Genomic DNA, 55,627 nt, shown 5'->3' on the forward strand with positions numbered 1-55,627 from the left:
TCGTCCGCATGTCCCTTCTTGGCCGTGCAGGCCAAGCTCGGACAGTTGGTGATCAGATTTTTCGCCCGGCTGACGGCGTCTTTCTCCCTGCCGTCCAGTGCCTGCCGACAGGCGGCGCTGAGGTGTTTTTCGAAGTCACGAAAGGCGCGGTGAGCAGCTCTCAGCCGGTTCTGTACGTTCTTGGGGGTATGCGCCCCCGCCGCCCCTGACCCGAAGTGAAGCAGCAACCAGAGTTCGAAGCACGGGTGAGAGAACGCGACCCGCACCCCCATTGCCTCGGCTCGTGCGTGGGACCGCTCGACATGGCTGTGGTCATCTCGGTCGAAGAACGCCCACACCTGCTCGCGCCCAGGATCATCCAACTCGCTGAGCTTTTCGAGTGCCCAATCCACTACTTCGTGGGGCTTCAAACCCTTGCGCTTCCAGAGGACATGAATCTCGAAGGTCCGTGGATCACCGCAGAACCGATCCTCCAGATAACCAAGATAATCCCGCTCGGTGCTTTCCCCTTCCACCACGGCATAGATCACTTCGCGCTTCCGGCCTTCGGTCACCGAGCGCGGCACGCGTGCACCACCTGTCGGTGGACCCTGCTTCCTGACTCTGCTCACGCGTCCGCCTCGGCGGCTCGCTGCTCGACTTCTACGGCCATGCCGCCAAGCCCGATACGCGGCACCCCGCCATATCTCCCGCGCAGATATCCGCGCTCCAGACTCTCGTCCGCACGCACGCCCACCGAGGTGAGCGGGTAGAGCTCAGACTCGCCGGTCTTTCGCTTCTCCGTGATCCACACCTGCTCCCGGTTCAGCGGACGCTCGACGTGAGCCCTGCTCAGCAATGTGGCATCGTGCCCGGTGAACACGAGTTGCGCGCCCAGAGGGTTGGCAACAGGGTCCTCGAAGAGCCGGACGACCTCGGCGACCAGCACCGGATGCAAGCTGGAATCGAGCTCGTCAACCAGCAGCACCGCTCCATCGTCGAGTGCTTTGAGCAGGGGCCCCAAAAGAGCGAACCAGGCGAGCGTGCCGAAGGACTCCTGGTGGAAGTCGAACGGCACCGGACCGTCTTTGCCGTGATGGAGGAGGGAGACCTCGGGCATTTCCTCGCCCCGGTCTTCGACCTCGACTCCGGTCACTCCCAGGTCGGCGACGGTTATCAGCCCCTCGACACGGCGACGGAACTCGGGGTTCAGGAGCTTCGAGCGGGTGTAGACGTCGCGCTGATGTGGATCGTCACCCGGGCTGACCAGCCACAAATTGTCCTTGAACCAGTTGTGCAGCGGCATCAGCTGCTTCATCTGAAGCGATCCGGCAGCCGTGAGAAACAGCGCGTTGGGCCGCGTGTACTCGACCACCGGCTTCTTGGCGCCCTTCAGCCGGTCACTGGGAAACCGGTATTCATCCCCATCCCGGTCGGCGTCCCGGTCGAACCAGACCTGCCGGCGACGGCTCCCTTGCGGGAAGACATGCAACCATTCCGTTTCGACTCGCTCGTCGGACACCTCGAATCCGTAGACGTATCTGTCCCCTCCGATGACCACGTCGACCTCGAACAATGAGGCTTCGTTCATCGCCTCGCGATCCAGGGCGAACGGTCGCCGCGGCACGCCTTTGAGACGTGCCCAGTCAGCCACCGAATCGAGAACGGCGTGGCGCATCCACCGCATGGCATCGAGCACATTCGTCTTGCCGGAGGCGTTGGCGCCGAAGACGGCGGCTACCGGGGAGATTCGAAGGCTGTGGACGGTGCGTGCTGCGCGGTCGCCTCCATCTGGAGCCAGTAGCGACAGCTCGAACTCTCCGCGAAACGACAGGACGTTCGCCGCTCGGAACCCTGCCAGCATGCCCGATCCTCCCACATCGATGAGGTGTCCTTCATCATTCTAAGAATGTCTGCGTTAGAAATCCACGACAGATGGCTTGGAATCCGACTCATTTCCTGATCGTATGAAGGTGGGTCCTGGCGGGGAGGGCAAGGGACATCGCTCAACTACGACAGGGCATGGAGCCCATGGGTGATCAAGGTTCCCTATGGAAGTGGTTCAGGCCGGGACTCCCGATCTGACGCTTTCCCCGGGCCGCTCTGCAGGCCGCTCCCGGGCCATATGCCCGCCCAAGCCGACCGCCCGGAACGCCACCCGCGCCCTTCGGTCGAGAGGCGGGTCGTCCTCAGGGGCCGGGGACGGGCGCGGGGACGTGCTGGTCGATGAGGATGCGCGCGGCGGCGACGGATCGGGCGGCGGGGCCGGAGGGGCCGAGCGTGGCCGCGTTGGCGTAGAGGCCGGAGATGATGAGCATCAGCATGTCGGCCAGGGCGTCGGGATCGGTGGCGCGTGCCGCGGTGGCGAGGGCGCACAGCCGCTCGCGTAGCCGGCCGAGGTGGTCGACGGCCTCCCGTCGGCCGGGGTGGCCGGGGTCGCGGAACTCCGCCGAGGTGTTGTAAAAGGTGCATCCGTGGGCGTCGGAGCCCTGGGCGCTCTCCTGGGCGTACTCCACGATGGCCAGGAGCTGGCGGACGGGGTCGCCCTCGTGCCGGGCGATCGCGCTGTCGATCTGTGCCCAGGCCTGGTCGTGCAGCTCGCCCACCCAGGCCCTCACCAGCTCGTCCTTGCTGGTGAACTCGCGGTAGAGCGCGCTCTTGCCGAGCCCCGTCTCCTCGACGACCTGCTGCATGCCCACGGCCCGCGCGCCCTGCTCGCCGAACAGGCGGGCGGCCGTCTGGAGAATGCGCCGGCGGGTGCCGGGAACCGGTCTGCGCGTCACCGTCGAGTCCCTTCGCGAGGAGTTCAAGAATCTACGTTTGACAGCGTAGCGCCCTGCGCCCAAGATTGGACCGATCAGTCCGGACCGATCGGTCCATTTTGAATGGGGGTGTGTTCTTATATGACCGAGACCGCGGCTGGCACCCGGAGCGGGAATGCCGGCCTGCTGCTCGCGGTGATGTCCGCCGTACAGTTCCTGGACGCGATGGACATCGCCAGCATCGGGCCCGCGCTGCCGCTCCTCCAGCGTGACCTGGGCATGTCGCCCGAGACGTTGCAGTGGGTGGTGAGCGGCTACGCGCTGGGCTTCGGTGGATTCCTGCTGTTAGGCGGGCGGCTGGCCGATCTGTTCGACCGCAGGAGGCTGTTGCTCGGCTGGCTGGCGGTGTTCGTCGTCGCCAGCCTCGTCGGCGGTCTGACCAGCGATGGCCTGTTTCTCGTGATCGCCCGCCTGCTCAAGGGCGTCAGCGCCGGCTTCACCGCGCCGGTGGCCATGGCGCTGTTGCTGGACACCTTCCGCGAGGAACGGGCCCGCAACCGCGCGCTGGGGACCTTCCTGGCCATCTCCTCCTCCGGCTTCTCGCTGGGCCTGGTGTTCGGAGGGGCGCTGGCACAGCTCGACTGGCGGCTGGTCTTCCTGCTGCCCGCGGCGGTCGGCGTCGTCGTCGCGCTCGTGGCCGCCGCGGTGGTGCCGCGGGACCGAACGCGAAGAACCCGAACCGGGCGCCTGGACGTCCTCGGCGCGATACTGGTCGCGGGCGCCGCGATCACTCTCGTGTTCGGAGTCAGCCAGGCCTCCATCGTCGGCTGGAGCCATCCGCTCACCTTGGCAGCGCTCGGCGCGTTCCCTCTCCTGCTCGCCCTGCTCCTCGTCGTGGAACGCAGGCATCCGGCGCCGCTCATACCGTTATCGATCTTCGCCAGGGCAGGGCTGGTGCGGGCGAACGTCGGCATGCTCATGTTCGGCGCCTATGTGGCCTTCCAGTTCGTCCTGACGCTCTATTACGAGGGCACGCTGGGTTGGTCACCGCTGCAGACGGCGCTCTCCTTCCTGATCGGCGGCCTGCTCACCGGCACCACAGCCAGATACGGGGCGGCGGCGGTGACCAGGTTCGGCGCCTGGCCGGTCGCCACCGCCGGGCTGTTCCTGCTCGCCGCCGGCTACACGGTCTGGGCCGTACTGATCGGCCGAGCCGAACCGCTGGCGGTCCTGCTCATCCAGCAAGTGCTGGGCGGGGTCGGGTTCGCCGCCGCCTACTCGGCGCTCAACATCGCCGCCGTGGCGGGCGCGGGACAGGAGGAGCAGGGCCTGGCGTCGGGCCTGTTCAACGCCAGCGCCCAACTCGGTACCAGCCTGGTCACCGCCGTCACCGCCACCATGCTCGTCGCCAACGGCGGCGCGATCGTGGGTGGCTACCGGGCCGGCCTCTGGACAGTCGTCGCCGTGTCCCTGGCCATCACGCTGCTGTCGGCCCTGGGCACGAGAACTCCACAACCATGAAGGGAAATCCCATGCGCATCTACACTGCCACCGCCACTTCCGAAGGCCGCAACGGCCGGGCGGTCTCCTCGGACGGCCGACTGGACGTCCAGCTCGCCCTGCAGAAAGAGCTGGGCGGCGACGGCGTCGGCACCAATCCCGAGCAGCTCTTCGCCGCCGGGTACGCCGCCTGCTTCGCCACGTCCATGAAACTCGTGGCGGGCCAGCAGGGCCTCGACGTGTCCGACGCCTCGGTCACCGCGGAGGTCGGCCTGTCGCCCAACGGCAAGGGCGGCTACGAGCTGGACGCCGTCCTGCGCGTGAAGCTGCCCGACACCCTCACCGCAGAGGAGGCACGAACCCTCCTGGACACCACCCACCAGGTGTGCCCCTACTCCAACGCCACCCGCGGCAACATGCCCGTCGAACTGCTCCTCGACTGACGAGCACGACGCCCGCCCCAAAGGGCCGATGCCTGACGAAAGCAAGGGCGCGGCCCAGCTGATCGTCCACTGTGTGGCGTCCCGTCCGGCTCCGTCCGTTTCGTTTCGCAACGGGCGGAGAGCTGGGAGGAGCCCCGATGCCGATAGAGAAGGTCGCGGCGATCGCCGGGCTGGTCGGCGGGTTGTCGGCGACGGGTGTGACGGCGGCGAGTGCCGTGGCGAAAGCGCCAGAGGCCGGTGAGCTGAGCGCGATTGAGATCGATGACTACGTGCGCGTCCATGGGTAATCAAGGTTCCCCATGGAAGTGGTTCAGCGCCGGGGGCGCGGGGGCCGGCAGGCCCCCGCCGAATGGCGAAGCCCCAAAGAAGGCAGCCCGAGCGAAAGCGAGGACCATGCTGGTAAATGGGGGCGTCAGCCCCCGGCAACACAGCCCGACCCTCGGGGAGGTCCTTGCTTTTAGGCGGACTCGCGAAGCTTTTAGGCGGACTCGCGAAGCTTTTAGGCGGACTCGCGAAGCTTTTAGGCGGACTCGCGAAGCTTTTAGGCGGACTCGCGAACGACCAGTTCGGTGGGCAGGATGATGGGCTCGGCGGAGCCGCCGGTGAAGAGGCCCAGCAACAGTTGCACCATGGCCGCCGCCTGGTCGGCGACCGGGTGTCGCACGGTGGTCAGCGGTGGTTCGGTGTACTTGGCGGCCTCTATGTCGTCGAAGCCCACCACCGCCACGTCGTCCGGCACTCGCCGTCCGGCCAGGCGGAGTGACTGCAGTGCGCCCACCGCCATCAGGTCGTTCGCCACGAAGACGGCGTCCAGCCCGGGGTCGTCGCCCAGGAGCTGGCGCATGGCCACCGCGCCGGATTCCCGGGTGAAGTCGCCTACCGCGACGATGGAGCGGCGGTCGGAGTCGCGCAGGATGTTGCGATAGCCCGTCAGGCGGTCCTGGCCGCCGATCATGTCCTGCGGGCCGGCGATCGTGGCGATTCGGCGTCTGCCCGACTCGACCAGGTGGCGGACCGCTGACTCGGCGCCGCCGACGTTGTCGTTGTCGACGTACGGGATGTCGATGGGGACGGCGGGCCTGCCGTACGAGACGACCGGGACGCGCAGGCGGGACAGTGCGGTGGGGAGCGGGTCGGCGCCGTGCATGGAGATGAGCATGACGCCGTCCACGTGGCCGCCCGCGATGTAACGCTCCACGCGCGCGTGGCTCTTGGCGGAGGAGGCCAGCATGAGGACGACCTGCTTGTCGGCCGCCTCCAGCTCGACGCTGGCCGAGCGGATGGCCGTGGCGAACATCGGGTCATCGGAGAACACCCTGGTCGGCGGCTCGGAGACGACCAGGGCGATCGAGTCGGTGCGCTGGGTGACCAGGCTGCGCGCCGCCGGGTTGGGCAGGTAGCCCAGCTCGTCGATGGCGCGTAGCACGGCGTCGCGGATGTCCGGCGCCACCGTCGTCTGCCCGTTGACGACCCGGGACGCGGTGGCGCGCGAGACCCCCGCACGTGCGGCGACCGCCTCCAGCGTCGGCCGCCTCATGGCCGCGCCGCATCAGGGCGGGCGGTCGCATGGTCTTGCGCCATGTGGGAGAGCACGGAAGGAATCTACAGCCCGTTCCTGCCGATCACGTCCCGATACCACAGCGCACTGTCCTTCGGCAGGCGAGCCAGCGTCTCGTAATCCACGTGCACGATCCCGAACCTGCGCCGGAACCCCTCCGCCCACTCGAAGTTGTCCAGCAGCGACCACACCAGATAGCCCCGCAGGTCGGCCCCCGCCGCGATGGCCCGGTGCACCTCGCGCAGGTGTCCCTCCAGGTAGGCGACCCGGTCGGTGTCGTGCACCCGGCCGTCCGCCACGACGTCGTCGAAGGCCGCGCCGTTCTCGGTGACCATCAGGCCGACGCCCGGGTAGTCCCGCGAGAGCCGTACCAGCAGCCTGGACAGGCCGTCCGGCACGATGGGCCAGCCCATCGCGGTGGTGGGCGCGTCGGCGGTACGGAAGCAGACGTCCTCCGAGCCCGGCCACGCGAGGTCGGCGGGGGAGCCGGGGCCCGCCTCCACGACGCAGGGGTTGTAGTAGTTGATCCCGATCTGGTCGATCGGGGCGTTGATGATCTCCAGGTCGCCGTCGAGGATGTGGTCGGTGCCGCCGTTGCGCTCGGCCGCCTCCAGCACCTCGGCGGGGTAGCTGCCGTGGAGGGCGGGGTCGAGGAACTGCCTGGTCAGCAACGTGTGGATGCGGTGCACGGCAGCCGCGTCTGCGGTGCCGGGGGCCGCCTGCGGGTCGTTGACCTGGGCGGGGGTGAGCACGGGGGCCGAGTTGACGACGAGCATGATGTTCTCGGCGCCCAGCGAGCGCAGCCGCCCGGCGGCCAGGCCGTGGCCCAGGAGCAGGTGGTGCGCCGAGCGCATGGCGTCCGCGGCCCGCCTGCGGCCGGGCGCGTGCACGCCGTTGCCGTAGCCGAGGTAGGCGGCGACCCACGGCTCGTTCAGCGTGGTCCAGTGGGCGACGCGGTCACCCAGCTTCTCGTGTACGGCCTGCGCATATTCGGCGAAATAATACGCCGTATCCCGATTTGTCCAGCCGCCCTCATCCTCAAGCGCCTGCGGCAAATCCCAGTGATAAAGCGTGACATAAGGTGAAATGTCGGCGGCCAGTAGTGAATCCACCAGCCGGGAGTAGAACCCGAGCCCCTGAGGATTGACCTTCCCGCGACCGTCCGGCTGGATCCGCGGCCACGCGATCGAGAACCGGTAGGCCGCCAGCCCCAGCTCCCGCATCAGCGAGACGTCATCGCGATACCGATGGTAATGGTCACAGGCCACATCCCCGGTCTCGCCGTCCGCCACGTTCCCGGGGCTGTGGGAGAAGGTGTCCCAGATGGACTGGCCCCGCCCGTCCTCCTTGACCGCCCCCTCGATCTGGTAGGAGGCGGTGGCGGCCCCCCAGACGAAGTTCTCCGGAAAAATCATCCCTTGACAGCTCCTTGCATGATTCCGCCGATGATCTGCTTGCCGAACAGGACGAAGACCAGCACCAGCGGCAGGGTTCCCACCGCCGTGCCGGCCAGCCCCAGGACGTAGTCGTTGACGTATCCGCTGGCCAGTGTCGACAGGGCGACCTGCACCGTCGGGTTGTCCGGGTTCAGGACGACCAGCGGCCAGAAGTAGTCGTTCCAGGCCGACATGAACGTCAGCATGCCGAGCACCGCCGCCGCGGGCCGCGCGACGGGCAGCACGACGTGCCAGAACAACCCCCACGTCGTGCACCCGTCCACCCGGCCCGCCTCCAGCAGCTCGGTCGGCAGCGCCCTGGACAGGTACTGCGTCATGAAGAACACACCGAAGGCGTTGACCAGGGCCGGCACGATCAGCGCGTAGTTCGTCCCGGTCCATTCGAGTTTCACCATGAGCAGGTAGAGCGGGATGATGCCGAGCTGCGTCGGCACCATCATGGTCGCGACCGTGACCAGCAGCATGATGTTCTTGCCCCTGAAGCGCAGCTTGGCGAAGGCGAACCCGGCCAGCGTCGAGAAGAACATCACCGCGAGGGAGATCGACCCCGCCACGATGACCGAGTTCGCCAGCGCGAGCCCGAAGGGCACGGTGTCGAAGACCCGGGCCACGTTGGCGAAGAAGTTCCCGCCGGGCAGCAGCGGCGGCGGCACCTCGGCCAGCGCCGAGTTGTGCCGGGAGGCCACGACCACGCTGTAGTAGAGCGGGAACGCGGAGAAGAAGGCCACCGCGGTCAGCGTCAGGTAACGCAGCCTCATACCAGCCCGCCCTTCACCCGCCGGGTCAGCAGGTAGTTCACGCCCGCCACGACCACCACGGCCAGGAACATCAGCCAGGACGCCGCCGAGGCGTAACCGAAGTCGAACTTGGTGAACCCCTGCTCGTACACGAACAGCGCCAGCGTCTGGAACTGCCGGTCGGGCCCACCGCTGACCGCGCCGCCGCCGGCGCCGCTGCTCGCCCCGAACAGCAGCGGCTCGGCGATGATCTGCATCGCGCCGATCGAGGAGACGATGACGACGAAGATGATCGTGGGCCGGATCATCGGGATGGTGATCCGACGGAGCTGAGTGAAGCCGGACGCCCCGTCGAGGGTGGCGGCCTCGTACAGTTCACGCGGTACGGCCTGCATCGCGGCGAGGAAGATCAGCGCGTTGTAGCCGGTCCAGCGCCACATGATCATCGTGGACAGTGCGACGTGCGAGCTCGCCGTGCCCGCCGCCCAGTCGACGCTGCCGGCCCCCAACCAGGACAGCACCCAGTTGATCATCCCGAAGTCCCGGCCGAACAGCTGACTGAAGATCACCACGACGGCCACCACGCTGGTGACGTTGGGCAGCAGCAGCGAGATCCTGAACAGTGTCTGCATCCGCAGCCGCCGGTTCAGCAGGTGCGCCAGCCCGATGGCCAGCAACAGTTGCGGCACGGTCGACAGCACCCCGATGGACAGCGTGTTGAACGTCGCGTTCCAGAAGTAGCCGTCGGCGAGCAGCGTGCCGAAGTTCTTCAGCCCGACGAACGTGTGCTCCTCGGACAGCAACGTCCAGTCGTGCAGGCTCACCCAGGCCGTGTAGGCGAGGGGGAACAGCCCGAAGGCGCAGAACAGCAGGAAGAAGGGGGCGACGTAGGCGTACGGCGACACCCTCACGTCGAGGGTGTGCCGCACGCTGCGCCCGCGCCGCCTGGCGACGGTGAGCGGAAGGGAGCTCATTTGATCTTCTTGACGTCCTCGAGCACCTGGGCCCACGCCTGGTCGGGAGTCTGCTTACCCTGCTCGACCCGGCCGAGCCCGTCCCCGATCACCGTGCGGACGTCGGCCTCCTTCGGGCCGAGATGCTGCGGCTTGAGCGACTTGGCGGCCGCGGAGTAGATCTTGCCGATCGGCGCGTCGCCGAAGAACGGCTTGGTGAAGTTCTGGATCGACGGGTCGTCGTACAGCGCCGGGATCGACGGGAACGTGCCCTCCTCCTTGAACACCTTGGCCTGGTTGTCCTTGGAGGTGAGGAAGTCGATCAGCTCGGCCGCCTCCTTGGGGTGTTTGCTCTGCTTGGGGATCATCAGATGTGAGCCGCCGCTGTTGCCCGAACCACCGGGTACAGGAGCGATGTCCCACTTGCCGGACGCGTCCTTGGCCTGTTCCTGGATGAACCCGGTCATCCACGCCGGGCAGATGATCGTGGCGAACGACCCCTTGGCGAAGCCGGTGTTCCACGGCGGCGAGAAGGCCGCGAGCTTGGCGGTGAGCCCGTTCTGGGTGAGCTGGTTGGACAGGTCCCACGCCTTCTTCACGTCGGGGTTCGTGGCCACGATGATCTGGTCCTGGGCGTCGTAGAGCCCGATCGGCGCCTGGTTCACCATGGCGCGGAAGATCTCACCGGGGGCGTCGACGAACTTGGTGCCCGACACGCCGGCCGCCGCGAACTTCTTACCGGTCTCGATGTACTGCTCCCAGGTCGGCCAGAGCCCGCCCACCTCGGTACGGTCGGTCGGCAGCCCGGCCTTCTTGAACAGGTCCTTGCGATAGCACATGGCCAGGCCGCCCACGTCGGTGCCGAGGCCCAGCACCTGCTGCCCGTCCTTGCTCAGGCCCTGCTGCCACTTCCAGTCGAGGTAGTCGCCCTGCCGCTTGTCGAGCCCGTACTGCTTGAGGTCGACGAACTTGCCGGGCTGGGCGGTGAACGTGCTGATGTAGCCCACCTCGACGGCCTCGACGTCACCCGCCCCGGCGTTCGTGGCCAGCCGCTTGACCAGGTTGTTGTGGTGGTCGTTGAACTGGGTGACGTTCTCGGCGATCTCGATGTTCGGGTGGGTCTTCTTGTACTCCTCGTAGAGCGGCTTGAAGCCGAAGTCGCCGAAGAGGCCGACGGTCAGCTTGACCTTCTCTCCGGGTGCGGCCGCCGTGCCGGCGGTGTTGTTCGCGCCGCCGCCTCCACACGCCGATGCCAGGGCGAGGAGGGAGGCGGTGAGCAGGGGTACGGCGAGCTGCCGGAAGCGGGGGGTCATGGAGCCCTCCAAGGTTTCGGGGGAGACTGAGAGAGCGCTCTCACGACAGATTCGTGGCGATAACATGGGCCTGTCAACGAGTGTTAGATAACGATCCGAGCTATCGAGAGAGCGCGTTCACAACTTCGGCCCGTCTGTCGCTCCGCCGCGTCCGCGCGCTCGCGGGCACCGGAATGTGGCGGAAATGTGGCGATTATGTGGTGGCCTGAAGGAGATTGATCACACGAACCCCGAGAGGAACGAGGGCGAGGAGGTGCTGGTCGGAGACCTGGAGGCGGGCACGTTCATCTCGATCCCCGCCGTCGGCGGCGTGGTGATCGCCGCGCTCATGAACGGCGCGACCATCGAGGAGACGGCCAGGCGGGCCGAGGAGTACGCGGGCGAGCCCGTGGACGTGCCCGCGTTCGTGGAGACCCTGCGCGAGCTGGGCTTCCTCGACGAAGACGACTCCGGCGACGAGCGGATGCCCGTCGCCACCGCGCCCATCCAGGGCCGCCGCTGGCTGAGCGGCCCGCGCCCGGAACTGGCCAGACCACTGTTCGGCCGCGTCGCCTGGTTCGGGTACGGCGCCGCCGCCCTGTTCAGCCTGGCCGCGCTGGTCCTCGTGCCCGCGCTCAGGCCCGACCCCGCCGGTGACGCCTTCGCCGTGTCCGACATCGGGCTCGGCGCGTTGCTGGTCTACCCGATCACGCTGGTGCTGGCCGCGGTGCACGAGGGCTGGCACTGGCTGGCGGCCCGCGCCCTGGACATCCCGGCGCGGTTCGGCATCGACCAGAGGATGGCGTTCCTGACTGGGCGCCGTGGCGTACATCCTGGTCTTCCAGATGGTCTGGCAGTGCATGGTCTTCCTGCGCACCGACCTGTACGCGGTGCTGATCACCTGGCTGCGCTGCAAGGACCTGTGGCGGGTCAAGACGCTCCTGCTCCGCCGGGCCTTCGGCCGGCTCCGCGAGGGCGAGGCGGAGGAACTGGCCGCCGCCGACCCGCGGGACGTGCGGGCCGGGCTGTGGTTCCGCTGGCTCTGGCTGGCGGGGCTGTTCGTGGTGGCCGCCTGGCTGGCCTTCTTCGCCCTGCCCGTGCTGGTGAGCCTGCTGCGGTGGACGGCGGCCGAGGTGGCGGCCGGGCCTGCCGCCTGGCGGTTCTGGTACGCGCTGGCGTGTACGGCCCTGCTGCTCGGGCCGTGGCTCGCCGTGGCCGGGCTGGCGGTCAGGAGCCGCCTCACCCGCCGGCGGTGAATCCCGGGCTAACCGCTGAGGACGCGGCCGACCATCCGGGCGTACATCCGGCCCGGGCTCGGCGACCTGGTCAGGAAGCCGGGCAGCATCGGCAGGCCGACCGCGAACGGCTCCAGCCGCTCGTACAGCGTGTCGGCGTCGGCGGGCCGGTCGCCCGGCTTCTTCTCCAGCAGCCCGGCCAGGAGCGCGCCCAGCGCCTCCGGCAGGTCCGGGATCGCGGGCGGACGCTCCTTGACCTGCTTCTCGAAGACCACGTAGTCGGTCGGCCCGGTGAACAGCTGGCGGCCCGTCAGCATCTCGTGCAGCACGCAGCCCAGCGCGTAGAGATCGCTGCGCGGCTCGGCGATCCCGTGCTGGATCTGCTCGGGAGCCATGTATGCGGGCGTGCCGAGGATCTGGCCGATCCTGGTGAACGTGGTGACGTCGGCGTCCCGCAGCAGGGCCAGCCCGAAGTCGAGCACCTTCACGCTGCCGTCGGGGCAGAGCATCAGGTTGGTCGGCTTGAGGTCGCGATGGCAGATCGACAGGGAGTGGGCGGCCGACAGGACCGCGCACGCCTGGGCGGCGATCGCGGCGGCCCACGGCACCGGCAGCGGGCCGTGCTCGCTGACCACGTCGGCCACCGTGACGCCCTCGATGAACTGCATCACCTGGTAGAGGCGCTGCTCGTGGGTGCCGAAGTCGTAGAGCACCGGGGCACCCGGATGCTCCAGCCTGGCCAGGATGCGCGCTTCGCGGATGAAGCGGCGCTCCAACTCCTCATCGGGGCCGCTCGGCAGGTGGAGCAGCTTCACCGCCACCCGGCGGTCGAGGTGGCGGTCGTGGCCCGCGTAGACGGCCCCCATGCCGCCCTGGCCGAGCGGGAGATGGTCGAGCACATATCGGTCACCGATGACCATTGGCCCCTCCCCGCCGCCCCTTTTCGGGAAAAAACTACACCGTCAAGATTGCGGGTGCAGGTGGCCGTCGGTCAGGCCGTCGAGGCCGAGCCGGATGAGTGTCTGACCGAGCGCCGAGGTCTCGCGCAGCGCGTCTTCGAGCACCGCGAGCTGTCTGAAGGCTTCACCGTAGGACTTCTGGTCCTTGAGCGGGAGGCGGGGCAGGCGGGTGCGGCGCACGTCGAAGCGGCTGGAGCCGGTGGTCGCGCGCCCGCCGGCGGCCCGCAGGTGGCCGGCCAGGAAGTCGGGGTCGAGGCGGCGCGCGTCGACCCGGTAGAGCGTCAGATGCGGGCCGAGCACGCAGCCGCCCTCGGCCATCACCCGCACGCTGGAGTAGGACGCCACCACGTCGCCCGGCTGGACCTGGACGAGCCCCTGCTGCGCCGGGGCCCGGCCGGAGGCCGTGGCGCCGCTGGTCACGTCGTCGGCGGTGAGCATCGAGACGTCGCCGCCGCCGGTCGCCATCTTGGGCGGCGCCTGGAGCGTGGTCAGCAGGCCCTCCTTGATCAGGTCGCCGACCGTGGTGACGGGCTGGTCGAGCGGCTCGTCGAGCACCTTGAGGTCGGGCGGGCTGGCCGCCGCGGCCAGAAACCGGTCGCGGGCCTCGGTGAACGCCCGCCCGAGGTCGTCGCGCCGCTGGTGGCGGGCCGGGGTCATGTCGACCTCGTCGGCCAGCAGGTCGATGATGCGTACGGTCTGGTCGGAGCGGTCGTCGAGATAGGCCCGCCACGCCGGCCCGACGACGGAGTGATCGGCCGTGGCGTCGACGATCAGCACATCGGACGGCGGGCGCTCGCCCGCGGCCGGGCGGCGCAGCAGCCACAGGTCGGAGCCCGCCAGCGCGACCACGGCACGCAGGGCGCCGGCGCGCAGCAGGTTGGCCCGGATCCGCCGGCCCGCCTTGCGGCTGGCCGCGGCCGGGGGCATCAGCATGGCCACCATGCCGCCGGGCCTGACATGGGTGAGGCAGTGCTGGACCCAGGCCAGCTCGGGCTCGCCGCGCGGCGGCAGGCCGTACTCCCAGCGGGGATCGCCGGTCAGCTCCTCGTAGCCCCAGGCCCGCTCGTTGAACGGCGGGTCGCAGATGACCGCGTCGGCCTTCACCCCGGCGAAGCCGTCGTGGCGCATCGAGTCGCCGGGCACCACCTCCGCCTCGGCGCCGCGCAGCCGCAGCCGCGCGGCGGTGATGAGCGCCGAGGTATCGCTGAGGTCCTGGCCGAGCACCTTGGCGGTCCCGGAGTTCAGCAAGAGGGTGCCGACGCCGCAGGCGGGGTCGAGGATCGTCGCGCCGTCGGTGTGGACGAGCCCGACCATCAGCTCGGCCACGTCGTCACGCGTGACGGAGAGCTGGCGGGAGTGCGCCTCCAGGTAGCGTTCGCAGAGGAATTCGTAGGCGGTGAGCGGATCGTGCTGCTCGGCCAGCTCGGCCAGCAATCCGGCCAGCTCGGGCTCCAGCTTGCTCTCGCCTGTGGTCAGCAAGAGGCCGGCCTGGGCCACCAACTCGCCCAGCCGCAAATCGCCGGCGGCTTTCAGGCGTTGCCACACGCGATCTCCCAGTGAGACCTGGTAGGACTTCCCATAGCGCCGCAACCATGATTCGACCTGGCGCAGCGAGAACAACGGCTGATTGGCGGTGCCGCCGATGGGCAGAGGGAAGTCGTCGTGGCGGCGGCGCCAGTTGCTCACCGCGGCCCGCCCGACACCGGCGAGCCGGGCTATGTCCCCGGCGTTCACGGTCGGGTCGTGGGTCATGGAGCCCACAGTAGTTCACAAGAGTCTTCAGTGCATCTGCTTGTGAAGTCTTTCAACCAATGATTTACTGCTGGGTATGAAGCACAACATCCGCTATGCCGCCGGATCAGACGTGGGCCGCCGCAGGGAGCAGAACGAGGACTCCGGCTATGCGAGTGGCCGCTTGATCGTGGTGGCCGACGGGATGGGCGGACACGCGGCCGGCGAGCTGGCGAGTTCGGCTGCGATCGCCGTCATGCGCGAGCTGGATGCCACGCTTCCCGAAACGGGCTCGGACCTGGAGGCCGCCCTGGAGGGTGCCGTGCACGAGGCGGCCCGCAGGCTGGTGGAGCTGGCGGACATCGACCCCGCGCGCAGGGGGATGGGGACCACGGTGACCGCCATGCTGTGGGACGGTTACCGGTTCGCCCTTGCTCATCTCGGTGACTCCCGCGGATACCTGCTGCGCGATGGTGCTCTCTACCAGATGACCAAGGATCACACACTTGTGCAGTCCATGGTGGACGAAGGACGGATAACAGAGGATCAGGCCGCAGTGCACCCGCGCCGGTCGATGGTGCTGCGCGTGCTGGGCAGCGAGGGCCGGGCGGAGCCGGACATGGCGCTGCGCGAAGCCGAGCCGGATGATCGCTATCTCCTCTGTTCTGACGGGCTCACCACCGTGCTCGGGCCCGAGGTCCTGCACGAGGTGCTGACCACGGTGACAGACCCGGCGGCGGCCGTCCAGCGGCTGATCGACCTGGCCAACGAGGGCGGCTCGCCGGACAACGTGACCGTGATCGTCGCCGACGTGGTGGCGCCGGGCGCGGGCGACGAGCAGATCTTCCGGGTGGGTGCGGGAGCCTGAGTACGGTCCCGCGTAGTAGTCAGTCCCACCAGCCTCACCAGTCACATAGCCGAAATTTCGCCTCATAGGTTGACACTTTCCTAGTGTTCGGCGCGCGGGCGCGATGTCGCTACTACAGTCCATCGTGATCTGCCGGTTTTTCTGGAGGAGTGGATCCTGGACTCGATCGCGGCAAGTCTGCTGAAAGAGGTGCGTGGGGAGGTCGGCTACCGCGAGAAGGGCGGCCAGCTCACCAAGTTCGGGCAGTGGTACGCGGATCGCGTCAAGGACCCGCAATACCGGGACGCGCCGTGGTGCGACATGTTCATCGCCTGGGCGGCCGACAAGGCCGGGGTCGGTGACTACGTCGGCCAGTTCGCCTGGACCCCCTCGCACGCGGCCTGGTTCATCAAGCAGGGCGCCTGGTCCCAGCAGCCCGAGCCCGGAGCCCTGGTCTTCTACGACTGGGGAGGTGGCAAGAGCTACAAGGGCATCGATCACGTCGGCATCGTCGAACGGATCGACGGCAAGAAGATCCACACGATCGAGGCCAACGTCGACCGCGTCTGGCTCAAGCGCAAGTCCCGCGACATGCACAAGGACGTCGTCGGGTACGGCCTGCCGCGCCTGGTGCAGGCCAACGCCACGCCGAACGACATCCGGTCCACCGAGCACCCGCTGGCCCGCCAGCCGCAGCCGGCGCCGCAGGGATCGCCGTTGGACGTCCTGGGGTCCCCGCTGGCCCTGCTCACCGTGATGGTGCTCACCACGGTCCTGGTCTCCTTACGCCTGGCGGGCCGCCGCCGCGGCACCCACCGCCGCTTCACCTGGCCATGGAAGGCGTCCGGCAAGCCCGCGGCCACCGAGCCCCCGCCCGCGAAGCCGCAGTCCGGCAGCCCCAAGCCGCGCCCCGCCACCGAAAAGCCGGCGCAGTCCGCCGCCGCCAAGTCCGCCGCCGCCAAGCGAGCGTCGGCCAAGCGTTCCGCCGCCGCCAAGTCGGCAGCGCGTACCGGTGCGAAGGACACGAGATCCGCCAGCTACGCCGAGGCGCCTCTCGAGCCGGTCCGGGTGGGTGGCCCGCCCGATCCGCCCAGGGCTCTCGTGCCCGCGCAGACCCCCCACCACTCCACCACCCGCCGCAAGCCGTACGAACCGCGTTCCTGACCGTCACAGGTCGATGACGACCTTGACGTCGTCGGTGCCCGGCTGGAACGCCTCGAACGCCCGCTCCAGCGGCAGCCGCCGGGTGATCAGCCGCTCCAGCCATCCGAGATCCGCCGCGGCCAGCGCGTCGGCGGCGAGCCGGAAGTGGTGCTGGTTGCCGTTGACCGATCCGAAGACCACGCTGTTCGTGAGCACGAGGTGGCGGTTGGCCCCTTCCACGTCCATCGGCAGCGGCGCGCCGGACGGGGAGACGCCCGTGAGGCAGACGATGCCGGCGGCGGCGGTGCGGGTCATCGCGTCGATGATCAGCCGCCCGGTGCCCGTGGCCTCGATGATGACGTCGGGCCGGAGGTCACCGACCGCGTCGAGCGCCGAGCCGCTGTGGTAGGTGCCGCCGAGCGCGGTCACCAGCTCCGGCTTGAGCCCGCCGGCGACCCGGTCGAGCACGTGCACCTCCAGCCCGCGCTGCCTGCCGAGCAGGGCCGCGAGCAGGCCGATCGGCCCGGCGCCGGTGATGAGTGCCGAGCGCGGCTCGAACCCGGCGCGTGAGCCTATGCGCTCGATGTGCTCCCAGGCCTTGGCGACCACCGACGCCGGCTCGATCAGCATGCCCACCGGCTCCAGCGCCGGATCCAGCGGCACCGCGTAGCCGGTCTCGACGGTCCAGTGCTCGCTGCCGTACCCGTCGAGCTCCTTGATGCCGCGCTCGGTGTAACGGCCGTTGCGGCACATGTCGAACTCGTCCCTGGCGCACGCCGGGCACGGCTCGGGGTCGGGGCGGCGCACCACGCCGACCACGAGGTCACCGGGGGAGAAGCCGGAGTCGGCGGGCGCCTCGATCACCCGGCCGAGCGACTCGTGGCCGAGGATCATGCGCCGGTCCGACGGCCAGCCGAACTCGGCCGCGGCGAGCTCCCTGTCGGTCCCGCACACACCCACGGCCAGTCCCCGCACCAGGAGTTCGCCCGGCTTCGGCGCTGGATCGGGGACCTCTTCCACCGCGAGAGATCCCTGTACACCCGGCTGCAACGTCAGTGCTCGCATGCCGGGATTACTACCCCGCCGGGAAACGTTGGGAATTAGTAGGACGTCCTAGTATCTTGTTGGGGTAGCCCCCACAAAGGAGTGATCAGGCGTGCACGTACCGGTGAACCCTGTCCGTTTCGTGACCGCCGCGGCGCTGTTCGACGGCCACGACGCGGCGATCAACATCATGCGGCGGATCCTCCAGTCGCAGGGGGCGGAGGTCATCCATCTCGGGCACAACCGTTCCGTGGACGAGATCGTCACCGCCGCCGTCCAGGAGGACGTCCAGGGCGTGGCGATCAGCTCCTACCAGGGCGGCCACGTGGAGTTCTTCAGCTACCTGGTGGACCTGCTGCGCGAGCGTGGCGCGGGGCACGTGAAGGTGTACGGCGGTGGCGGCGGCGTCATCGTCCAGGACGAGATCGACCTGCTGCACTCCCGTGGCGTCACCCGTATCTTCTCGCCGGAGGACGGCCAGCGCTACGGCCTGCCCGGCATGATCAACAAGCTGATCGAGGAGTGCGACGTCGAGCTGGACGGCGTCCCCTCGGTCGAGGCCGTCGGCTCCGGCGACCAGGCGGCCCTGGCCAGGGCGATCACCCTGATCGAGTCGGGCCGCGCCCCCGCCGCGCTCCTGGAGGGCCTGCGTGCCGCCGGTGCCCGCCAGGGCGACACTCGCGCTCCTGTGCTCGGCATCACCGGCACCGGTGGCTCCGGGAAGTCGTCGCTCACCGACGAGCTCGTCCACCGCCTCCGCGTGGACAACGACGACAAGCTGCGCATCGCCATCATCGCGATCGACCCGACCCGCAGACGCGGCGGGGGAGCGCTGCTCGGCGACCGCATCCGGATGAACAGCCTCGGCCCGCAGACCTACTTCCGCTCGCTGGCCACCAGGGGCGCCGCCAACGAGGTCCCCGTCTGCCTCGACGACGTGATCACCGCCTGCCGGGCCGCCGGCTACGACCTGGTCATCGTGGAGACCCCGGGCATCGGGCAGGGCGACGCCGGGATCGTGCCGCACGTGGACGTGCCCATCTACGTCATGACCCCGGAGTTCGGCGCGGCCTCCCAGCTGGAGAAGATCGACATGCTCGACTTCGCCGAGGCCGTCGTGATCAACAAGTACGAGCGGCGCGGAGCGGAGGACGCCCTGCGCGACGTCCGCCGCCAGTTGGTCCGCAACCGCGAGGCGTTCGGGGTAGCGCCCGACGACATGCCGGTGTTCGGCACGATCGCCGCCCGCTACAACGACGCCGGAGTCACCGCGCTCTACCACCACCTCAAGGAGGTGCTGGTGGGCAAGGGCATGCGGACCGAGCCGGGCCTGCTGGCGCCGGTGCGCGGCCGGACGTCCCAGGTCGCCGCCGCGATCGTCCCCCCGCCGCGCGTCCGCTACCTCGCCGAGATCGCCGAGACCGTCCGCGACTACCACGCGGAGACGCTCGCCCAGGCGGAGGTGGCCCGCCGCCGTCAGCAGCTCACGGCCGTCCAGGCCCTGCTGGACGAGGGCGCGGCGGCCGCGACGGACGAGAGCCGGACCGAGGCCGCAACGGGCGAGAGCCGGACCGACGGCAGGCTGGCCGAGCTCGCGGCCACGGCCGAGAGCGAGCTGAGCGACGAGAGCCGCACGCTCCTGGACGGCTGGCCCGCCATCAAGGAGCAGTACACCGCCGATGAGCTGGTCGTGAAGGTGCGCGACCGGGAGATCCACACCCCCCTCTGGCGCGAGACCCTCTCGGGCAACCGCATCCCCCGGGTGGCCCTGCCCCGCTACACCGACCATGGTGAGCTGCTCAGGTTCCTGCGGAGCGAGAACCTGCCGGGCAGCTTCCCGTTCACCGCCGGGGTGTTCGCGTTCAAGCGGGACGACGAGGACCCCACCAGGATGTTCGCCGGAGAGGGCGATCCGTTCCGGACGAACAGGCGCTTCAAGCTGCTGTCCGGGGATCAGTCCTCGACGAGGTTGTCCACCGCGTTCGACTCGGTGACCCTGTACGGGCACGACCCCGACCTGCGGCCCGACATCTACGGCAAGGTGGGCACGTCCGGCGTGTCCATCGCGACACTCGACGACATGAAGGTGCTCTACGACGGGTTCGATCTGACGAGTCCCAGCACCTCGGTGTCGATGACGATCAACGGCCCGGCCCCGACGATCCTCGCCTTCTTCCTCAACGCCGCGATCGACCAGACACTCGAACGGTTCGAGGCCGAGCACGGGCGCCGCGCGTACGAGGAGGAGGAGCGTGAGCTGCGCGCGCGGACCCTCGCCACCGTCAGGGGGACCGTCCAGGCCGACATCCTCAAGGAGGACCAGGGCCAGAACACCTGCATCTTCTCCACGGAGTTCTCGCTGCGGATGATGGCCGACATCCAGGAGTGGTTCATCCGCAACAGCGTGCGCAACTTCTACTCGGTGTCGATCTCCGGCTACCACATCGCCGAAGCCGGGGCCAACCCGATCAGCCAGCTCGCCTTCACCCTGGCCAACGGCTTCACCTACGTCGAGGCGTACCTGGCGAGGGGGATGCGGATCGACGACTTCGCACCGAACCTGTCGTTCTTCTTCTCCAACGGCATGGACCCCGAGTACAGCGTGCTCGGGCGGGTGGCCCGCCGCGTCTGGGCGGTCGCGATGCGGGAGAAGTACGGCGCGGCGGAGCGGTCGCAGAAACTCAAGTACCACGTCCAGACCTCGGGCCGGTCCCTGCACGCCCAGGAGATGGACTTCAACGACATCCGCACCACCCTGCAGGCGCTGATCGCCATCTACGACAACTGCAACAGCCTGCACACCAACGCCTTCGACGAGGCCGTGACCACGCCGTCGGCCGACTCGGTGCGCAGGGCGATGGCGATCCAGCTCATCATCAACCGCGAGTGGGGCCTGGCCCGCAACGAGAACCCGCTTCAGGGCTCGTTCATCATCGACGAGCTCACCGACCTGGTGGAGGAGGCGGTGCTGCGGGAGTTCGAGCGGCTGTCGGAGCGGGGCGGCGTGCTGGGCGCCATGGAGACCGGCTACCAGCGCGGCAGGATCCAGGACGAGTCGATGCTGTACGAGTCGCGCAAGCACGACGGCTCGCTGCCCATCGTCGGCGTCAACACCTTCCGCAACCCGCGCGGCGACGAGCCCCACCAGAAGAAGGTGGAGCTCGCCAGGGGGACCGAGGACGAGAAGCGGTCCCAGCTCGACCGCCTGCACGCCTTCCACGACCGCAACCGGGCCGAGGCCCCCGCGGCGCTGGCCCGGTTGCGGGACGTCGCCATGTCGGACGGCAACGCGTTCGAGGTGTTGATGGAGGCGGCCCGCGTCTGCTCGCTCGGCCAGATCACGGACGCGCTGTTCGAAGCCGGGGGACAATACCGGCGCAACGTCTGAGTCAGCAGTACTTCGCGCCGTCGAACGTGCGGACGCCCCTGGGCACCTTGCTCCAGATGGTCCCCTTCGGGGCCACGGACTGGCAGGAGCCATCGGAGCCGTGCGTCCAGACGATCTTCATGTTCATCCAGCGGCCGCACCCGTTGTAGGCGTAGCCGGTCTTGGTGACAGTGCCGGTCTTCTGCCAGAGGCTCACGCAGGACGGGACCTTGCCCAGCGCGCTGGCCTGGGCGGGGGCGGCGGCCACCAGGCCGGCGGACGCGGCTCCGGCGATGACCAGAGCGGCGAGCGACTTGCGGAGGGTGATGTTCATTGTCGTGTTCCTCTCTCGATGTGTTCGATGTGCTCGATGAGAGGAAGGTAGGTCCGCGGGTGTTGAGGATCTGTTGAGGTTCTGTGCGGTCCCGTGGGCGTCGATAGGATTGCAGGTCGGGGCACTATCGCTAACTGGAGGTATTCATGTCCGACGTCACTTTCAAGGGCAACCCGATCACCGTGGGCGGCACGTTCCTGAAGCCCGGCGACCAGGCGCCCGCGTTCCAGCTGGTGGGCGGGGATCTGGGTGACACCACGCTGGCCGGTTTCGGCTCCGCGACCAAGGTGCTCAACATCTTCCCGAGCGTCGACACGGGCGTCTGCGCCGCCTCGGTGCGCCGGTTCAACCAGGTGGCATCCGAGCACCCCGGCGTCGCGGTGCTGTGCGTCTCGGCCGACCTGCCGTTCGCGCAGAAGCGGTTCTGCGGCAGCGAGGGGCTCGACAACGTGACCATGCTGTCGCTCATGCGGGGGCGCGAGTTCCTGCGCGACTACGGCGTGGCGCAGGAGACCGGGCCGCTGGCCGGCCTGGCCGCGCGCGCGGTCATCGTGCTCGACGGCGACAACCGGGTCATCTACGCCGAGCTGGTGCCCGAGATCACCCAGGAGCCCGATTACGAGGGTGCGCTGAGCGCGCTCAAGTAAAGCCGTAGTGCGGAGGCCCCGGGTCTCAGCTCTTCCTGCCCACCCCGCAGAGGATGAGCGACGACTCGGGGTGATCCGCGAAGTCGATCAGATCGGCCTGGTCCGGGCGCCACTGCGGCAGCCAGGTCAGGCCCGGCTCGACCAGCTCGAACCCCTCCAGCAGCTCCTCGATCCGGTGGCGGGTACGCAGGGTCAGGGGAGCGTCGGTCCGGCGGTAGACCTCGGTGCCCTTGCTGACGGCGGCGGCGCGGGCGTCGCTGGTGCCGTGGGACATGACGAGATAGCTGCCTGGGGCCAGGGATTCGCGGATGGCGGTCATGATGCGCAGGGGATCGTCGGCCTCGCCGATGAAGTGCATGATCGCGACGAGCAGGACGCCCACCGGCTGATCGAAGTCCAGCGCCTCCACCACATCCGGATTTTTCATGATGTCGTGGGGATCGCGGAGATCGCCCTCCACCACAGTGGTCTGGCCGCTCCCCGCCAGCAGCGCGCGGGCATGGACCAGCACGACCGGGTCGCGGTCGACGTAGACCACCTTCGACTCGGGCGCGACCGATCTGGCCACCTCGTGCACGTTGTCCCGCGTCGGCAGGCCCGTACCGATGTCGAGGAACTGGGTGACGCCGAGGCCGGCGAGGAAGCGTACGGCACGACCGAGGAAGGCCCGGTTGGCGCGGGCGGCGGCCCGCACTTCTGGAGCAACCCGCAGAATCCGCTCAGCGGCCCGCCGATCGGCAGGGAAATGATCTTTCCCGCCGAGATAGTAGTCGTACAGCCGGGCGACGTTGGGCGTGTTCGGGTCGAAGCCCAGCGATTCGCGCTCCAACCAGCGATCCCCCGATCGATAGTTAACGATCTATTCTCGGGATTCTACGGATGTGTGGCCTCACTTGGGGTGATATTCCAGCACGCTGGGCGTTACTTGCCTTTAGTCACTTTTGTCCCTCTGGTGGCGGTCTAAAGTGCGAGTGTGAGCCTTGACGACACCGGTGCACCCGTCCATGTGCCCTCGAACGTCCGGCGGATCGTGTCACTGGTGCCCTCGCTCACCGAGTCCGTGGCCGCGACCGTCCCGGAGGCGTTGGCCGGCGCGACCGACTGGTGCTCGCACCCGGCGGACCTGGACGTGGTCAGGGTGCGGGGGACCAAGAACCCCGACCTCGACGCCATCCTGCGGCTCGCCCCCGACGTGGTGCTCGCCAACGCCGAGGAGAACCGGCAGCCGGACATCGACGCGCTGCGGGAGGCGGGCATCGCGGTGTGGGTCACCCGGATCGAGACCGTGGAGGAGGCGTTCCGATCGCTTGACCGGATGTTCCGGCACGCCTGCCGGACCGCGCGGCCCGAATGGCTCGATCGGGCGGAGTCGGTGTGGGCCGAGCCGGTGGAGGTACGCCGGACCGCGATCATCCCGATCTGGCGGCGGCCGTGGATGGTGGTGGGGCGCGACACGTTCACCGGCGACGTGCTCGGACGGCTCGGTGTGCGCAACCTCTATGCCGGTCACGCCGAGCGGTATCCCAAGATCGCGCTGGCCGAGTTGGTGGAGCGGGGCGCCGACCTGGTGGTCCTGCCCGACGAGCCCTATGCGTTCAGTGCCGGCGACGGGCCGGAGTCGTTTCCCGGCCACAGGTGCGTGCTGGTGAGCGGACGTGATCTGACCTGGTACGGCCCCTCGCTCGTCGATGCGCGTGACCGCCTCCTCCGGGCTCTGGGTTGACGGCCAGAGATCGTCACACCGCGTTCGTCCGCGGCGGGCCGGCGAGGGCGGCGTCGACGGCGGCGGGAGACAGGACGTGCTCGATGACGAGCACCGCCGTCCCCACGATCCCCGCGCGGTCACCCAGCGAGCTGTTCACGATCTCCAGGTTGCGGGTCGTGTACGGCAGGCTGCGGCGGTACACGCTCTCCCTGATGCCCGTCAGGTAGTGCTCCCCGGTCTCCGCCATGTCGCCCGCCAGCACCAGGACGGCGGGGTTGAGCAGGCTGACCGCGGTGGCGAGGACCACGCCGACCGTGCGGCCCGCCTCCTGGGTGAGGGCGATGGCCGTCGGGTCGCCGGCCTGGACCAGGCGGACGACCTCGCGGCTGGTCTGCCTGCCGAGGTTGGAGGCGAGGGCGTGGCCGCTGGCCAGCGAGGCGACGCAGCCCCGGGAGCCGCAGGTGCAGACGCGGTCGTCGCTCTCGTGCAGCCGGACGTGGCCGATGTTCCCGGCGGCGTCCTCGACGCCGCGGTAGATCTGGCCGTCGAGGACGATGCCGGTGCCGATGCCCGTGGAGACCTTGAGCAGGAGCAGCGACCGGCTGTGCCGCCAGCAGGACCACCACTCGCCGAACGCCATCGCGTTGGCGTCGTTCTCGACCAGGACCGGCACGTTGAACGCCTCCCGCAGCGCCGCGCCGATCGGGTGGTCGTCCCAGCCGGGCATCAGGAACGACCTGATCATCCGGCCGGAGCTGTGGTCCACCGAGCCCGGCAGGTCCATGCCGATGCCGCACACCTGGTCGGACGTCCGTCCCGAGCGGTCCAGCAGGCGCTGGAAGGCCTGCCGGATCCAGGAGAGGACGGACTCGGGGCCGCGGTCGATGCGTATCTCGGCGTGCTCCTCGGCCATCGGCCGAGCCGCGAGGTCGGTCAGCGCCACGCGCGCGTGGCTGGCGCCCAGGTCGGCCACCAGCACCAGGCGCTTGGTCGCGTCGACGTCGAGCACCGAGGGCGGTCGCCCGCCCCCGGAGGCGCCGACACCGGACTCGTGGATGTATCCGGCCTCGATCAGCCGGTCCACCCGTTCGGTGATCGTCGATCGGGACAGGCCGGTGCGGGCGATGAGCTCCTTGCGGGTACGGCAGGTTCCATGGCGGATCAGCTGGAGGATCTGCCCTGCCGTCAGCATGGTTATCCCTTCTCCGCTCCTGCCGTGAGTCCCTCGGTCAGGAGCCGCTCACTGGCGAAGAACACGATCACGATGGGCAGTGTCAGAACCACCGATCCTGCCATGAGAACCGTCGTCGGGATCTCGATACTGCCCGCCAGCTGAGAGAGTCCCAGCGAGACCGTCCAGCTCTCCCGTTTCTCGACGAGGAAGAGCAGGGCGAACAGGAACTCGTTCCAGGCGATCATGAACGCGTACAGGCCGGTGGCCATGAGCGCGGGCTTGGACAGCGGCAGCACCACCCGCCAGATGGTCGACAGGCGGGTGCAGCCGTCGATCGCAGCCGCCTCCTCCACGCTCTGCGGCACGGTCTCGAAGTAATTGCGGAGCATGTATACCGTGACGGGCACCGTCTGTGCGCTATAAACCAGGATCAATCCCAGCAAAGACCCTCGAAGCCCGAGCATCGTGAAGAGCACGAACAGCGGGATGGCCAGCACGATCGCCGGAAACAGGTACACGGCCAGGAACACGAAATGCACCTGGCGCCGCCCGAAGAACCGCAGCCTGGCCACCGCGTACGCGCCCGGGATCGAGATCAGCAGCGTGATCGCCACCGACGAGACCGCCACGATCGCGCTGTTGCGCATGAAGCTCAGGAAGCCCTGCTTGGTCAGCACGTTCGCGTAGGTGTCGAAGGTGAGGCTGCGCGGCCAGAGGGAGCCGGGGTCCAGGATCAGCTCCTGGATGTCGCGCAGCGACAGCGTCACCATGTAGAAGAACGGGAAAGCGGTGACCACGAACAGGAAGACGATCACCAGCGGCTTCAGCACCCGGAACAGCCCGCGCTCGAACCTATCCCTGCTCACGCTCACCCCCCGAGAAGAACCTGAGGTACAGGACCAGGAACACCACCAGGACGACCGCCAGCACGATCGCCTGGGCGGCCGACGCGCCGATGTCGTCGCGCGCGGTCAGGAAGTTGTAGACGCGCACGCTCACCACCTCCGTGCCGGCCCCGCCGCCGGTGAGCAGGTAGACGTCGTCGAACTTGGTGAAGGTGAACACGAACCGCAGCACCGACAGCAGCGCGATGATCCTCCAGAGCTGCGGCAGGATCACATACCGGAAGCGCTGCGTCGGCGTGGCACCGTCGACCACGGCCGCCTCGTCCAGCTCCGCCGGCAGCGCCTGCAACCGGGCCAGGATGAACAGGAAGGCGAACGGGAAATACCGCCACGCCTCGAACGCGATCACGGTGAGCAGCGCCACCGGCACCTGGATGCCGAGGAAGGTGCCCTTGGCCTGGGTGAGGAAGGCGATGGGCTCGCTCAGCCAGGAGTTCACGATGCCGTACTGGGGGTTCAGCATCGTCTCCCACAGGAAGGCCACCGCCACCACCGGCGCCACGTACGGCACCAGGATGGACGCCCTGACCAGCGTGCGGCCCTTGAAGCGGTCGCGCAGCGCCAGCGCGGCCACCAGCCCGATCAGGATCGACAGGCCGGTGCCCGCCACGGTGTAGACGAGCGTGTTGACCAGAGCCGTCCAGAACCCCGGCTCGGACACGACGTAGCTGAAGTTCTCCAGCGTGTAGTGCCCGAAAACGCCCACCCGGCGGATGTTGATCAGCCGGACGTCCTGGAACGCCAGCATGATCGCCCAGAACAGCGGCAGCACCACCACGACGAGCGTGATGACCAGCGTCGGGGAGATCAGCGCCAGTCCCGCCCTGCCCTCCTGCTCCCGAAGTGTTCCGCCACGGCGGTCCCTCACTGCCGGATCCCGCGCTTGATGGTCTCCACGTCCTTCTTGGCCTGCTCCGCCGCGGCCTGCGGGGTGAGCGAGCCGTCCACGATCTGGCTCAGCGCCTTGGGCACGGGCAGCTCGCCCATCGTGGCCCCGACCAGCTTGCCCTGCCCCTGGGGGATGCCCCAGCGGGCGAACGTGTCCGGACTCTTACGCAGCGCGTCGAGCACGTCGGCCGGGTAGACGTCCGCGAGCGGCTTCTTGGTGTCGACTCCGGCGGGCAGCTTGTTCCACTTGTCGGCGAACCCCTTCCGGGTCGGGAACTTGCCCTCGGGCGCCATCCCGATCCACCGCTCGTAGCCCTCGTTCATCATGTACGAGACGAACTGCGCGGCGGAATCCTTGGCGGCGTCGCGGGTGACGGCCCAGGAGACGATCTCCCCGTACTGGGCGGGCGTGCCGTCGGGGCCCTTCAGCGCCGTGACCACCCCGGTGTTCTTGGCCAGCCACTCGGGATCCTGCCGGCACTCGGCGCAACTGGGCAGCGCGTCGTCACGCAGCCCCGCCAGCTCGTCCAGGATGAACGACGACCAGATGGTCATCGCCGCCTTGCCGGCGAAGTAGGTGGCCCGGGTGGAGTCGACGTCCTGCTTGCCCTTGACCGAGTAGTCCTTCGCCAGCTTCGAGTAGTACGCGAAGGCCTTCACACACTGTGGCGAGTCAAGGGTGACATTTCCGGAGTTGTCGACCAGCTGGCAGCCGTTGGCGAGCGCCACGTGCTCGAAGCTCTGCGCGGTGAACGAGTCCTTCGGCGCGATGGCCAGCGTGATGCCCGCGACCCCGCCGGTGTTGAGCTTCGCCGCGGCCGCCTCCAGCGCCTCGTAGGTGTCGGGCCGCTCCAGCCCGGCCTTCTGGAACAGGTCCTTGCGGTAGAGGATCAGCTGCGCCCACGCGTCACTCGGTACGGCCAGCAGCTTCCCGCCCGACGTGTCGAGCTCCAGGGCCCGCGCCGAGAAGTCGCCCTTGCCCAGCTTGTCGATGATCCGGCCCGGCGTCTCCGTGTCGAGCAGGTCGTTGGCCTCCAGTTCCCTGATGGACGCCAGCGGCAGGGCCCCGATGACGTCGGGCAGGTTCCCCGCGGCCGCGGCGGCGGTGACGACCTGGCTGAACTGGTCCTCGGCCACGCCGACCAGCTTGACCTTGATGCCGGTCTTCCGGGTGAAGTCGGCGATGATCTGGTTCTGCACGGTCATGCGGTCCTCGAGGTTCTCCTCGGTCCAGACCGTGATCTCGTTGGCGGCCTTCCCGGCGTCGTCGCCACACGCGGCCAGCGAGGCCGCGGCCAGCAACGCGACGGAGAGGACGGCGGCTACCTTCTTCGGCATGGCACGCTCCTCCGAACGGGGATACGCCGCATTTACCCTGAACCGACACGACACAACTAGCGGTGCGATACCGAGACCCGTCTGTACCCCCGTCGTGTTCGTTCACGGTCTTTCTGGCGCGCCGATCAAGGAATGCGACCCCGGGGCGGCTTATGCCGGTAAGATCGCTTACCGGAAGACACTTTGGTAAAAACCCAAATTTAGGTAGTCGGCTCTGGCGGAAGTCGTAGACTTAAGAGTGTTCTGAGCACGACTATGGTGTGCAAACGACTACTAAACCTTAAACTTTTGTCTGATCATAAAGCGTAAGTGTGGGGAATGCGCGTCATCACCTTTGAAGAGCCAGGCCGTGTCCGCGTCGGCCTGGAGTCGCCCGCCGAGCTCGAGCCGGGTTGCGTGCGTGTCCGCACGATCTACTCGGGAGTCTCCGCCGGCACCGAACTCACCGCCTATCGCGGCACCAATCCCTATCTCACCCGGAAGTGGGACACGGAGCAGCGGCTGTTCCTTGAGGGACAGACGCACGCCTACCCGCTGACCGGCTGGGGCTACCAGGAGGTCGGCGAGGTGGTGGAGGCGGCGCCCGATGTCGCCGACCCACCCGTCGGTCACCTCGTCTGGGGCATCTGGGGCCACCGGGCCGAGGCGGTGGTGCCCGCGGAGAAGCTGGTCGGCCACGTGCTGCCGCCCGGCGCCGACCCGCTGGGCGGCGTCTTCGCCCGGGTGGGCGCGATCGCGCTCAACGCCGTGCACGCCGCCGACGTGCACCTGGGCGACCAGATCGCGATCTTCGGACAGGGCGTCATCGGCCTGCTGGCCACCCGCCTCGCCGTGCTGAGCGGTGCCCGGGTCGTGGCCGCCGACGCCATTCCGGGCCGCCTCGAGCTCTCCAGGCAGTACGGCGCGGCCGAGACGTTCGACATCACCTCCGGCTCCGTGGCCGAGTTCATCCGCAAGCGGATCGAGGGCGCCGACACGGCCATCGAGCTGAGCGGCAGCCACCTGGGCCTGCACGAGGCGATCAGGACCGTCCGCAAGGGCGGCAGGGTCGTGGCCGGCGGCTTCTACCAGGGCGACGGCATCGGGCTCCGGCTGGGCGAGGAGTTCCACCACAACCAGGTGCAGCTCGTCTCTTCCCAGATCGGCGGCGTCGCGTCCTGGCTGTCTCACCGCTGGGACGTCGAGCGCCTGCAGCGCACGTTCATGGACCTCGTCCACGCGGGTGAGATCGACGTGCTCAGCCTGGTCAGCCACGTCGTGCCCGTCGGCGGCGCGGCCAGCGCCTTCGACCTGATCGACAAGCACCCGTCCGAGGTGCTCCAGCTCGTCTTCGAGTTCGAGGATGCGCCGATCGAGGATTCGCTGAACGAGGAATCACCGAAAGAGGATTCGCCGAAAGAGGGGTCACTGTGAAGCTCGCCGTACAGGAGCAGCTTCTGCCCGGCCGTTCCCTGCAGGAGAAGTTCGCGTTCGCGATCGACGCCGGGTTCGACGCGATCGAGCTGCGCGGGAAGGGGGACTTCCACTTCGCCAACCGGCTGACCGAGCTCAAGCGGGCACTCGCCGACGGCGTGGTCATGCCGACGGTGTGCGTGGACATGCCGCACTTCATCGGCGACTTCGACCCCGCCAAGCGCATGGACGCGATCCAGCAGCTCAGGTCGCAGCTCACGGTCATCGCCGAGCTCGGCGGCATCGGGGTGATGACGCCCGCCTCCTGGGGGCAGTTCTCGCGCAGGCTGCCGCCGTTCGAGCCGCCGCGCAGCCCCCACGAGGACCGCGAGGTGCTCACCGAGGCGCTGGGCCTGCTCGGCGAACACGCGCAGCGCAACGGCGTGCTGATCATGCTGGAGCCGCTCAACCGCTACGAGAACCACATGGTCAACACCCTCGCCGAGGCCGTGTCGTACTGCTCGACGGACTCCATCAGGGTCGTCGGCGACACCTATCACATGAACATCGAAGAGGACGATCCCTGCCGCTCGCTGATGGAGGCGGCACCCTACCTCGCGCACATGCAGATCAGCGAGTCGAACAGGAACGAGCCCGGCACCGGCCACCTCGACTGGGGAGCGCAACTGGCCACGCTCGACGCCCTCGGCTATGAGGGCTATCTCGCGCTCGAATGCCGCCTGCGCGGTGAGGCCGAGATCGTCCTTCCGCAGACGGCGGCCTTCATCAGGAAGTTCCTATGATCCTCCGCGACGCCGTGCGCGTGCTGGTCGCCAACTGGGACGGCAGCTACACAGTGCCCTCCCGCCGCCTCTATCCCCACCAGTGGAGCTGGGACTCCGCCTTCATCGCGATCGGCAACGCCCGCTGGTCCCCGCGCCGGGCCAGGTCGGAGCTGCTCGCCCTGTTCGGCGCCCAGTGGCGCGACGGCAGGGTGCCGCACATCGCGTTCAACCCCAAGGTGCCCGAGGGCGCCTACTTCCCCGGCCCGGAGTTCTGGGAGGCGCGGGCCCCGTCCGGCTGGGCGACCTCCGGCATCGTGCAGCCGCCCGTGCACGCCCTGGCCGCCTGGCAGGTGCATCTGGCCGAGCCGAACCCGGCCTTCCTGCGCAGGGTCTATCCCCGGCTGGTGGCGCAGCAGCAGTTCCTGCGCACCGCGCGGCGCTCGCCCGAGGGGCTGATCTCGATCGTGCATCCGTGGGAGTCGGGCATGGACAACAGTCCGGCCTGGGACGTCCCGCTGGCCGCCGTCGAGACCGGGCCCGCCGGCGTCACGCGCAGGGACCTCACCCACGTCAGCGCCGACGAGCGGCCCACCGATCTCGACTACGAGCGCTACACCGAGCTCGCCCGCGCCTACCGCGACACCGGCTACCGCCGGCCTGGGGCGTTCTGCGTCGAGGACCCGCTGTTCAACGCCGCGTACGGCGTGGCGGAGCTGACGCTGGCGAAGATCGCGAAGGTGTGCGGCGGCGACCCGGAGCCGCACCACCGCGAGGCCGCCGCGGTCACCGCGGCCATGGTCGAGCATCTCTACGACGACGGCCTCTTCCACGCCCGCGACGTGCTCACCGGCTGCCCGATCCGCTCCAACAGCGCGGCCGGGCTGGTGCCGCTCATGCTGCCCGACCTGCCGCGCGACATCGTCAACGCGGTGATCGGCACGGCGCTCGACCGGTTCGGGCTGAAGGACGGCGTGCTGCCCAGCTTCGCGCCCGCCGCGCCGGAGTTCGACCCGGCGCGCTACTGGCGCGGGCCGAGCTGGATCAACCTGACCTGGCTGGTCTGGCAGGGCCTGCGGCACCGCCGCCCCGACCTGGCGGCCCCGCTCGCCGACGGCATGATCAGGGCGGTCACGGAGTCCGGCTTCCGCGAGTACTTTGACCCGTTCAGCCTGCAGGGTCACGGCTGCCATGACTTCAGCTGGTCAGCCGCGCTCATCCTCGACGTGGTCGCGGAGCACGGCCTGGACGGAGTGCCTCCTGCGCGCGGCGAGATCGGCCAGGAACTGGGGGGCCTCGGCGAAGCCGACGACATCGGTGATCACGTGTTCACGTAGCCCGTCGCCCCGCTGTCTGAGCAGCGCGATCGTCTCGTACGACAGCCGCTCCCGATCCCAGGCGTGGGCCAGCCCGCGCGGCACCCGGCCGATCTGGGCGCTGCGCAGCGAGAGGCCGTTGTGGTGGAACTCCTCGCCCAGCCGCACCTCATCGGCGCCGTCGGTGTAGAAGGCCAGGTCGATCACCGTGCCCTGCGGTCTGATCAGCCTCAGCGCCAGGGCGAGGGCGCGGGGCCTGCCGCGACATTGGAAGACCACGTCGGCGCCGCGGTCGTTGGGCGCGTGCCGCCAGCGTCGCTTCAGTTCGACGGCCGGATCCTCGTCGAAGGTCAGGACCTCGGTACCGAGCGCCTCGGCGATGTCGAGCCTGGCCGGGGTCTCGTCCACGACCACGACCTCCGCCGCGCCGTACGCGAGGGCGAAGGACGCCGTCAGCAGCCCGACCACGCCCGCGCCGACGACGGCCACGCGCCGCCCGCGTACGCCGTCGCCGAGATCCCTGACGCTGGGACCGTGCAGGTCGGTGGCGGCGTGCAGCAGCCCGTTCGCGCAGATCGGCCCCATGTGGGCGACGAAGACGCCGAGCATCGGGTCGAGGTCGCCGGGCAGCTCCACGAACCGGTCGGTCATCGGATCGGCCACGTAGCCGGTGCGGTGCCCATAGGCCATCGCGACCAGCGCTCCCTCGCGCACGGCCCGCGTACGGGTCTCCACTACCCTGCCCACCTGCATGTATCCGATGCCGCGCACCGGATAGCCGATCGACGGGGTGCCCTCGGTGAACAGCCCGAGCGCCGGATCCCAGGTCGCGGACAGGTAGGGGTTGCTGCCTTTGACGTAGGTCAGCTCGGTGCCCGCCGAGATCCCGCTGTACGTGGTCACCACCCGGAACCCGCCTTCGGGCACGGCCGGGAGCTTCTCCTGGACCAGCGTGATCTCGCCCGGCGCCTCGATGCTCAGCACCTCACACATCGGGTGTCGTCACCGGCCTTCCTTCGGCCGCGGACCGCGCGAGGGCCAGCGCCAGCCGGTGGGTCTTCAGCGCCTCCCGGTACGGCACCCGCACATCGGCCTCCTTGCCCTGGACGGCGTCGATGAAGGTCCGGTCCACCCGCACCTTCGCCTCCCCGCCGTCCTGGACGGTGGTCTCGCCGTCCACCAGCAGCCGGTCCTCGCTCAGGTCGAGCGAGACGCCCTCGGCGTGCACCTCCAGCCCCGCCCGGTGCTTGCGCGCGAGCAGGCTGGTCGCGGCGAGCATCCCGGCGGCGCCGCCGGCGAACCGCAGCACCGCCGCCGTGGCCCGATCGACCTCTCCGTCTGTGGCGTTCTCCGCCGGCACGGCATGCACCATCGTCACCTCGCCCACCAGAACCCTGGCCAGGTCGAGGACATGGATGGCCTGCTCGACCAGTTGGCCGCCCGACATCTCAGGCTTCAGCCACCAGCCGACCGGGGGCACTTTGTCCAGCCAGTGGCCCAGCGCCAGCCGTACCGGACGGTCGGCCAGCACCTCGCGGGCCTGGTCGACTATGTCCAGGTAGCGCCAATGGTGCCCGACCGCCGAGGGCAGGCCCCGGCGGTCGATTTCGGTCGCGATCTTTTCCGCTGTGGACAGGTCAAGCGAAAGCGGCTTTTCTACAAAAATCGGGAGATTGCACGATAGAACATCCTGTTCCGGGTTACCGTGCGCAAAAGGAGGCACGCAGATATAGACCGCGTCCATACCGCCGGCGTCCAGAAGGTCGGCATGGCTTCCGTAGGCAGGGCAGCCGTGCCGCTCGGCCAGAGCCCCGGATCTTCGGGGATCTGTGTCGGCGATTCCCGCGATCGTCACGTCGGAGAAACCGGACAGCACGTCCGCGTGACGAGCGGCGACATTTCCGGCACCGATGATGCCGACACGAGTTGTGGGGAACACAGTCCGGCTTATCCCACATTTGCGTGGAATGAAACAAACATGTTCGAAGATGTATTGACGGGGCAGATGTCGGCGACCTGACCGGAAGAGATCGGGGCTAACCGCATGGAGACAGATCTGCGCGCATTGGCCAAGGTCCAGGAGTGGTACGGGCCGCACTCGAGCGTCGCAGCCGAGTGGCCGGTCGACTCCCTCCTCTTGGCCAAGGGAAGGACCACGGTAAGTGTTGTCTTGCCTGCCCGTGACGAAGAGCGGACCGTTGGCAACATCGTCGGCGTGATCCGTCGCGATCTCGTCGAGCGGGCGCCCCTCGTGGACGAGATCCTCGTGGTCGATTCGAACTCCACCGACACGACCGCCGCCCGGGCGGCCGCGGCGGGGGCCCGGGTGGTGGCGCAGGACGCCGTGCTCTCGCATCTGCCGCCGCTGACCGGCAAGGGAGAGGCGCTGTGGAAGGGGCTGGCGGCCGCCAGCGGGGAGCTGATCGTGTTCGTGGACGCGGATCTGCGTAATTTCGGCGCGCACTTCGTCTCCGGGCTGCTCGGGCCGCTGCTCGTCGACCAGCGGATCCAGTTCGTCAAGGCCGCCTACGAGCGGCCCTTCACCGGCGCCGACGGGGTGTTGTCGCGCGGCGGGGGCGGGCGGGTCACCGAACTGGTCGCGCGGCCGCTGCTCAACATGTTCTGGCCGGAACTGGCGGGATTCGTCCAGCCGCTCGGCGGGGAGTACGCCGCCCGCCGCGAAGCGCTGGAGAAGGTGCCGTTCGTCACCGAGTACGGGGTGGAGTTCGGGCTGCTGGTGGACCTGCTGGAGCTGGTCGGGCTGGACGCGATGGCCCAGGTGGATCTGGGCGTCCGGGTGCACGGGCACCAGGCCATGCCCGCGCTGAGCCGGATGGCCGGGCAGATCATGCTCACCGCCTGGTCGCGGCTGGAGCGCCAGGGCCGCGTGCTGTCCGCCATTCCGCCCGAACACCGGCTGCTGCAGTTCGGGCTCGACGGGCAGGCCGACCTGGTGGACATGGCCGTGGCCGAGCGCCCGCCCCTCGCGTCCCTGGCCATCGAGGACGTGGCATGAACGTCCTGGTGAACGCCGGACCGTGGCTGCCGGTGCCGCCTCCGGGCTACGGCGGAATCGAGAACGTGGTGGCCACGCTGGTCCCCGCCCTGCGCGAGCGCGGGGTGCGGGTGGTCCTGGCCTCCGTCGGATCGAGCACGCTCGAGGTGGACGAGCTGATCAGCGTCTTCGACGAAGGCCAGTTCGCCGAGCTGCAGAAGCCGTACAACCAGGTCATGGGGCTCGCGCACGCGCACCAGGCCCGCGTGGCGCTCGAAGTCGGCCGCCGCGACGACCTCGACCTCGTCCACGACCACCTGGAGGTGGTCGGCCCGGCCGTGCTGTCCGCGCTCGGCGGGCCGCCCGTCCTGCACACCCTGCACTGGGACCTGCGTAAGCACGCCGCCTTCTACGGAGCGTTCCCGCGGTCGATCGCGGTCAACGGCGTCTCGGACTCCCAGCTCGCCCGCGCGCCCGCCGCGCTGCGTGCCGCCTCGCTCGGCGCCATCCACCTGGCCACCCCGCTCGCCGACCGCGACCTGCGTACCGAACGGGGCGAGCACTTCATCGCGATGGGCCGGATCTGCGGGCTCAAGGGCACGCATGTGGCGGCCAGGATCTGCCAGAAGCTCGGCCTCCCGCTGGTCCTCGCGGGCCCGGTGAGCGGCCTGAACACCCCCGCCGAGCTGGAGGCCATCGTCCAGGACCCGGACCATCCGCTGAACGGCCACCCCGACGTCCGCTACCACGTGCACGCGGTCACGCCCTATCTCGACGGCGACCTGGTCAGCTGGGTCGGCTCGGTGGGGGGCGAGACCCGCGACGCGCTCTACGCCTCGGCCCGCGCCGCGCTGTTCCCCATCCAGTGGGACGAGCCCGGCGGCACGGCCGTCGTCGAGGCCCTCGCCCTGGGAGTGCCGCCGGTGGGGCTGCGCCGCGGCTGCCTACCCGAGATCATCGACCACGGCCGGACCGGGTTCCTGGCCGACACGGAGGAGGAACTGGCCGAGTGGATGCTGCGGGTGGACGAGCTCGATCCCGAGGCGTGCCGCCGGGAGGCCCGCCGCCGCTTCTCGCCGGCTGTCATGGCCGACCGCTACCTGGAGCTGTACGGGCAGGTCAGGAGAACCCGCGCGGCAGCACGGTGACGGGACAGGAGGAGGCCCGCAGCACCTTCATCGCCAGCTCCCCGAGGAACACCCGGTGCGGCTGCGCGTCCTCACTGGCCGCGCAGATCAGCAACTCGCCGGGTCGCCATTCGAGCGTCTCCAGCGCCGCGGTCACGTCGTGCCCTTCGGCGATCTCCGCCTCGGCCTCGATCCCGGTCGACTCCCAGGCCAGCCGTACGGCCAGTGCCAGGTCGTCACCGAGTCGCCCCGGATCCTCCGTACGCAGGTCGAGGGTGATCAGCCGGAGCGGCACGCCGAGCCTGAGCGCGGCCTGCGCGACCCGCTCGACGGCCTCGTCGCACTGCGGGCGGTGGACGTAGGCGAGCGTGAGCCGGGAGGGATCGTCCGGCGGCTGGTAGCCGGCGGGCGCCAGCATCACCGCCTCGGTCGACAGGTGGAGCAGGTGGTCGGAGGTCGCGCCGATCGAGATGCGGCCGTTCTGGCCGCCGTCCGCCGAGCCGACCACGATCAGATCGGCCTTGATCCGGCTGGCCAGCACCGACAGCCCGCGCCCGGGACCCCTGCTCTCGAACGCCATGTACTCGGCCGGCACCCCGCCCAGCTCCTCCGCCGCGTGCGCCAGGTTGGCCTGCGCCTCGACCGCCTGCCCTGGGCTGCCCGGCGGGTAGATCGAGGCCACCGTGAGCTCGCCGCCGGTGACCCGCGTGATCGCGGCGCCCAAGGCGAGAGCGTCGCCTCCCCCTGACTCGCCGGTGTAGCCGACGATCACGTGCTCTCCGATCACGACTGCCTCCCTACCCGATCTCACCTGGGAATACGCGGAGCCTGCCGGGTCCTCTCCTTGGACCCTTGGACTTTCGGCCGAGGCGCCGGGTGATGATCGTTCGTAAGGTGGTGTCCATCACCCGTACATGGATTGGACATGTGTGTACCGCGACATCGTCGACTTCGCTCTCACCACGCCCGCGTGGCTGCATACCCTCGCCGAGGTGGGTACAGACGCCGGGCTGTTCGTCTTCGCGGCGCTGTTCGCGCTGTGCTGGTGGCGGGCGAGGAACGCGCCGGCGCGCGACCTGGCGATCCCGATCGCCGGACCCGCCGGTGTGGTGTGCGCGTACGTTCTCAGCGAGGTCCTGAAGACGTTCGTCCAGGAGGAGCGGCCGTGCCGGGGCGGGATCGCGACGATCGCCGAGTGCCCGCCCCCGAGCGACTGGTCGTTCCCGAGCAACCACTCCGTCATCGCCGCCGGCGCCGCCGGGGCGCTCATCCTGGCCTGGCGCGCCCTGGCCTGGGTGGTGCTCCCGCTGGCGGCGGTCATGGCGTTCTCACGGGTGTTCGTCGGCGTGCACTATCCGCATGACGTCGCCGCGGGCCTCCTGATCGGCTTGGTGCTGGCCCCGCTCTGCACGCTGCTGCTGGTGGGGGCCGTCACGCCGATGGTACGGCTGGCGCGAAGCCGTCTGTCGCCGCAACGAGCCGGCTGACGATCCCCGGCTCGGTGGCGGCGTGCCCGGCGTCGTCCACCACCTCGAACCGCGCCTCCGGCCACGCCCTGTGCAGGTCCCAGGCGGTGGACATGGGCGTGCACACGTCGTGGCGGCCCTGCACGATGACGCCCGGGACATGGCGGATCCGGTCCACGTTCCTGATCAGCTGCTCGGGCTCGAACCAGCCCAGGTGCGTGAAGTAGTGGTTCTCGATCCGCGCGAACGCCAGCGCCATCTTCGCCTCGCCGAACTCCTCGACCAGTTCGGGATCGGGCCGCAGCGTGACCGTTTTGCCCTCCCACTGCGCCCACGCCCTGGCCGCGGCCAGCCGCGCCTCGGGATCGTCCCCCTCCAGCCGGGCGCGGAAGGCGGCGATCAGATCACCGCGCTCCTCGACGGGGATCGGCGCGAGGAACGACTCCCACGCGTCCGGGAAGAGGTGGGAAGCGCCCTCCTGGTAGAACCAGTGGAGTTCGCCGGGGCGGAGGGTGAAGATACCGCGCAGTACCAGTTCGGTGGTCCTGTCCGGATGCGTCTGGGCGTACGCCAGGGCCAGGCTGCTGCCCCACGACCCGCCGAACACCTGCCACCTGTCGATGCCCAGGTGCTCGCGCAGCCGCTCCATGTCGGCGACCAGATGCCAGGTGGTGTTGGCCTCGAGCGAGGTGCCCGGATCGCTGGCATGCGGCAGGCTCCGGCCGCAGTTGCGCTGGTCGAACAGGACGATGCGATACAGCTCGGGGTTCCACTGGCGGCGATGCCCCGTGCCACAGCCACCGCCGGGGCCGCCGTGAAGCATGACCGCGGGCTTGCCGTCCGGATTGCCGCAGACCTCCCAGTAGATCTGGTTACCGTCGCCCACGTCGAGCAGGCCCGAGTCGTAGGGCTCGATGGGCGGGTACAGGGTTCTGACTTGCTGCATCGGTCCTCTTTCCCCCCACCTGCCGTCGATCATCGAGAACGTATGGTGGGCGTATGGAGCTGGTAACGATCGACGATATCCGTGCGGCGGCCGAGCGCATCAAGCCAGTCGTCGTGCGGACCCCGCTGGTGCCCATGGGAGAGGTCTGGGTCAAGCCGGAGAGCCTGCAACGGGTGGGCTCGTTCAAGATCCGCGGTGCCTACAACGCCGTCGCCGTGCTGCGGCCCGACGGGGTCGTCACCCACTCGTCCGGCAATCACGGCCAGGCGCTGGCGTACGCGGCCAAGCAGTTCGGCGTGCCGTGCGTCGTCGTGGTGCCCGAGGGGACGCCCGAGGTCAAGGCGGCGGCGATCAAGGGGCACGGTGCCGAGCTGGTCGTCGTGCCGCCCGAGCAGCGGATCGTCGCGGCCCTGAAGCTGGCCGAGGAGCGGGAGCTGACCATGGTCCCGCCGTACGACCATCTGGCGGTGATCGCCGGTCAGGGCACGATCGGCCTGGAGATCGTGGCGGATCTGCCGGACGTCGAGGTGGTGATGGTGCCGGTCAGCGGGGGTGGCCTCGCCTCGGGCATCGCCGCGGCCGTCAAGGCGCTGAAGCCGGAGGTCACCGTGCTGGGCGTCGAACCGGAGCTCGCGGCCGACGCGGCCGAGGGCCTGGCGGCGGGGCGGCCGGTCAGCTGGGAGCCGGCCAGGACCTTCCGTACGATCGCCGACGGGTTGCGGGCCGACCTGTCCGAGCTGACGTTCGCGCACCTGCGGGAGCACCTCGACGGCATCGTCACCGTGTCGGAGGACGAGATCCGCCACGCCATGGGCCACCTGGCCCGGTCGGCCCGCCTGGTGGCGGAGCCGAGCGGAGCGGTCACGACGGCGGCCTACCTGTCGGGCCGCGTCCCCGAGGGCCGGACGGTGCTGGTGCTGTCCGGCGGCAACGTCGACCCGGACCTGTTCCGCCAGGTCCTCTGATCCGCTAAGCGGTCCAGTCGTGGCGGGAGAGGAACGACCGGTCTCCGGTGGCGTACTCGTGGAAGGCCCGCTGGACCTCCGCCAGCTCGGCCACCATCGTCCGCGCCAGCGCCTCTTCCTTGTACTCCAGCTCGTAGCCGGGGGACACCTGGAGGAAGTGGCGCCCGAAGTTCACCAGCGTGACGAACGGGTTCTGCGGCGACATGGTGGCCAGCACGTCATGCACCAGCCCGAGGTCAGGGTCGTGCACGATCATGCCGTCGCCGGTGTGGAGCTGCATGCCCTCATAGACGCCGAGCGGCGCCACATTGTGCACGAGATCGCGCTGCGGGTCGTAGCAGACGAGTCCATGAGCCCGCGCGACGGTGAACACCTGGGCCGACATCTCGTCCATCGTGTCGAGGTCCATCGTCACCAGCACATGTCCGGGATAGACCGTGGCCACGCCGGGCAGCTCTTTGGCGACCTCCGGCACGACGTCCGCGACGGGTTCGCTCTTCTTGACCGCGAGGTAGGCGGCCCGCGCCTGATCCCTGCTGATCGGCGCGGACTCGTCCCAGACCATCAACTCAACGCTCACCCGCTCATCTTGTCGGATAGAGCCGCACTTGGTGGCACTCACCCCCGGACAAGCGGGAACGCCCCATCTTCATGACCGCGTCTAGCGCGGCTTCTCGGACTCCGGAACCAGTTCTGCGGTGCAGTGGGCGCATCGGCGCGCCTCGATGGGGATCTCGCTCAGGCATTCCGGGCACTGCCTGGTCGTCGCGGCCTTGTTCCTGTCGAACAGGCCGATCAGCCGGGTCATCGGCATCACGATCAGCCAGTAGACCACCGCCGCGATGATCACGAAGGTGAGGAGGTGGTTGAGGAAGTCGCCGTACTTGAACTGGCTCCCGTTGACGGTGAACGAGTAGTCGGCGAAGTTCGGCTGCCTCCCGCCGGTGATCGCCCCGATCAGTGGTGTGACCAGATCGGAGACCAGCGCCTGCACCAGGCCGCTGAAGGTCGCGCCGATGATCACCGCGACCGCCAGCTCGACGATGTTTCCACGTAACAGGAAATTCTTGAATCCGCCCATGACATCGGTAGATAGCCAGGCGGTGAACGGTCAAACCTTTCCCTGCTGTCAGGGGCGGATACCCAGATCAGGGGCGGCTAGACGGTGTCGAAAGTCCCGGCTTTGATGCCGTCTCGGAAGCCTTCCCAGTCGTGCCGGGTCAACGACAGATGTGCGCCCGTGGAGTCTGTGCCGACTCGGAGCAGGACTCTGTCGGCTTGCTTCGCTACCTCCACGCAATTGCCGTTGTTGCACGAGTGCCAGGTCAGATCGCGCGGAGCCTGGGGGGAACTCATGCGGTACCTCGCAGGGGGTCGGCGGCAGGGCATAGTGCTCCGCCATGGTAACCCGACATCTCGCCCATACTGGGAGCCATGGGGCGGATGTCACGCAAGGGGCAGGCGGCCTCCGCCCGCCCCCGCACGTCTTCGAGCGCTACCCCTTGATGCTCCCGATGAAGCTGGCCCACTCTTCAGGAGAGAACTGCAGGATGTCGCCCCCAGCCACCTTGGTGTCGCGGATGGCGATTCGACCGTTCGGAAGCTCCGCCACGGCGACACAACTGCCGTTGTTGCAGCGGGAAGAGACCCGCCACTTAGGCTCCAGCTGAGGATGCGAGGTCATTGTCACTCTCCTGCCTGGGAATGGCGGGTCTCCTAGCAGGAGCGCGCCGTAATGATTACGACGCATGCTAAACCCCGCCTGGCAAGTACCGCTGGTAATTTCGGACGCTTGGTGAAGCGTTTTCAACCTTTGTGAGCTGCGAAGACATAACGCTGCTCCAATATCCGTTTCCGGGAGTCGCCGGGGTCGAGTGCCGCGGCGCGAAGGTGGTTGAGCACCTCCTCGAAGCGATCGAGCTGGCTGGGCTTCTCCAGGAAGATCTGCCCGGCGAGGGTGTCGAAGTAGACGGTGTTGGCCACCCCGGCGCTGGGGGCGAACCTCAGCAGCATGAACGCGCTGTCGAATCCCATATGGGCGCCGATGGTGTAGGGGACGACCTGAACGGTGACATGCGGCAGGTGGCTCAGCTCGGCGAGCTGGGTCAGCTGCGCCGACATGGTCGATGGGCCGCCGACATGGCGGTGCAGCGCGGACTCGTCGAGCAGGACCCAGTAGCGCGGTGGTGACAGCTTGTGCAGGGTCTCCTGGCGCTTCATGCGGACCGCCACGCGTTCATCGAGTACGTCGGCCCCGATGCGCGGCAGGAAACCCTGGATCACGGCCCTGGCGTAGTCCTCGGTCTGGAGCAGCCCCGGAATCGTGGTGGTCTCATACTCGGCGATCTCGACGGCCTCGGTCTCCAGCCCGATGAGCGGCCGGAAGCCCACGTCCTCCGAATCCTGCCACCAGCTCAGCTGCTGCGCCTCGCGGGCGAGCGTCATCAGCTCTGTCGGGTCGGTGACCTCGTAAAGCCGGCACAGGTCGCGGACGTCGCGCAGGCTGGCCCGTCGCTGGGCCGTCTCGATGCGGCTGACCTTGGCGGGGGAGCAGAGCAGTTGCTCGGCGACCTCGGCGATGCTCAGTCCGGCCTCGGCGCGCATCTCGCGTAGCCGCTTGGCCAGCTGCCGCTGGCGCAGGGTGGGGTTGGCCATCATCCCTCATCCATCTGGGCGGCGCGGTCGGAGATCGCCACGCGCAGAGACTCGATGATCTCGCGGAAGCAGGGTGATTGCCCACCCTCCAGAGGGAAATGGGCTATTTGATATTCGATATCCAGAAATGTCGGATTCGCTGATCATCGCCGATCACCTCTTCGTGACGCCGTGCCGAGATCCTATGCCCAGGTGATTGCCTGCGGCATGTGAGTAAGGCAAACGTCACCGACATGTTCCTATGGCAATTGCCATAGGCATGCGCATTTCGGGTAAACAACCACCGAGAAGAAGGAGGACGTGATGCCCGTAGGAGGACCCACCCGGTCCCGGAGCTCGGCTTCGACCGGAGCGGGGACCAGGACACGAAGCTGGACCGGTGTAGCCGCACCGGCCCAGCTGAAGAACGATCATCCCCCACTGCCAGAGCAGAAGGACGATCCACCATGGATGTTAGCAACATAACCAGAAAATCGACCGTAAGTAATCCCGTCCGTCGCCTTCTGGCCGGCCTGCTCGAAGTCCTCGACGCCTGGGCGTTCGCCGAGCTGGACGCCAGGGCCAGGGGACGGGGCTGGCAGGTGCGCCGGCCGGCCCCGCTCATGAGGGTCTATCGCGCCCCGGAGTTCGACACCTACGTACGTTGCGCCGCCTGCGAGGGCGACGGCGTCACCAGGCAGGGTCTGTGCCGCGCCTGCCTGGGGTTGGGCAGAGTGCGGCGATGAACCGGCGTCTCCTGGATGAGCTGAACCGTGCCACCACCCCCATATCACGGCCGAATCCCCTGGTCGTGCTCTGGCGGTGGCGGTATGAGGTCACGACGGTCGTCTGCCTGCCTCTCCTCGCCTATCTGATCGTCACCTCGTTCGGTCCCATCTCCCTGGCGGTGGTTGCCGTGCCCGCCGTGATCGTCCTCTGGCCGCCCGCGCGGTCAGGGGCGTGGGGGCGGATCCGGTGCGTGGTCACCGCGCACCGGATCCGTGTAGGCCTCGTCGAGGCGTACGTCGTCAACAGGCGGGGCAAGATCCCGGTCATCGTGTGGTGCGCGCCGGCTCCGTTCGGCGAGCGCGTCTGGGTGTGGTGCCGGGCCGGGACCACGCCTTCGGCCATCGGGCAGGGCCGGGACGTCATCGCGGCCGCCTGCTGGGCGAGCGAGGTGGTCGTCCGGCCGCGCTCGGGCAGTCCGCACTGGGTGCTGCTCGAAGTCATCCGGCAGGGGCGTTCCGTCCGAACCCTGTCTGAGGAGTCTCGCTCCGCCAGAGGAACGCTGTGAACGTGGGCCGCTTCTGATACCGCGCCGTCAGAGGCGGCCCACCGGCAAAAAGCGTGCAAAGCCGTCTTATGAGAAGGACCTGTCGCTTCGCCAGACCGGGCGCCTCATTCGAGGCTGGGCTTGTCCGGCGAAGCGAGGGAACGGAACATGGGAACGACGGCAAGGGAGCCTCGATGATCGAAATCTGGCCGGGAGACCCCTATCCTCTCGGGGCGACCTATGACGGGGCGGGCACCAACTTCTCCCTCTATACGGAGGCCGCCGACAAGGTTGAGCTCTGCCTGTTCTCCGAGGACAGCACCGAGTCCAGGGTTCCGCTCACCGAGGTGGACGGGTTCATCTGGCATGGCTACCTGCCGGGCATCGGGCCGGGCCAGCGCTACGGCTATCGCGTCCACGGGCCCTACGAGCCGGCGAACGGGTTGCGGTGCAATCCGGCCAAGCTGCTGCTCGACCCGTACGCGATGGCGATCGAGGGCGGCGTCACCTGGAACGAGGCGGTGTACGGCTACCCTTTCGGGCAGCCCGACGCGCGCAATGACGCCGACTCGGCGCCCTATGTCCCCCGCTCTGTCGTGATAAATCCATTCTTCGGGTGGGGACACGACAGGCCGCCCGCGACGCCGTACCACGACACGGTGATCTACGAGGCGCACGTGCGCGGCCTGACCATCAGCAACCCGAAGATCCCCGAGCACGTACGCGGCACATACGCCGCACTCGGCCACCCGGAGATCATCGATCACCTCACCAAGCTCGGCGTGACGGCGATCGAACTGATGCCCGTCCATCAGTACGTCACCGACGACATCCTGGAGCAGCGCGGGCTGTCCAACTACTGGGGCTACAACTCGATCGGCTTCTTCGCGCCGCACAACCGCTACTCCAGCCAGGGTCAGCGGGGCGGCCAGGTGCTGGAGTTCAAGGCCATGGTGCGGGCGCTGCACGAGGCGGGGATCGAGGTCATCCTCGACGTCGTCTACAACCACACGGCCGAGGGCAACCATCTCGGTCCGACGCTGTCGTTCCGGGGCATCGACAACCCCGACTACTACCGGCTGGTCGACGGCGACAAGCGTTACTACCTGGACACCACGGGCACCGGCAACAGCCTGCTCATGCGCTCGCCCCACGTACTCCAGATGATCATGGATTCGCTCCGCTACTGGGTCATCGAGATGCACGTCGACGGGTTCCGCTTCGACCTGGCCTCGACCCTGGCCAGGGAGCTGCACGAGGTCGACCGGCTGAGCTCCTTCTTCGACCTGGTCCAGCAGGACCCGGTGCTGTCGCAGATCAAGCTCATCGCCGAGCCGTGGGACCTGGGGCCGGGCGGTTACCAGGTCGGCAACTTCCCGTCGCGATGGACGGAGTGGAACGGCCGCTACCGCGACACCATCCGCGACCTGTGGCGCGGACAGCCCGCGACGCTGCCCGAGTTCGGCTCCAGGTTCACCGGCTCCAGCGACCTCTACCTGGACGACAGCCGCCGTCCCGCCGCCTCGATCAACTTCGTCACCTGCCACGACGGCTTCACCCTTCAGGACCTGGTCTCGTACGACGGCAAGCACAACGAGGCCAACAAGGAGGGCAACCGCGACGGCACCGACGACAACCGGTCCTGGAACTGCGGCGCGGAGGGTCCGGCGAGCCTGGCCATCGAGTCGCTGCGCGAGCAGCAGAAGCGCAACTTCCTGACCACGCTCTTCCTGTCGCAGGGCGTGCCGATGCTGTCCCATGGCGACGAGCTGGGCCGCACCCAGCACGGTAACAACAACGGCTACTGCCAGGACAACGAGCTGACCTGGGTCGACTGGTCCGACGTCAGGGAGAACTGGCTGCTGCTGGAGTTCACGCAGCGCCTGGCCGCGCTGCGTAAGAAGCATCCGGTCTTCCGGCGCAGGCGCTTCTTCTACGGCAAGCCGGTACGCGGCCTGAACGACATCGCGTGGCTCACGCCGACGGGGGAGGAAATGACCGACGACGACTGGAATGTCGGATACGCCAAGTCGCTGGCCGTCTTCCTCAACGGCGAGGCCATCACCGAGCCCGACAGGCGCGGCCGGCCGATCAGGGACGACTCGTTCCTGCTGCTGTTCAACGCCCACAACGAGACGATCCAGTTCACGATCCCCAAGGATTATGGCGAGATGTGGCAGACCGAGATCGACACCGCCATGCCGATCTTCCTCGACGTCCGGATGTGCCGAGCAGGGGAAGGGGTCGCGGTGCCTGGTCGCAGCGTGCGGGTGCTCCGGCGTGTCTAGGCCGGTCTCGACCTATCGGGTTCAGCTGACGCCTGACTTCGGGTTCGCCCAGGTGGGGGAGATCGCCGGTTATCTGCGGGATCTGGGTGTCAGCCACGTCTACCTGTCGCCGATCTTGCAGGCGACGCCCGGCTCGCTGCATGGCTACGACGTCACGGAGCACTCCCGGATCCGGGAGGAGTTCGGCGGCGCCAAAGGGTTCCGTGAGATGGCCGAGCTGCTGGCCGCGCAGGATCTCGGCATCGTCCTCGACATCGTGCCCAACCACATGAACACCATGAACGCCCCGTTCTGGTCCGTGCTCGCCGAAGGCCCCGCCTCGCCGTACGCCCGCTGGTTCGACATCGACTGGGACGGCGGGAAGGTGGCGCTGCCGGTGCTCGGCGACGACGTCGAGCCGGTGGTCGACGGCGACGTGCTGCGCTACCACGAGCACGTGTTCCCCCACCCCGGGCACTACCGGCTGGTCGACTGGCGTCAGGGGCCGGGCTACCGGCGCTTCTTCGACGTGTCGTCGCTCATCGGACTGCGCGTCGAGGACCCGGAGGTGCTCTTCGCCACCCATGAGGTGATCTTCTGGCTGCTCGACGAGGGCCTGGTCGACGGGCTGCGCGTCGACCATCCGGACGGGCTGGCCGATCCGCGCGGCTACCTCGAACGGCTGCGTGCCAGGTCCGGCGGCGTCTGGACGGTCGTGGAGAAGATCCTCATCGGCGAGGAACGGCTGCCCGAGGACTGGGCCTGCGAGGGCACCACCGGCTACGAGGTGCTGAACCGGATCAACGGCCTGTTCGTCGACCCGGCCGGCGAGGCGCCACTGGTCGAGCTGTTCACCCGGCTCACCGGTCAGCCGGCCGGCTTCCGGCCGGTGATGGCCGAGGCCAAGCGTGAGGTGATCGAGCTGTTCTTCGGCGCCGAGATCCGCCGCCTGGCCCGCGCCGCCGACTGTGACCCCGCCGCGGTCGCCGAGCTGCTCCGCGCGATGCCGGTGTACCGGGCGTACGTGGCGCCGGGTGAGCCGCCCCCGCCCGAAGCGGTGGAGATCGTCGAGCGGGCCGCCGCCGAATGCTCGCCCGCCGTGCGGCCGTTCGTCCAGCAGGTCCTGTACGGCCCGGCCGACGTGATCACCCGTTTCCAGCAGACCTGCGGGCCGATCATGGCGAAGGGGGTCGAGGACACGGCGCTGTACCGGTGGTTCCCCCTGTCGTGCCTGAACGAGGTCGGCGGTGATCCGGACCTGTTCGGCGTTCCGGTGGCGGAGTTCCACGCGTTCTGCCGCGATATGCGGCCGCACACGATGACCACGCTGTCCACCCACGACACCAAGCGCTCGGAAGACGTCCGTGCCCGGCTGTCGGTGCTGTCGGAGCTGCCCGGCGAGTGGGCGCAGGCGGTGTCCGAATGGTCGGCTGCCGTGAGCTTCGACCCGCAGCTCGACTACCTGGCCTGGCAGAACCTCATGGCGGCCTGGCCGATCTCCGGCGAGCGGTTCGCGGAATACCTGCTCAAGGCGGCTCGGGAGGCGAAGACCTCCATCTCCTGGATAGAGCCGGATCCGGGGTACGAGCAGCGGCTGCGCGACTTCGCGGGCGCGGCCGTGAAGTTGCCGGTGGGCGAGTTCACCGAACGCGTCGACGCCTTCGCCATGGCCAACTCCCTCGGGGCCAAGCTCGTCCAGTTGATGATGCCGGGGGTGCCGGACGTCTACCAGGGCAATGAGATGACCGATTTCTCCCTGGTCGATCCGGACAACCGGCGCCCCGTGACGTTCGGGCGGTCGCCGATGTCCCGCTGGGACGCGGCCAAGCTCGCCGTGACGACCCAGGCGCTGCGGCTGCGCCGCCGGCTCGACCCCGCCGCGCCGTACACGCCGATCCTGGCGGACGGAGAGGCGGCGGAGCACGCGATCGCCTTTGCCCGCGGCGACGACCCGCCGCGGGTGGTCGCGGTCGCCACGCGGCTCCCTGTCCGGCTGGCCCGCCGAGCACAAGCCGAGGAGGTACGGGCCGGCGAGTCGTCGTCGGCGGCGAGGGAGATGTGCCTCGGCTGGGGCGGCACCACGCTGACCCTGCCGGCCGGCACCTGGCGCGAGCTGCTCACCGGCGGCCTCTACACGGGCCGCATCCCCCTTGCTCACCTGCTCGCCCGATACCCTGTCGCGCTGCTGGAGAGACATGATCTTTGAGGTGTGGGCACCGAACGCCGCGACCGTGGAGGTCGACGTCCTCGACGGCCGCCGGGCGATGAGCGCCGGTCAGGGCGGCTGGTGGTCGGCCGACGTGCCCGAGGCCGGGCACGGGACCCTTTACCGGTACGTACTCGACGGCGAGGGCCCCTACCCCGACCCCCGCTCCCGCCGGCAGCCCGACGGCGTCTTCGGGCCCAGCGCCGTCTACGACCACGCGCGCTACACGTGGGCCGACCACGAGTGGACCGGCCGTGACCTGCGCGGCGCGGTGGTCTACGAGCTGCACATCGGCACGTTCACCCAGGCCGGCACGTTCGAGGCGGCCATCGAGAAGCTGTCGCATCTCGTCGAGCTGTGCGTCGACTTCGTGGAGGTCATGCCGGTGGCCCCGGTGCCCGGCGGGCGCAACTGGGGTTACGACGGGGTGGACCTGTACGCGGTCAACGAGACGTACGGCGGCCCCGACGGGCTCAAGTCGTTCGTCGACGCCTGCCACCGCGCCGGCATCGGCGTCATCCTCGACGTCGTCTACAACCACCTGGGACCATCCGGGAACTTCCTGCACCCGTTCGGGCCCTATTTCGCCGGATTCGAGGGCAGCTATTGGGGTGAGGCGGTGAATCTCGACGGGCCCGGGTCCGACGAGGTGCGCCGCTACTTCATCGAGAACGCGGTGCAGTGGCTGCGCGACTACCACATCGACGGGCTGCGGCTCGATGCCGTGCACGCGCTGCACGACAGGCGGGCCACGCACCTGCTGGCCGAGCTGTCCGACCAGGTGGACGCGCTGTCCTGCGCGGTGGGCAGGCCGCTGTCGCTCATCGCCGAGTCCGACCTGAACGACCCCCGCATGGTCCGCTCCCGCGACGCGGGCGGACTGGGCATGACCGCGCAGTGGAACGACGACGTCCACCACGCGTTGCACTGCGCGGTGAGCGGCGAGAGCCACGGCTACTACGCCGACTTCACCAACCTGTCCACCCTGGCCAAGGCGCTGACCAGCGGTGTCGTCCACGACGGCGGCTGGTCGAGCTTCCGCGACCGCACGCACGGCGCGCCGTTCGCCGGTGTGCCCGGTCACCGGCTGGTCGCCTGCCTGCAGAACCACGACCAGGTCGGCAACCGGCCGCTGGGCGACCGGCTGCCTGTCTCCGCTCTTAAACTCGGCGCCGGGCTGCTGCTGACCTCGCCGTTCACTCCGATGCTGTTCATGGGGGAGGAGTGGGGGGCCGGTACGCCGTTCCTGTTCTTCTCCGACCACGTCGATTCGCAGCTGCGTGAGAGTGAGGGCGGGCGTCGGGAGCGGGAGTTCGATGGGTTCGGGTACGCGTGGGACGCGCCTGATCCGTCGCGGGTGGAGACGTTCCTGCGGTCCAAGCTTGATTGGGATGAGGTGAAGCAGGAGGTTCACTGGTCGTTGCTCTGCTGGTATCGGGACCTGATCGCGCTGCGTAAGGCGCTGCCTGAGCTGTCTGATCCGCGCTTCGATGGGGTTCGGGTGGAGTTTGATCCGTTGGGGAAGTGGCTGGTCATGTGGCGGGGGTCGCTGTGCGTCACCGTCAATTTTGGGGCTGATTCTGCGACTTTGCCGGTTTCTGTGGGGGCTGTTCTGCTGGCCTCTGATGAGCCGGTTGCTGCTGGCGAGGATGGTGTCTGGCTGCCGGGGCAGACTTTGGCGATCTTCAGATCGGCGCCCTGACCGGCATCTTTGTCCACAGTCCTGAGTCGGCTGCCGACGGTTATCCCCAGAACGCCGTTCGCCTCCACGCACCCGCCTCCCGGTCGCCGATCCTGAGTGCCTCACCGCACTCTGGAGGCCACTCTTGAAGATCACTCTCCCCTTGCCCGACCGGCTGACGTCCCACTTCATCGTCCCCGTCGAGCGGGTCCCCTTCGACATCGAGTCGTTCATGCCATGGCGCGTCGGCAGGCCGTACAGACGGGCGGTGAGCGCGGCCCTGGGCAGCCCGCTCCTCACCGTCACCCATCACCGCACCCCTTGGCGACCGGCCGGCGTCACGCTCGCGGTCGAGGAGCGTCATTTGCTCCGCAGAGCCCAGCAGCACGTCATGATCTCCTCCACAGCACCTCCGCACGCGCTGCCCACCAGCGTCCAGGTGGCCCGCGCCGCAGCCCGCGCGGTCGCCCAGGAGTGCGGAGGCCTGGTCATCGACCCGCTGACCGGCATCACGCTCCTCACCTGCGAGCGACACCCCGACGATCCCCCCGCTTCCTCGCGGCCACCCAGCTCCAGCGGCTTCCGTTCGGCCGCCTCGGGATCGCCTTCCGGGCCGGTCGGTCGTCGGCGACGAGCTGAGCCGACCGGCTTTCGGGGGACTGGCGAGCCAGCCGCCTCTCGGGCAGTTGGCGAGCCGACCGCTGACGAGCCGGCCAGTTTCCGGATGGCTGGCCAGTCGACTGGCATGGGGACCGCTGGTGAGCCGTCCGGTGGCCGGGCAGTGGGTGAGCCGCCCGGATTTCGGACCGTAGGCGAGCCGCCGCATGGCTTCCGGGCTGGGGGCGAGCCGCCCGGCTTCCGGCTGGCCGACGATTGGCTGGGCTGGGACGTGCAAGTGCACGGGGACGCCACCTGCCCGCCGTGGGACCCGGCCGACACCGGCGCCTGCGACTGCCTACGCGTCACGTCCAGGGGGCTGAGTCGCTTCGCCCTGCCCGAGATCACCCTCGACGGCGCGGCCTGCGCCCACAGTCTCTGCGCCACGCGCCTGCTCCGCAGAGTGGCCAACCACCTCGTCACCGATCACCTGGCCTTCGTCGCGACCCACCCGGACGCCACCGAGCGCGTGATCGACGATCACCAGCGAATAGAAGCCTCAACTGGCCACGGCGGCTCACCGTTCACCGTCCACCTCACCCCCTGCGACGCCGACCCGTCCGGCCACGGCCGCATCGGCCGCATCGGCCGCATCGGCCGCATCGGCCGCATCGGCCGGCTCAGGGTTGGTCCGTCTCCCGGCGCCGGCCAGATCGCCCACCTCAAGGCCGGCCCACCTCCTGGCGTGGGTCAGGCGGCGTACCTCAAGGCCGATCCACCTCCTGGCGTGGGTCAGGCGGCCTACCTCAAGGCCGATCCACCCCCTGCCATGGGCCAGGCCGCCTACCTCAAGGCCAGTCCGTCTCCCGGCGCTGGCCAGGTCGCTTACCTCAAGGCCGGCCCACCCCCTGCCACGGGCCAGGCCGCCTCTCCCGAGGCCGGCCCACCCCCTGGCACAGGTCTTGTCACTCACCTCAAGGTAGGCCCGCCGTCGGATTTCACCGGCTCGCTCAACGACTGGCTGTGCGCCACCCAGCGCACCGCCCACGACGTGCCGATGGTCATCGGCTGTGACTTGACGGACCCGTCCCCAGCCCTCGTGGCATAACGGGCCACGGCCTTCCGCTTCCAGGAGGAACCCCACATGCTCACCGTTCGCAGAACCCATGTGGACGCTTTCGAAGACGTTGACCGTAAATTACGGGATTCCCGCGGGCAGACTCGTCGATTCGACCACCTGACCACCCGACGCAAGGCGATAACCGTCCAGATCCGGGAGGTCACCGAGAGGCCTTCATGACGCTGGCAGCCGCTATTGTCTGCTGGCGACGACTTAAAACGATCATTAAGTTGAGGCTCAGGACGGTCGCAACGGGAAGAGCCGGTCAACGCGCGCCTCGTATAATCAAAGTGTCGGTGATCGCTGGCATACTTCGGCCCCATGACAGTGGAGACGGTCGTTCTCACCGGTGCCGCCGGACAGGTTGGCTCTGTGCTGCGTGAATCGCTACGGCGTCGGCTACGCCGGCTGATCTCGGTCGATCGTGCACCGCTGACCGCCGAAGGATCGAACGAGGAGGTCCATCAAGCCCAGTTGGCCGGCATCGAGGATGTGGTATCGGTCATCGATGGTGCCGACGCGGTCGTGCACTTGGCCGGAGTGCGGGACGAGGCGCCGCTCGCCGACCTTCTGGAAGGCAACGTCTTGGGCACCCACCACGTGCTGGAGGCGGCACGGCGCACGGGGGTCAAGCGTGTGGTGCTGGCCAGTAGTAACCGGCTGACCGGCTGCTATCCGGCCGCGCAGACGGTCTCGGCGCAGATACCGCCCCGCCCAGACGGGCTGTACGGCGTCAGCAAGGTCGCCGTGGAAGCCCTGGGCCGCTTGTACGCCGACAAGTTCGGCCTGCAGGTGGTGTGCCTGCGCATCGGCAGCCTGGAGCCGGAGCCGAGCGAGCCGCGACACCTGGCCACATGGCTGAGCCCCTACGACTGCGCCGGGTTCGTCTGGGCCGCACTAACCCGGGCCGACGTCACCTTCACCGCCGCGTACGCGGTCTCCGCCAACACCCGCCGGTTCTGGGAACTCGACGATCGGCTCGGCTACTGTCCTCGCGATGATGCCGAGGCCTACGTCGGCCGGATCCCCGGAGCGGCACGCTATTTCGCTAGTGATCAGCTTCAGGGCGGCGACTACGCCACCGCTGACTACACCCTCCGTAACGCCTTCGACCAGCGGTCGACCGGCGAATCATCTGTTAGTAGCTCTTAGGGGGGGCGACGGTCGCCAGGGGCGTATGCGGGATCAAGTGATGACTTCGGCGGCTGTCAGTGCCTCGGTGATGGCGGCCGGGATGTCCAGTACGGGGAAGATGACGTGGCGGATCACGCGGAGGCGGTCCACGACCAGGATCAGGCGCTTGAGCCGCAGGGCTTGACCGGCGCGGAACGTGGGGAGGCGGAGGGCCGCCGCGAGCCGCAGGTCCATGTCCGAGAGTAGGGGGAACGGGATGTCTTCCGCGGCGGCGAAGGCGGCTTGCTCGTCGGGTCGCTGAGTGCTCACTCCGTGGATGGCGATGTCACGGGCGGCGAACTCGGCGTGCCTGGCGCGGAAGATGCGGTTCTCGATCGTGCAGCCCGCTGCTCCCGGGACCTGACTCCAGCCGGGCGGTAGCGGCGCGGGCATGCCCGTCGACGGATAGCCGAACAGGACCGTCGCCCGCGCGTCCGCCACGACATCGAGCAACGGCGTCCGCTCACCCACCGACGCGGGTCGGGCGACGGTGGCCGGTGGACGGCTGGCGGTCTGGCCGGGGGTGGTCAATGGGTGGTCGGCGGTACCGGTTCGGTTGGTGGTGAGTGGCGGATGGGTGGCCGCGTCTCGGGATTCGGTGACGATGGTGTCGGTCTGGTTGGTGGTGGCTGGCGGACGGCTGGCGGTGTTGGGCAACTGCAGAGGGTCGGGGACGCTGGTGCCCACCAGGGCGTGGACGCGGGCGGCTTCCGCGCTTCGTGGTGCCGCCACCCCCGTGAGGGTGCCGTCGCCGAGGAGCCAGCGGTCCGCCCAGTCCTGCATGGTGATCAGCATGGGTGCCAGTGCCCACCCCGCGTCCGTGAGGACATACTCGTACCGCACCGGCCCGCTCTGATACGGCTCCCGTACCAGCACCCCGTGCTCCACCAGGTGCTTGAGCCGTTCCGTTAGCACCTTGCGGGAAATGCCCAGTTCGCCCAGCAGGTCGTCGAACCGGCGGTGGCCGCGCGTCACCTCGCGGACGATGAGCAGGCTCCACCAGTCGCCCACCACGGCGGCCGCCTGGGCGATCGAGCACTCGATGTCCTGCGAGCGCAGCTCCCTAGCCATATCTGGACTTTACCGCCAAGTGAGTCTCTGATAGAAACTCAGTCAGTTCCCAAAGGAGACTCATGAGCGTGGCATGGGCGACCCTGAGACGGTCGTGGTTGGTGACCAGGCGGGCCTACCCGTGGTCGTACTTCATCGGCACCCTGTTGCTGGGTGTCTTCACCATCGGGCTGGCCTATCTGGGGCTGCGGGCCGTGGCGGGTGGTGAGATATCCGCGGAGTTCCGCGGGAAGGCGGGCACCGGCGACTATCTCGGATACATCGCCGTGGGCGCCGCCGCGTACATGTTCGTCGTGCACGGCTTTCTCTGGACCGGCAAGGCGATGATCCAGGAGCAGCGCGAGGGCACGATGGGCGCGCTGATCGTGGCTCCGGCGCGCCGCCTGCCGTACCTGCTGGGGTTCTCGGCGTTCGCCTTCACCGCGGTGGCGGTCGAGGTGGCGGTGTTGTTCGGGTGCGCGGCATTGCTCGGGGTTCGGCTGGCGCCGACGGGGGTGGTGGACGCGGGGCTGGCCGTGGCGGGGCTGGCTCTGGCGGTGTTCGGGATGTCGGCCGTGCTGAGCAACGTGATGATCGTCGCCGGCGAGGCGCATATCGCTCAGAACAGTGTGTTCCACGCGATCGCCTTACTGTCCGGCTTCACCTTTCCGAGGGAGTACCTCCCTGAGGCGTTCCGGTGGCTCGGCGAGGCGGTGCCGGTGACGGCCGCCATGGACGTGATCCGTGGCGTCTTCACCGGCGGCACCGGGCTGGATCCAGGCCGCCTCGCCGTGGCCGTCGCGCTCGGCCTCGCCTACACCGCCGCCGGATTCCTCGCGATGCCCTGGGCGGAGCGCAGGGCCATGGAACGGAGTTATTGATGATCGAGACCGTGAACCTGCGCAAGGAGTTCGGGGCGAAGGTGGCCGTCGACGGCTTGAACCTGTCGATCCCCGGCGGCCGCGTCACCGGGCTGCTCGGGCTGAACGGCGCCGGCAAGACCACCACCATCAAGATCCTGGCCACGCTGCTCCGGCAGACGTCCGGCACCGTCAGCGTCGGCGGCCTCGACCCGGTCAGGCAGCCACATGCCGTACGGAAGAGGATCAATCTGATCGCCGGCGGCGAGCGCATGGTCTACGCACGTATGACCGGCCGGGAGAATCTCTGGTACTTCGGCCAGCTCTACGACATCCCCACCAAGGTGCTCAAGCCGCGCATCGGCCAACTGCTCGAACTCGTCGGGCTGACACATGCCGCCGGCACGCGTGTCGAACAGTACTCACGCGGCATGACCCAGCGGCTGTCCATCGCCCGCGGCCTGATCAACGACCCCGACTACCTGCTGCTCGACGAGCCCACGCTGGGGCTCGACGCGCCGATCGCCCGTGACCTGCGCAAGGTCGTGGCCGGGCTGGCCGAGCAGGGCAAGGGCGTGCTCCTCACCAGCCACTACCTGGCAGAGGTCGAGCAGCTCTGCGAGCACGTGTACGTGATCGGCGACGGCCGCCACCTCGCGGCGGGCTCGCCGGCCGAGCTGATGGCCCAGACCGGTTGCCATCGCACGGTCCGGATCACGGTCACGAACCTGTCACCCGAGATAGAGGCCGCCGCGCTGGCCTTCGACAGCCGCGTACGGCTCGCGCCGGGCGGCGTGGTCGAGCTGAACCATCCGGACGACCTGACCGGGGCGCTGACCACGACGATCATCGAGTCGGGCGGCGCGCTCGGCGGGCTGGAGATCGTGGAGCCCTCCCTTGAGGACGCGATCCTCGCGATGAGCGATCGCTCGCTGGAGGTGGTCGCGTGATCGAGCCGCACGAGGGGACGGGCACGACCTGGTCGCCGTGTCGTACGGGGATGGGCGTGACTGCGACGTGGTGCCGCCTGCGGCTGGGTGTCACTCCGCTGTGGGCCCGATCGGAGGTGGGTGCCACTCCGTCGTGGGATCGCGCGGAAGCGGGCGCGACGCCGGCGTGGTGCCGCACAGAGACCGGCACGGGCTGTACGGCCTGCGCGCTCGGCAACCGCACCAGCCGGTGGCAGGTGATGACGTGAGGCACGCGGTGAAGGTCATGCGGGCCGAGGCGCTCAAGCAGCACCGCCAGATCTTCGGCAGCAAGCTGGTCCTGTTCTCGATGCTGGTCTGGCCGTTGCTGAAGCTCGCCGAGACCTTCTACACCCTCCGGCCGCTGGCCGCGACGCCGGGCATCGCCGAGCGCTGGCCGCTCGCCGCCGACCCGGAACGACTGCTCGCCTTCCTGGCCACGGGGGCGCTCGGGTTCACGTTCTTCTTCTCGCTGGTGCAGTCGGCCTGGCACTTCTCCATCGAGCGCCAGACCGGCACGCTGGAACTACTCTTCCTGTCGCCCGCGAACCGGCTGGCCGTGGTCGTCGCCAACGGGTTCGCCGCGCTGGTGCAGAACGCCTGGCTGTTCGCCTGTTTCGCGGTGGCGATGTTCACGCTGCTGGACGTGGTGAACGTGGCGCATCCGGCCATGTACGCGGTGGTCTTCCTGGCCATGCTGGTGCCCGCGGTCGCGTGGGGGGCGTTCCTGAACAGTGTGCTGATCTTCTCCAGGGACGCCGCTTTCCTCTACACGCTGCTGGACGATCCGATGTGGTTCGCCACTGGGGTG

The 55,627-nt window shown here is 68.8% G+C and carries 54 protein-coding genes (2 of these 54 only partly in view); 26 read left to right on the forward strand and 28 right to left on the reverse strand.

Features of this window, described 5'->3' with window-relative positions; genetic code table 11:
- The 3 genes from AB0F17_RS52710 to AB0F17_RS52720 form a co-directional block, all read right to left on the reverse strand.
- Positions 1 to 566: the 5' portion of an RloB family protein gene (locus AB0F17_RS52710; protein ID WP_358040409.1), read on the reverse strand. Its footprint begins 76 nt before the window's first position; only the first 566 of its 642 coding nucleotides appear in the window; it begins with the start codon at positions 564 to 566; the stop codon falls past the left edge of the window.
- A gap of 41 nt (positions 567 to 607) precedes the next feature.
- A complete protein-coding gene (locus AB0F17_RS52715; protein ID WP_358040411.1) occupies positions 608 to 1,843 on the reverse strand; it encodes an ATP-binding protein in 1,236 nt (411 codons plus the stop codon).
- Between the two features lie 325 nt (positions 1,844 to 2,168).
- A complete protein-coding gene (locus tag AB0F17_RS52720; RefSeq protein ID WP_358040414.1) occupies positions 2,169 to 2,762 on the reverse strand; it encodes a TetR/AcrR family transcriptional regulator in 594 nt (197 codons plus the stop codon).
- Between the two features lie 120 nt (positions 2,763 to 2,882).
- On the opposite strand from AB0F17_RS52720, the gene AB0F17_RS52725 reads away from it, so the two are divergent.
- The 3 genes from AB0F17_RS52725 (at position 2,883) to AB0F17_RS52735 (ending at position 4,971) form a co-directional block, all read left to right on the forward strand.
- A complete protein-coding gene (locus tag AB0F17_RS52725) occupies positions 2,883 to 4,262 on the forward strand; it encodes an MFS transporter (RefSeq protein ID WP_358040417.1) in 1,380 nt (459 codons plus the stop codon).
- 11 nt (positions 4,263 to 4,273) lie between these two features.
- The gene (locus AB0F17_RS52730) at positions 4,274 to 4,684 is read left to right on the forward strand and encodes an organic hydroperoxide resistance protein (protein WP_358040420.1); all 411 of its coding nucleotides are present in this window, start codon (positions 4,274 to 4,276) and stop codon (positions 4,682 to 4,684) included.
- A 137-nt stretch (positions 4,685 to 4,821) separates the two neighbouring features.
- Positions 4,822 to 4,971, forward strand: a complete 150-nt coding sequence (locus tag AB0F17_RS52735; RefSeq protein WP_358040423.1) for a hypothetical protein — start codon at positions 4,822 to 4,824, stop codon at positions 4,969 to 4,971.
- A gap of 254 nt (positions 4,972 to 5,225) precedes the next feature.
- Here AB0F17_RS52735 and AB0F17_RS52740 read toward each other — a convergent pair whose 3' ends face one another.
- The 6 genes from AB0F17_RS52740 to AB0F17_RS52765 form a co-directional block, all read right to left on the reverse strand.
- A complete protein-coding gene (locus AB0F17_RS52740) occupies positions 5,226 to 6,221 on the reverse strand; it encodes a LacI family DNA-binding transcriptional regulator (protein ID WP_358040426.1) in 996 nt (331 codons plus the stop codon).
- Between the two features lie 65 nt (positions 6,222 to 6,286).
- Positions 6,287 to 7,657 (reverse strand): GH1 family beta-glucosidase, encoded by a 1,371-nt coding sequence (locus AB0F17_RS52745; protein WP_358040429.1) that lies wholly within the window; start codon positions 7,655 to 7,657, stop codon positions 6,287 to 6,289.
- Complete coding sequence (locus AB0F17_RS52750) at positions 7,654 to 8,457, reverse strand: carbohydrate ABC transporter permease (protein ID WP_358040432.1); 804 nt, start codon at positions 8,455 to 8,457, stop codon at positions 7,654 to 7,656. Before AB0F17_RS52750 ends, AB0F17_RS52745 begins: the two co-directional genes overlap by 4 nt.
- On the reverse strand, positions 8,454 to 9,410 hold the full coding sequence (locus AB0F17_RS52755; RefSeq protein WP_358040435.1) for a sugar ABC transporter permease: 957 nt from the start codon (positions 9,408 to 9,410) through the stop codon (positions 8,454 to 8,456). Before AB0F17_RS52755 ends, AB0F17_RS52750 begins: the two co-directional genes overlap by 4 nt.
- Positions 9,407 to 10,702 (reverse strand): ABC transporter substrate-binding protein, encoded by a 1,296-nt coding sequence (locus AB0F17_RS52760; protein WP_358040438.1) that lies wholly within the window; start codon positions 10,700 to 10,702, stop codon positions 9,407 to 9,409. Before AB0F17_RS52760 ends, AB0F17_RS52755 begins: the two co-directional genes overlap by 4 nt.
- Positions 10,703 to 10,921: 219 nt before the next feature.
- The gene (locus AB0F17_RS52765; protein ID WP_358040441.1) at positions 10,922 to 11,359 is read right to left on the reverse strand and encodes a hypothetical protein; all 438 of its coding nucleotides are present in this window, start codon (positions 11,357 to 11,359) and stop codon (positions 10,922 to 10,924) included.
- A 143-nt stretch (positions 11,360 to 11,502) separates the two neighbouring features.
- On the opposite strand from AB0F17_RS52765, the gene AB0F17_RS52770 reads away from it, so the two are divergent.
- Positions 11,503 to 11,937, forward strand: coding sequence for a hypothetical protein (locus AB0F17_RS52770; RefSeq protein WP_358040444.1), 435 nt, complete (start codon positions 11,503 to 11,505; stop codon positions 11,935 to 11,937).
- Between the two features lie 8 nt (positions 11,938 to 11,945).
- Here AB0F17_RS52770 and AB0F17_RS52775 read toward each other — a convergent pair whose 3' ends face one another.
- Together AB0F17_RS52775 and AB0F17_RS52780 are read right to left on the reverse strand one after the other, a co-directional pair.
- Entirely contained in the window at positions 11,946 to 12,836 is an 891-nt protein-coding gene (locus AB0F17_RS52775; RefSeq protein ID WP_358040447.1) for a serine/threonine-protein kinase, read from the reverse strand.
- 42 nt (positions 12,837 to 12,878) lie between these two features.
- Positions 12,879 to 14,627: an N-6 DNA methylase gene (locus AB0F17_RS52780; protein WP_358040450.1), complete on the reverse strand. Its 1,749-nt coding sequence runs from the start codon at positions 14,625 to 14,627 to the stop codon at positions 12,879 to 12,881.
- Positions 14,628 to 14,703: 76 nt separating this feature from the next.
- On the opposite strand from AB0F17_RS52780, the gene AB0F17_RS52785 reads away from it, so the two are divergent.
- Positions 14,704 to 15,474, forward strand: coding sequence for a protein phosphatase 2C domain-containing protein (locus AB0F17_RS52785; RefSeq protein WP_358040453.1), 771 nt, complete (start codon positions 14,704 to 14,706; stop codon positions 15,472 to 15,474).
- A 189-nt stretch (positions 15,475 to 15,663) separates the two neighbouring features.
- A complete protein-coding gene (locus AB0F17_RS52790) occupies positions 15,664 to 16,617 on the forward strand; it encodes a CHAP domain-containing protein (RefSeq protein WP_358040456.1) in 954 nt (317 codons plus the stop codon).
- Between the two features lie 3 nt (positions 16,618 to 16,620).
- Here AB0F17_RS52790 and AB0F17_RS52795 read toward each other — a convergent pair whose 3' ends face one another.
- Positions 16,621 to 17,661, reverse strand: a complete 1,041-nt coding sequence (locus tag AB0F17_RS52795) for a glucose 1-dehydrogenase (RefSeq protein ID WP_358040459.1) — start codon at positions 17,659 to 17,661, stop codon at positions 16,621 to 16,623.
- Positions 17,662 to 17,752: 91 nt separating this feature from the next.
- Between AB0F17_RS52795 and icmF the strand changes: the two genes are divergently transcribed.
- Positions 17,753 to 21,028: a fused isobutyryl-CoA mutase/GTPase IcmF gene (icmF, locus tag AB0F17_RS52800; protein ID WP_358040462.1), complete on the forward strand. Its 3,276-nt coding sequence runs from the start codon at positions 17,753 to 17,755 to the stop codon at positions 21,026 to 21,028.
- A 1-nt stretch (position 21,029) separates the two neighbouring features.
- Here the strand turns inward: icmF and AB0F17_RS52805 are convergent, their stop codons facing one another.
- Positions 21,030 to 21,341, reverse strand: a complete 312-nt coding sequence (locus tag AB0F17_RS52805) for a hypothetical protein (protein WP_358040465.1) — start codon at positions 21,339 to 21,341, stop codon at positions 21,030 to 21,032.
- A 146-nt stretch (positions 21,342 to 21,487) separates the two neighbouring features.
- Between AB0F17_RS52805 and tpx the strand changes: the two genes are divergently transcribed.
- On the forward strand, positions 21,488 to 21,988 hold the full coding sequence (gene tpx / locus AB0F17_RS52810) for a thiol peroxidase (RefSeq protein ID WP_358040468.1): 501 nt from the start codon (positions 21,488 to 21,490) through the stop codon (positions 21,986 to 21,988).
- A 25-nt stretch (positions 21,989 to 22,013) separates the two neighbouring features.
- Here tpx and AB0F17_RS52815 read toward each other — a convergent pair whose 3' ends face one another.
- Entirely contained in the window at positions 22,014 to 22,817 is an 804-nt protein-coding gene (locus AB0F17_RS52815; protein WP_358040471.1) for an SAM-dependent methyltransferase, read from the reverse strand.
- A gap of 144 nt (positions 22,818 to 22,961) precedes the next feature.
- Between AB0F17_RS52815 and AB0F17_RS52820 the strand changes: the two genes are divergently transcribed.
- The gene (locus AB0F17_RS52820; protein WP_358040474.1) at positions 22,962 to 23,711 is read left to right on the forward strand and encodes a helical backbone metal receptor; all 750 of its coding nucleotides are present in this window, start codon (positions 22,962 to 22,964) and stop codon (positions 23,709 to 23,711) included.
- 13 nt (positions 23,712 to 23,724) lie between these two features.
- On the opposite strand, the gene AB0F17_RS52825 is transcribed toward AB0F17_RS52820, so the two are convergent.
- The 4 genes from AB0F17_RS52825 to AB0F17_RS52840 are packed head-to-tail and all read right to left on the reverse strand — an operon-like array spanning position 23,725 to position 27,998.
- Entirely contained in the window at positions 23,725 to 24,885 is a 1,161-nt protein-coding gene (locus AB0F17_RS52825; protein WP_358040477.1) for an ROK family transcriptional regulator, read from the reverse strand.
- A 2-nt stretch (positions 24,886 to 24,887) separates the two neighbouring features.
- Complete coding sequence (locus tag AB0F17_RS52830; protein WP_358040480.1) at positions 24,888 to 25,733, reverse strand: carbohydrate ABC transporter permease; 846 nt, start codon at positions 25,731 to 25,733, stop codon at positions 24,888 to 24,890.
- The gene (locus AB0F17_RS52835) at positions 25,720 to 26,640 is read right to left on the reverse strand and encodes a sugar ABC transporter permease (RefSeq protein WP_358040483.1); all 921 of its coding nucleotides are present in this window, start codon (positions 26,638 to 26,640) and stop codon (positions 25,720 to 25,722) included. Before AB0F17_RS52835 ends, AB0F17_RS52830 begins: the two co-directional genes overlap by 14 nt.
- Positions 26,637 to 27,998: an extracellular solute-binding protein gene (locus tag AB0F17_RS52840; protein WP_358040486.1), complete on the reverse strand. Its 1,362-nt coding sequence runs from the start codon at positions 27,996 to 27,998 to the stop codon at positions 26,637 to 26,639. The genes AB0F17_RS52835 and AB0F17_RS52840 overlap by 4 nt, the downstream gene beginning before the upstream one ends.
- A 318-nt stretch (positions 27,999 to 28,316) precedes the next feature.
- Between AB0F17_RS52840 and AB0F17_RS52845 the strand changes: the two genes are divergently transcribed.
- Positions 28,317 to 29,411, forward strand: a complete 1,095-nt coding sequence (locus AB0F17_RS52845; RefSeq protein ID WP_358040489.1) for a zinc-binding dehydrogenase — start codon at positions 28,317 to 28,319, stop codon at positions 29,409 to 29,411.
- Positions 29,408 to 30,193, forward strand: a complete 786-nt coding sequence (locus AB0F17_RS52850) for a sugar phosphate isomerase/epimerase family protein (protein WP_358040492.1) — start codon at positions 29,408 to 29,410, stop codon at positions 30,191 to 30,193. Before AB0F17_RS52845 ends, AB0F17_RS52850 begins: the two co-directional genes overlap by 4 nt.
- A gap of 1,184 nt (positions 30,194 to 31,377) precedes the next feature.
- On the opposite strand, the gene AB0F17_RS52855 is transcribed toward AB0F17_RS52850, so the two are convergent.
- Positions 31,378 to 32,481, reverse strand: coding sequence for a zinc-binding alcohol dehydrogenase (locus AB0F17_RS52855; protein WP_358040494.1), 1,104 nt, complete (start codon positions 32,479 to 32,481; stop codon positions 31,378 to 31,380).
- Positions 32,474 to 33,427, reverse strand: a complete 954-nt coding sequence (locus AB0F17_RS52860) for a Gfo/Idh/MocA family oxidoreductase (protein ID WP_358040497.1) — start codon at positions 33,425 to 33,427, stop codon at positions 32,474 to 32,476. The genes AB0F17_RS52855 and AB0F17_RS52860 overlap by 8 nt, the downstream gene beginning before the upstream one ends.
- A 105-nt stretch (positions 33,428 to 33,532) precedes the next feature.
- On the opposite strand from AB0F17_RS52860, the gene AB0F17_RS52865 reads away from it, so the two are divergent.
- Complete coding sequence (locus AB0F17_RS52865) at positions 33,533 to 34,504, forward strand: glucosyl-3-phosphoglycerate synthase (RefSeq protein ID WP_358040500.1); 972 nt, start codon at positions 33,533 to 33,535, stop codon at positions 34,502 to 34,504.
- A complete protein-coding gene (locus AB0F17_RS52870) occupies positions 34,501 to 35,631 on the forward strand; it encodes a glycosyltransferase (protein WP_358040503.1) in 1,131 nt (376 codons plus the stop codon). Before AB0F17_RS52865 ends, AB0F17_RS52870 begins: the two co-directional genes overlap by 4 nt.
- Here AB0F17_RS52870 and AB0F17_RS52875 read toward each other — a convergent pair.
- Complete coding sequence (locus AB0F17_RS52875; RefSeq protein WP_358040506.1) at positions 35,603 to 36,397, reverse strand: universal stress protein; 795 nt, start codon at positions 36,395 to 36,397, stop codon at positions 35,603 to 35,605. The two genes, AB0F17_RS52870 and AB0F17_RS52875, sit on opposite strands and share 29 nt — an antisense overlap.
- Before the next feature lie 142 nt (positions 36,398 to 36,539).
- Between AB0F17_RS52875 and AB0F17_RS52880 the strand changes: the two genes are divergently transcribed.
- The gene (locus AB0F17_RS52880; RefSeq protein ID WP_358040509.1) at positions 36,540 to 37,097 is read left to right on the forward strand and encodes a phosphatase PAP2 family protein; all 558 of its coding nucleotides are present in this window, start codon (positions 36,540 to 36,542) and stop codon (positions 37,095 to 37,097) included.
- On the opposite strand, the gene pip is transcribed toward AB0F17_RS52880, so the two are convergent.
- Positions 37,042 to 38,022, reverse strand: coding sequence for a prolyl aminopeptidase (gene pip / locus AB0F17_RS52885; protein WP_358040512.1), 981 nt, complete (start codon positions 38,020 to 38,022; stop codon positions 37,042 to 37,044). The genes AB0F17_RS52880 and pip overlap by 56 nt on opposite strands.
- 53 nt (positions 38,023 to 38,075) lie before the next feature.
- Here pip and AB0F17_RS52890 point away from each other — a divergent pair, with 53 nt between their 5' ends.
- Positions 38,076 to 38,987, forward strand: coding sequence for a threonine/serine dehydratase (locus AB0F17_RS52890; RefSeq protein WP_358040515.1), 912 nt, complete (start codon positions 38,076 to 38,078; stop codon positions 38,985 to 38,987).
- 4 nt (positions 38,988 to 38,991) lie between these two features.
- Here the strand turns inward: AB0F17_RS52890 and AB0F17_RS52895 are convergent, their stop codons facing one another.
- From AB0F17_RS52895 to AB0F17_RS52915, 5 genes are all read right to left on the reverse strand, one after another.
- Positions 38,992 to 39,567 (reverse strand): hypothetical protein, encoded by a 576-nt coding sequence (locus AB0F17_RS52895; RefSeq protein WP_358040518.1) that lies wholly within the window; start codon positions 39,565 to 39,567, stop codon positions 38,992 to 38,994.
- An 81-nt stretch (positions 39,568 to 39,648) separates the two neighbouring features.
- A complete protein-coding gene (mscL, locus tag AB0F17_RS52900) occupies positions 39,649 to 40,068 on the reverse strand; it encodes a large conductance mechanosensitive channel protein MscL (protein ID WP_358040521.1) in 420 nt (139 codons plus the stop codon).
- Positions 40,069 to 40,145: 77 nt separating this feature from the next.
- Positions 40,146 to 40,376: a DUF397 domain-containing protein gene (locus tag AB0F17_RS52905; protein ID WP_358040524.1), complete on the reverse strand. Its 231-nt coding sequence runs from the start codon at positions 40,374 to 40,376 to the stop codon at positions 40,146 to 40,148.
- A gap of 106 nt (positions 40,377 to 40,482) precedes the next feature.
- On the reverse strand, positions 40,483 to 40,671 hold the full coding sequence (locus AB0F17_RS52910) for a DUF397 domain-containing protein (RefSeq protein ID WP_358040527.1): 189 nt from the start codon (positions 40,669 to 40,671) through the stop codon (positions 40,483 to 40,485).
- A 122-nt stretch (positions 40,672 to 40,793) separates the two neighbouring features.
- Positions 40,794 to 41,645: a helix-turn-helix transcriptional regulator gene (locus AB0F17_RS52915; protein WP_358040530.1), complete on the reverse strand. Its 852-nt coding sequence runs from the start codon at positions 41,643 to 41,645 to the stop codon at positions 40,794 to 40,796.
- Between the two features lie 443 nt (positions 41,646 to 42,088).
- On the opposite strand from AB0F17_RS52915, the gene AB0F17_RS52920 reads away from it, so the two are divergent.
- From AB0F17_RS52920 to AB0F17_RS52950, 7 genes are all read left to right on the forward strand, one after another.
- Positions 42,089 to 42,367, forward strand: coding sequence for a hypothetical protein (locus tag AB0F17_RS52920; protein WP_358040533.1), 279 nt, complete (start codon positions 42,089 to 42,091; stop codon positions 42,365 to 42,367).
- The gene (locus AB0F17_RS52925) at positions 42,364 to 42,915 is read left to right on the forward strand and encodes a hypothetical protein (protein ID WP_358040535.1); all 552 of its coding nucleotides are present in this window, start codon (positions 42,364 to 42,366) and stop codon (positions 42,913 to 42,915) included. The genes AB0F17_RS52920 and AB0F17_RS52925 overlap by 4 nt, the downstream gene beginning before the upstream one ends.
- 173 nt (positions 42,916 to 43,088) lie before the next feature.
- Positions 43,089 to 45,182: a glycogen debranching protein GlgX gene (glgX, locus tag AB0F17_RS52930; RefSeq protein WP_358040538.1), complete on the forward strand. Its 2,094-nt coding sequence runs from the start codon at positions 43,089 to 43,091 to the stop codon at positions 45,180 to 45,182.
- The gene (gene treY / locus AB0F17_RS52935; protein ID WP_358040541.1) at positions 45,175 to 47,367 is read left to right on the forward strand and encodes a malto-oligosyltrehalose synthase; all 2,193 of its coding nucleotides are present in this window, start codon (positions 45,175 to 45,177) and stop codon (positions 47,365 to 47,367) included. Before glgX ends, treY begins: the two co-directional genes overlap by 8 nt.
- A complete protein-coding gene (gene treZ, locus AB0F17_RS52940; RefSeq protein WP_358040544.1) occupies positions 47,357 to 49,069 on the forward strand; it encodes a malto-oligosyltrehalose trehalohydrolase in 1,713 nt (570 codons plus the stop codon). The genes treY and treZ overlap by 11 nt, the downstream gene beginning before the upstream one ends.
- Positions 49,070 to 49,193: 124 nt before the next feature.
- Positions 49,194 to 50,753, forward strand: a complete 1,560-nt coding sequence (locus AB0F17_RS52945) for a hypothetical protein (protein WP_358040547.1) — start codon at positions 49,194 to 49,196, stop codon at positions 50,751 to 50,753.
- A 333-nt stretch (positions 50,754 to 51,086) separates the two neighbouring features.
- A complete protein-coding gene (locus tag AB0F17_RS52950) occupies positions 51,087 to 51,917 on the forward strand; it encodes an NAD(P)-dependent oxidoreductase (protein ID WP_358040550.1) in 831 nt (276 codons plus the stop codon).
- A gap of 33 nt (positions 51,918 to 51,950) precedes the next feature.
- Here AB0F17_RS52950 and AB0F17_RS52955 read toward each other — a convergent pair whose 3' ends face one another.
- Positions 51,951 to 53,009, reverse strand: a complete 1,059-nt coding sequence (locus AB0F17_RS52955) for a winged helix-turn-helix transcriptional regulator (RefSeq protein ID WP_358040553.1) — start codon at positions 53,007 to 53,009, stop codon at positions 51,951 to 51,953.
- A 62-nt stretch (positions 53,010 to 53,071) separates the two neighbouring features.
- Between AB0F17_RS52955 and AB0F17_RS52960 the strand changes: the two genes are divergently transcribed.
- The 4 genes in view from AB0F17_RS52960 to AB0F17_RS52975 are tightly spaced (each overlapping or abutting the next) and all read left to right on the forward strand, a layout consistent with a single transcriptional unit that may run on beyond the window.
- Positions 53,072 to 53,869, forward strand: coding sequence for an ABC transporter permease (locus AB0F17_RS52960; RefSeq protein ID WP_358040556.1), 798 nt, complete (start codon positions 53,072 to 53,074; stop codon positions 53,867 to 53,869).
- Positions 53,869 to 54,798, forward strand: coding sequence for an ABC transporter ATP-binding protein (locus AB0F17_RS52965; RefSeq protein ID WP_358040559.1), 930 nt, complete (start codon positions 53,869 to 53,871; stop codon positions 54,796 to 54,798). Before AB0F17_RS52960 ends, AB0F17_RS52965 begins: the two co-directional genes overlap by 1 nt.
- Positions 54,795 to 55,046, forward strand: a complete 252-nt coding sequence (locus AB0F17_RS52970) for a hypothetical protein (RefSeq protein ID WP_358040562.1) — start codon at positions 54,795 to 54,797, stop codon at positions 55,044 to 55,046. Before AB0F17_RS52965 ends, AB0F17_RS52970 begins: the two co-directional genes overlap by 4 nt.
- A protein-coding gene (locus AB0F17_RS52975) for an ABC transporter permease (RefSeq protein ID WP_358040565.1) crosses the window boundary here: on the forward strand, positions 55,043 to 55,627 show its 5' portion. Its footprint extends 237 nt past the window's final position; 585 of the gene's 822 nt are visible here — the first part of the coding sequence; its start codon is at positions 55,043 to 55,045; the stop codon falls past the right edge of the window. Before AB0F17_RS52970 ends, AB0F17_RS52975 begins: the two co-directional genes overlap by 4 nt.

The organism is Nonomuraea sp. NPDC026600, from assembly GCF_040638335.1.
GTDB lineage: Bacteria > Actinomycetota > Actinomycetes > Streptosporangiales > Streptosporangiaceae > Nonomuraea.

Bases quoted from the DNA above. Each gene is read 5' to 3' on its own strand.
- AB0F17_RS52715 (WP_358040411.1), bottom strand. From the start codon at position 1,843: ATGCTGGCAGGGTTCCGAGCGGCGAACGTCCTGTCGTTTCGCGGAGAG.
- AB0F17_RS52725 (WP_358040417.1), top strand. From the start codon at position 2,883: ATGACCGAGACCGCGGCTGGCACCCGGAGCGGGAATGCCGGCCTGCTG.
- AB0F17_RS52730 (WP_358040420.1), top strand. From the start codon at position 4,274: ATGCGCATCTACACTGCCACCGCCACTTCCGAAGGCCGCAACGGCCGG.
- AB0F17_RS52735 (WP_358040423.1), top strand. From the start codon at position 4,822: ATGCCGATAGAGAAGGTCGCGGCGATCGCCGGGCTGGTCGGCGGGTTG.
- AB0F17_RS52740 (WP_358040426.1), bottom strand. From the start codon at position 6,221: ATGAGGCGGCCGACGCTGGAGGCGGTCGCCGCACGTGCGGGGGTCTCG.
- AB0F17_RS52745 (WP_358040429.1), bottom strand. From the start codon at position 7,657: ATGATTTTTCCGGAGAACTTCGTCTGGGGGGCCGCCACCGCCTCCTAC.
- AB0F17_RS52750 (WP_358040432.1), bottom strand. From the start codon at position 8,457: ATGAGGCTGCGTTACCTGACGCTGACCGCGGTGGCCTTCTTCTCCGCG.
- AB0F17_RS52755 (WP_358040435.1), bottom strand. From the start codon at position 9,410: ATGAGCTCCCTTCCGCTCACCGTCGCCAGGCGGCGCGGGCGCAGCGTG.
- AB0F17_RS52760 (WP_358040438.1), bottom strand. From the start codon at position 10,702: ATGACCCCCCGCTTCCGGCAGCTCGCCGTACCCCTGCTCACCGCCTCC.
- AB0F17_RS52765 (WP_358040441.1), bottom strand. From the start codon at position 11,359: ATGTCGGACACGGCGAAGGCGTCACCGGCGGGGTCGGGCCTGAGCGCG.
- AB0F17_RS52775 (WP_358040447.1), bottom strand. From the start codon at position 12,836: ATGGTCATCGGTGACCGATATGTGCTCGACCATCTCCCGCTCGGCCAG.
- AB0F17_RS52780 (WP_358040450.1), bottom strand. From the start codon at position 14,627: ATGACCCACGACCCGACCGTGAACGCCGGGGACATAGCCCGGCTCGCC.
- AB0F17_RS52785 (WP_358040453.1), top strand. From the start codon at position 14,704: ATGAAGCACAACATCCGCTATGCCGCCGGATCAGACGTGGGCCGCCGC.
- AB0F17_RS52795 (WP_358040459.1), bottom strand. From the start codon at position 17,661: ATGCGAGCACTGACGTTGCAGCCGGGTGTACAGGGATCTCTCGCGGTG.
- AB0F17_RS52805 (WP_358040465.1), bottom strand. From the start codon at position 21,341: ATGAACATCACCCTCCGCAAGTCGCTCGCCGCTCTGGTCATCGCCGGA.
- tpx (WP_358040468.1), top strand. From the start codon at position 21,488: ATGTCCGACGTCACTTTCAAGGGCAACCCGATCACCGTGGGCGGCACG.
- AB0F17_RS52825 (WP_358040477.1), bottom strand. From the start codon at position 24,885: ATGCTGACGGCAGGGCAGATCCTCCAGCTGATCCGCCATGGAACCTGC.
- AB0F17_RS52840 (WP_358040486.1), bottom strand. From the start codon at position 27,998: ATGCCGAAGAAGGTAGCCGCCGTCCTCTCCGTCGCGTTGCTGGCCGCG.
- AB0F17_RS52845 (WP_358040489.1), top strand. From the start codon at position 28,317: ATGCGCGTCATCACCTTTGAAGAGCCAGGCCGTGTCCGCGTCGGCCTG.
- AB0F17_RS52855 (WP_358040494.1), bottom strand. From the start codon at position 32,481: ATGTGTGAGGTGCTGAGCATCGAGGCGCCGGGCGAGATCACGCTGGTC.
- AB0F17_RS52865 (WP_358040500.1), top strand. From the start codon at position 33,533: ATGGAGACAGATCTGCGCGCATTGGCCAAGGTCCAGGAGTGGTACGGG.
- AB0F17_RS52870 (WP_358040503.1), top strand. From the start codon at position 34,501: ATGAACGTCCTGGTGAACGCCGGACCGTGGCTGCCGGTGCCGCCTCCG.
- pip (WP_358040512.1), bottom strand. From the start codon at position 38,022: ATGCAGCAAGTCAGAACCCTGTACCCGCCCATCGAGCCCTACGACTCG.
- AB0F17_RS52890 (WP_358040515.1), top strand. From the start codon at position 38,076: ATGGAGCTGGTAACGATCGACGATATCCGTGCGGCGGCCGAGCGCATC.
- mscL (WP_358040521.1), bottom strand. From the start codon at position 40,068: ATGGGCGGATTCAAGAATTTCCTGTTACGTGGAAACATCGTCGAGCTG.
- AB0F17_RS52905 (WP_358040524.1), bottom strand. From the start codon at position 40,376: ATGCCCTGCCGCCGACCCCCTGCGAGGTACCGCATGAGTTCCCCCCAG.
- AB0F17_RS52910 (WP_358040527.1), bottom strand. From the start codon at position 40,671: ATGACCTCGCATCCTCAGCTGGAGCCTAAGTGGCGGGTCTCTTCCCGC.
- AB0F17_RS52915 (WP_358040530.1), bottom strand. From the start codon at position 41,645: ATGATGGCCAACCCCACCCTGCGCCAGCGGCAGCTGGCCAAGCGGCTA.
- AB0F17_RS52920 (WP_358040533.1), top strand. From the start codon at position 42,089: ATGGATGTTAGCAACATAACCAGAAAATCGACCGTAAGTAATCCCGTC.
- AB0F17_RS52925 (WP_358040535.1), top strand. From the start codon at position 42,364: ATGAACCGGCGTCTCCTGGATGAGCTGAACCGTGCCACCACCCCCATA.
- glgX (WP_358040538.1), top strand. From the start codon at position 43,089: ATGATCGAAATCTGGCCGGGAGACCCCTATCCTCTCGGGGCGACCTAT.
- treZ (WP_358040544.1), top strand. From the start codon at position 47,357: ATGATCTTTGAGGTGTGGGCACCGAACGCCGCGACCGTGGAGGTCGAC.
- AB0F17_RS52950 (WP_358040550.1), top strand. From the start codon at position 51,087: ATGACAGTGGAGACGGTCGTTCTCACCGGTGCCGCCGGACAGGTTGGC.
- AB0F17_RS52955 (WP_358040553.1), bottom strand. From the start codon at position 53,009: ATGGCTAGGGAGCTGCGCTCGCAGGACATCGAGTGCTCGATCGCCCAG.
- AB0F17_RS52960 (WP_358040556.1), top strand. From the start codon at position 53,072: ATGAGCGTGGCATGGGCGACCCTGAGACGGTCGTGGTTGGTGACCAGG.
- AB0F17_RS52965 (WP_358040559.1), top strand. From the start codon at position 53,869: ATGATCGAGACCGTGAACCTGCGCAAGGAGTTCGGGGCGAAGGTGGCC.